Raw genomic sequence first — 57,671 nt, 5'->3', positions numbered from 1 at the left:
CGGCGATTTCATCTTTGCGGGAGGCGACGCCCTCGCAATGCTCAAGGCGGCCTACGAACGAATTGGGTGAAGCCATGAAGGAACGAGTTCCTGTTCTGACCGGTGGCTGCCAATGTGGCGCGGTGCGCTTTGCGTCGTACAGCAATCCGGGCCGGATCAGCGTCTGCCATTGCCGGATGTGCCAGAAAGCCGTGGCCGGACCGTTCGCCTGTTTCGTCGAAATTCCGCACGGCGACTTCGCATGGACGCGCGGCACGCCGGGGACGTTTCGTTCGTCATCGATGGCGGAGCGCGATTTCTGCAAAGAATGCGGAACACCACTAAGCTATCGCAAGCTGAACGGGTCGGTGATCGAGCTTCTGACCGGCGCTTTCGATCGCCCGGATCGCGTGATTCCGACCTATCAGATCGGCATTGAATCGAAGCTCGCCTGGGTCGCCCATCTGCACAACCTGCCGGGCAAAACGACAGCCGAATCATGGGGTTCTGCCGAGGCGGGCAGCATTGTCAGCTATCAGCATCCGGACCATAATACGTGAGCTGCGCATCCCCGCTCTGATCGCGCAAAACTTGAGACAGCAGAATGACCCGCATACCGAATTTCGCCGACGTTGCATTCGAACCCGCGGCCGTGAAGGGCAGCGAAAGCAACGCGCAGCCGTGGCTCACGCCCGAGGGTCTTTTCGTCAAACCGAGCTACAGCGAAGCCGATCTCAACGGCATCGATTTCCTCGACACATGGCCCGGCATCGCGCCATTCCTGCGCGGTCCCTACCCGACCATGTATGTCAATCAGCCATGGACCGTGCGTCAGTACGCCGGCTTTTCAACGGCGGAAGACTCCAACGCCTTCTATCGCCGCAACCTCGCAGCCGGCCAGAAGGGTCTTTCGGTCGCGTTCGATCTTGCCACCCATCGCGGCTATGACTCCGACCATCCGCGCGTCTCCGGCGACGTCGGCATGGCGGGCGTCGCCATCGACTCCATCTACGACATGCGCACGCTGTTCGCAGGCATCCCGCTCGACCAGATGAGCGTGTCGATGACCATGAACGGCGCGGTGCTGCCGATCCTGGCGCTATTCGTGGCTGCCGCCGAGGAACAGGGCGTGCCGCCGGAGAAACTGTCGGGCACCATCCAGAACGACATTCTCAAAGAATTCATGGTGCGCAACACCTACATCTATCCGCCGGCTCCCTCGATGCGGATCATCTCGGATATCTTCGCATACACGTCGCAAAAGATGCCGAAGTACAACTCGATTTCGATTTCCGGCTACCATATGCAGGAAGCCGGCGCGACGCAGGATCTCGAGCTCGCCTACACGCTCGCCGATGGCGTCGAATATCTCCGCGCCGGATTGGCCGCCGGCCTCGATGTCGATCGCTTCGCCCCCCGACTGTCGTTCTTCTGGGCCATCGGCATGAACTTCTTCATGGAAGTCGCCAAGATGCGCGCGGCCCGGCTGCTGTGGGCCAAGCTGCTGAAGCCGTTCAATCCGAAGGATCCACGCTCGCTGTCGCTGCGCACCCATTGCCAGACATCCGGATGGTCGCTGACTGCGCAGGATGTGTTCAACAACGTCGTCCGCACCAACATCGAGGCGATGGCCGCAACGCAGGGTCATACCCAGTCGCTGCACACCAATGCGCTCGACGAGGCGCTGGCGCTGCCGACAGATTTCTCCGCGCGCATTGCCCGCAACACGCAATTGTTCCTGCAACAGGAAAGCGGCACCACGCGGATCATCGATCCGTGGGGCGGCTCCTATTATGTCGAGCGGCTAACGCACGACCTCGCCGCCAAGGCCTGGGCGCATATTCAGGAAGTCGAGGAACTCGGCGGCATGGCGAAGGCCATTGAGGCCGGTGTGCCGAAACTGCGGATCGAGGAAGCCTCGGCCAAAACGCAGGCGCGGATCGACGCCGGCAAGCAGGCCGTGATCGGCGTCAACAAATACAAGCCTGAAAATGAAGCACCGATCGACGTTCTCAAGGTCGAGAATTCCACCGTGCGCCGCCTGCAGATCGACAAGCTGGCGCGCCTTCGCTCCGAACGAAAACAGGCAGATGTCGATGCCGCGCTTGCTGCTCTGACGCGCAGCGCAGGCGAAGGCAATGGCAATCTGCTGGCGCTGGCCATCGATGCGGCGCGTGCCAAGGCTACCGTCGGCGAAATTTCCGATGCGATGGAAAAGGTGTTCGGTCGTCACCGTGCCGAGATCAAATCCATCACCGGCGTTTACAAGCGCGAGGCCGCCACCATGTCGGACCGGGTCGAAAAATTGCAGGCTCTTATCGATGCCTTCGAGGATGCGGAAGGCCGCCGCCCACGTATTCTGGTCGCGAAGATCGGTCAGGACGGCCATGATCGCGGACAGAAAGTAATTGCTTCGGCCTTCGCCGACGTCGGTTTCGACGTCGATATCGGGCCGCTGTTCGCCACCGCCGACGAGGCGGCACGGCAGGCAGTCGAGAACGACGTTCACATGCTCGGCTTGTCGTCGCTCGCCGCGGCCCACCTCACAGCCGTTCCGGAGTTAAAGGAAGCGCTGAAAAAGCGCGGCCGCGAAGACATCATGATCATCATCGGCGGCGTGATCCCGCCGCAGGATTACGACGCCCTTTACAAGGCTGGCGCCGAGGCCATCTTCCCGCCGGGCACCGTGATCGCGGATGCCGCCGAGGAACTGATCCGCAAGCTGAATGTCCGGTTGGGGCACTCCAGCGAAGCGGCGGAGTGAGCGGCGATTGAAACAACATCGCGTATGGCCCCGGTGACAGATCCCGAGAAAGCCTCGCTCCATCTCGCCGATGCCCTTCGCGCCGGCGACCGCGCTGCACTGGCGCGCGCGATCACGCTGATCGAAAGCCGCCGCGCCGATCATCAAGCGCAGGCGCGCGATCTGGTGCAGGCCCTGCTGCCGCTGACCGGCAACGCGGTTCGTGTCGGCATTACCGGCTCGCCGGGTGTCGGCAAATCCACCACCATCGATGCACTCGGCATGGCGCTGATCGCAAAGGGCCACAAGGTCGCGGTGCTCGCGGTCGATCCGTCATCGGCGCGCACCGGCGGCTCGATCCTTGGCGACAAAACGCGGATGGCCCGGCTCTCCGCCGAAGACAATGCCTTCATCCGCCCCTCGCCGTCGTCTGGTACGCTTGGCGGCGTCGCTGCGAAAACGCGCGAGGCAATGCTGTTATGCGAGGCCGCCGGTTTCGATGTGGTTCTGGTGGAGACGGTCGGCATCGGACAGTCGGAAACTGCGGTGTGCGACATGACGGATTTCTTCCTGGCGCTGATGTTGCCGGGCGCTGGCGACGAATTGCAAGGCATCAAGAAGGGCCTTGTCGAGCTGGCCGACATGATCGCCGTCAACAAGGCGGACGGCGACAACCTCAAGCGCGCGAAAGCTGCCGCTGCCGAATACAACGCCGCGCTTCACATTCTCGCGCCGCGCTCGGAACACTGGTTTCCGCCGGTGCTGACCTATTCCGCTCTGACCGGCGACGGGATCGAGGCGCTGTGGGAGAAAATTCTCGCACATCGCACGGCCATGATCGCGTCAGGTGATTTCGAGACCCGGCGGCGGCAGCAGCAGGTCAAATGGATGTACACCATCCTTGAGGACCGGCTGCACGCCCGGCTGCGTTCCGATCCCGCCATCCGCGCCAAGGTGAAGCAAACCGAAGCCGCGGTAGCCAACGGCCGCATGACGCCCGCCGTCGCTGCGGATACAATTACCGCACTGCTTGAGCGATGATGGGCGCGAAGCCGCGTATCCTGATCACCGGCTTTCGCCCCTTTCCGGGCGCCCCCTACAATCCGACTGGAAAACTCGTCGAGCGGCTGCTTCGCCTGCGCCGTCCCCTGTTCGACGGCATCGAGCGGATCGGACACATCTTCCCGGTAACCTACAGCGCGGTGGATCGGCAACTTCCGGTGCTGATTGAAACACATCGCCCCGATGCGCTTCTGATGTTCGGCCTCGCCACCCGCACGCCGTTCCTCCGCCTCGAAACCCGCGCCCGCAACACCGTCACCCAGATCTGGCCGGATGCCGACCATACCCAAGTCAGCAGCCGCACCATCGTGACGAACTCAGATTCCACACGGCGCTTCGGACCGCACACGCACCGTCTGCTGCGCGCGGCGCAACTGACAGGCGTGGATGCCCGCCTCTCCCTGAGCGCGGGATACTACCTTTGCAATTATCTGAGCTGGCGCGCGATCGAGGCAACCCATGTTGAGGGCGGCCCTCGCCTCGCGAGCTTTGTCCATGTTCCGCTTGTGCCTCGAAGTCCCACCGAGCGCCACGCGCCGGGCCGGATGACGTTTGAGCAACTGGTCGACGCCGGCGAAGCGATGCTCGTGGAAATGGCACGGCTGGCGCGTTATCAGGCAGGCTGATTTCTGTCCGCAAATCCGTCTGGCAGCCATACCCGAAGCGGCATTGTGCGTCGCAATATCAACGCCTAAGTGAGGAATTCCTCTTCGCGAGCGATTTCTTCATGACTGATACCAGTGCCAACGCTTGGGTTTCATCGACCCATCGCCCGATGGGGTTTCGCGAGTTCGTCGCAATCGTGGCGGCCATCATGGCGCTCAACCCGCTGGCCATGGACCTGATGCTGCCGGGTCTCCCCGAAGTGGCCAAGGCATTCAACATCAGCAACGTCAATCACGCCCAGGCTGTCCTCTCCGTGTTCCTCACCGGCTTCGGCGCCGGCCAGTTCGTCATTGGACCGCTGGCTGACCGTTTCGGACGACGCCCGATCCTGCTCGGCGGGTTGATCATCTACGGTATCGCGAGCCTGCTCGCGATTGTCGCGCCCACGTTTGAGACGCTGCTGCTTGCACGCGCGCTGCAGGGTCTGAGCACGGCAACCGCGCGGGTGATCGCCACATCCATCGTGCGTGACTGCTACAGTGGACGCCGCATGGCGAGCGTGATGTCGCTGGCCATGATGATCTTCATCTCGGTCCCCGTGATTGCCCCCTCATTTGGACAGGCGATCATGCTCGCCGCGGAGTGGCATGGCATCTTCATCGTTCTGCTTGTCTATGGCGTATTGATCCTGAGCTGGATTGTCATTCGCCTGCCGGAAACGTTGCCCGTCAGCGAGCGAAAATCGCTGGCTGTCGGCGAAGTCGCCAGGAACTTCCTTCAGACGATCCGCAACCGGCAAACATTCGGCTATGCGCTGGCCGCAGGTAGCGTTCAGGGAATCCTGTTCGGCTACGTCCTGTCGTCGCAGCAGATCTTCACTGAAATCTACGGGCTCGGCCACTATTTCCCGCTGGCCTTTGCCGCCATCGCAATCGGCATCGCTGTTGCCGGTTTTCTGAACTCGCGCATCGTCGGCCGCTACGGCATGCGCATGATCTCGCACATCGCCCTCGTATGCCAGTTGGCCGTTGCCACCGTCATGCTGACCGCGGCGCTCGCCGGATTGCTTCCGCTCTGGCTGATGATGGTCCTCGCCACCGCCAGCCTGTTCACATTCGGGCTGATGTTCTCCAATTTCTCCGCACTGGCGATGGAGCCGCAAGGACATATCGCAGGAACGGCGTCGTCGCTGTTCGGATCGATCACGACCCTGATCGGCATCGCTGTCGGTTCCGCAATCGGGCAGTGTTTCAACGGCACACTCATTCCGCTTGCGACGGGCGCCTTGATCAGTTCTCTGGTCGCGCTGGTTGTCGTGTTCATCGTGGAAAAGGGCCGCCTGTTTAGGTCGCACAACACCCCGGTTTGAGCGGCCTGTCGGCTCTATTCCATTAACCCTACTGCCCATAATCGCGGGCAAATCCGCGCGGGCGGGCATCGTTCGCGGCAATCCTGCATTAGGTCTTACTGTGCGTTCAGGTGAACCTGGGACGCAGCCAGACCGGGCATCGCATGGACATCAGCCGCCGCAACCTCATCAATGCCACCGCCGCCGGTGCAGCGGTAGGTGCGCTGGCGGCAACGCCCGAGCCTGCGCGTGCGGCTCCGCTGACCTCCACACTGGGGCGTGACGCGACCCAGTATGGCGTGCGGCCGAACAGTCCCGACGATCAGACAAAAGCACTTCAGCGTGCCATCGATGCGGCAACCAGCGCGCAGATGCCGCTGGCGCTGCCACCGGGCATCTATCGCACCGGCACGTTGAGATTGCCGAGCGGCAGCCAGCTTGTCGGCGTGCGTGGTGCAACGGTCCTCAAGTTTACCGGCGGCGCATCGCTCATCGGCAGCCAGGGTGCGAGCGGCATCACCCTCACCGGCCTCACGCTAGACGGCGCCGGGATCAAGCTCGCCGACCGGCGCGGGCTCGTACATTTCCAGAATGGACTCGATGTCCGCGTGCAGGATTGCGACATCGTCGGCAGCGGCGGATACGGCATCTGGTTCGAAAGCATCGCGGGCGAAGTCAGCGGCAACACCATTCGCAAGACCGCGAACACGGCGTTCACTTCGTTCGATGCGCTCGGGCTGCTGGTTGCGCAAAACACAATTCAGGATGCTTCCGACAACGGCATCGAAATCCTGCGCCATGCGATTGGCGATGACGGCACGATCATCGTCAATAACCGCATCGATGATATCAAGGCCGGTCCCGGCGGCTCTGGCCAGCACGGCAATGCCATCAACGCCTTTCGTGCCGGCAATGTCATTGTCAGCGGCAATCGCATCCGCAACTGCGATTATTCCGCCGTGCGTGGCAACTCCGCTTCGAACATCCAGATCACCGGCAACAGCATCAGCAATGTGCGCGAAGTCGCGCTCTATTCAGAATTCGTATTCGAGGGGGCGGTCATCGCCAACAACACCGTCGATGTCTGCGCGGTCGGCGTATCAGTTGCCAATTTCAACGAGGGCGGCCGCATGGTGACCGTCCATGGCAACGTCATCCGGAACATCCTGCCCAAGCGCCCGATCGGCACGGCGCCTGACGACGACGCAGGCATCGGAATCGTCGTGGAGGCGGATGCCGCGGTCACCGGAAATGTGATCGAAAGTGCGCCCTCATTCGGGATCATGGCCGGCTGGGGCAAATACCTCCGCGATGTGACAATTACCGGCAACGTCCTGCGCAATTCCTTCGTCGGCATCGGCGTGTCCGTGGTTCCGGGCGCCGGTACCGCGCTGGTCAGCAACAACCTGATTTCCGGATCGAGAGGCGGCGCGATCGTCGGTCTCGATCATGCCAAGACGGTCACAACCGATCTCGGCGCTGACGGGACATCACGCTTTCCGCAGATCGTCCTTGGCCTTAACGCCGTGCGCTGACCCGATGTCCGCGAAGGGCGACGCGGGAATGGCCGAATTTGCAGCCTGCGCTATCGCCACCTCGACAGGCTTGTCCTGAACCGGATCGGGAGGCGCAAGTTCTTCCCAGGTCTTCAGCGCTGCACGCGCTTCCTGAACGACTTTCAAAAACTCCGGCTCGCTGTAATAGGCCTTCCAACGGTCCGTCTCGTAAAGTTCAACCAGATAGTTGAGCCGTCGTTCCGCGAGCATGCGCCAGCGTGTGACGACATTCCGCCCTTGTTGGGTATTGCCAGGGGTGGTCATTTCAAATCCGGAAAATTCTGGAAATCACTTCTGAACAAACATCAAGCAACGCCACGACTCACGCAGCACCCAAACAACGGGCAAAGAGATAGCTCAACCCGTGCCACACATACATGCAACTTTCGTGACAGACGTTTGCCGACGTCACGGGTACCCAAGCACTAACGCACCTGCAGCCTGATCGCAGCCCGAAGCGACTGCCGCGACCCTGCCGGCGGCGGCTCGCGACTGGAAACGGCAGCCGCACCGGTGTTTGTCGTACCGGCCACCGAAGGCGTACCGGGCCTGACTGCTTCCACCGCAATCGAGCGCGCCAGGGCCGAGGTGTAATTCGGTACCGGCGTGAACTGGTTCTTCTGAAAGTCATGCTGGATGCGGTCGCCGCCGCTGGCCTGCGTCGCGCACACGGCGGTCACCGTCTCGGTGCCCTTGTCTTTCATGCGGAACTGGAACGGTGCACCGGTGCCTGGAAAGCGGACGGGAACGCCTGCCCTGATAAAGTTATCGCGCTGGAACGTGTTCGGCAGCAACACGGTGCCCTCCCCGCGCTCATCGATATCCGTCAGGGTCAGGAAGCAGTCGCGCGGCGAGACGACGGTGAAGACCGGCGTATCGCCGAGACGATAGCTGTCCTGATCCGAAGTCAGGGAAAGATCGTCCCTGTTGACGATCGGCCTCGCCAGTTGTTCTGGCTGGCGCGCGTTCCTGATTGCGACGACCTTCAGATCGGTGAGATCCGGTGCGATTTCGTGAAATGCCGCTTCAAACTGGTCGCGCGGAACGGCACTTTGAGCAAGACGCCGGACAAGCGGCCTGAACTTCTGATCGACATCCGCGACGCCCTCGTTGAATTCGGACTTTTTGAGACCGAGTTCGGAGGCCGCCAGCGTCAGATCGAGGTCGTCCTCGTAACGTTTGGCAAGCGCGTTGATCATCTCGATGCCGTTCAATTTCAGCGTCGGATCGAGTCCCGCCCGCTTCATCGCGTCTGCGAACCGCTTCGCATCGTCTTCGATCAGCGCGTCCATCTTGTCATGCGGCGGATACAATCCTTCGACTGCATCACGGACGTCCTTCGGGAAGGCCCGCCCCTTCAGCACCAGTTCACGAACCTCATCCTTGGCTTTGCGCATGCCCTGATCATGGCACCCCATGCAGGAGATGCCGTTGGTCACCGCAAAATCCTTGCGCGACGGATCGCGCACAATAGCGGTCGGCCCCTTGTCGAGCCGGTCGCCCTTGGCCGTGTTCAGGTAATAGGCCTGAAAACCATTCGGCAGGCTGAAGATGGTCTCACCACCGTCGTGGTGGAAGGCGTTCGGACCACTTGGCCCAAGCGGGAAACTGAACAGGCTCTGGTGATCGCGGTTGCCGGCGAAGTCATACGAGGTCCAGAAGAATCCGCTGCGCGAGGGATGCCGTTCGATCAGTCGATTGTTCTGGCTGACACCGGAGCGCTGGAACGCAGCACGCTGCGCGACGAAGTTGCGGATGTTGCCTTCGACATCGATGCCCTGCTCCCGCGCAAGCTGCTGAAAAGTATTCGGCAGCCGCAGCAAGACGTCATAAAGCGGCGGCTGCGACGCCGTGAACACGAACCAGTCGGCGCGGACATATGGCATCGGCGTCCCTGCGCCGGACGCCAGCGTGCGGCTGAATTCATTGTCCGGCACGGCACCGTAGGGATACACCGCAATCACATTATCCCAGTCGGCAGCCTTCCAGCCGAGATCCAGCAGGTTGAACCGCAGGATGCTTCCTTCAGGATCGACAGTCTCGAGCTTCACAACATCCGACGAGCGGCTCAGCGAGTTGAGAAATTTCACCGCTCCCTGCTGGTAGACTTTCATCGCCGCCGGATCGACGCAGATGTTGGTCAGATGAGTCAGCGTCAGATAGCGAGTCGTCGCCCTGCGCTGTGGCCGCTGCTTGTCGAGGTCCGACACCATCAAGGACACCATGTCCTCAGGCTCAACGAACTTGTGCGTCTCGCAACTGGCGACGGCCTTTGTGCCGAGCGCGGCGATCCAGCCTTCGAGCGCCTTGAGGTCCGCTTCCGATGGCGGCGCATGTGAGGCGCCTTCGTAGTAGATGTCGTAAGGCATCTCCTTGTCGACGATCTGCCGGAATAATTTTGATCCCAGCGGGTTGCCGGGCAAAACGTAGTGCGGATTGGCGGCGATTTCATCGAGCTTGAGAACATTGCCGAAGTTCTTGGCAGGCCGCTCGCGATCCACGAGCTTGCCGTTCTGGTGGCAACGCGCGCAGTGCTTGTCGAGGACGTCGAACGCGGCCTTCGCGACCGGATCGGCCGGCGGGGCGACCGCTGCCACCGCGTCGTTGGCTTTCGTATCTTGCGCGGCCGACGTTTGCGCGGAACCAAGAACCAGCCCTGCCGCAACCGCGATGCCAACCGCACGCAGAGCAATCCCTGGAAACCCGCTCATCAATCCGTCCCCTTGAAAAACATCTGTGCGGCGATCGACGCCGCAAATTGGTCGCACCAGCTGTTGGCCAGGTTCAGACACTTATCGGCCCGTCGATGCCCGGACGGTGATGTTCACGATCTGCACGCGCCGATTTTCCTCGCCAAGAGGTTTGGCCGGATTCTTGAGCTGTTCCTTGCCGAAACCAACCGCGATCAGGGTATCCGGGGCGAGCCTGTATTGCTCGATCAGCATGCGCCGTACAGAGGCCGCGCGACGTTGCGACAGTGTCTGGTTGTAGTCCGCGCCGCCCGCCGCATCGGTGTGGCCATTGATGAAAAATACCGATCCCTTCAGATCCTGCCGCGACAGCGCATTCCCAAGCGCAACGAGGGCAGGAACCGCCTTCGGGCTGATATCGGCGGAGTTGTATTCGAACAGGATTTCGAGATCGATCGCCGGCTTGTCGCGCGCGATGTCCGCGATCTGGGCCCGTTCGTCCGCTGTCGGAGCCTGAGCTGGCTCGACACTTATGGATCGCGCCCGCAAGCGATCGACGACCTGCTGCTCTGCCGAAACCTTCGGATCGGGTGTCGCGCCCAGGCTGCGCGTCAAAGGCTGCTTCGACTGCCGCGCGGTTCCAATCCTGTCTTCGAGCGACTGCGCATGAAGCAAACCGGAATGCAATGCCAAAGCTGCCGCCAAGGCCAATGTGCGTCTCATCAAGAATTCCTGTTCAGCAATCAATTCGCCGCGGCGAGATTAAGTATCCTCATAGAGTAGCCGAACGAAGGCAGCTTCGTCATCCGGTCTCCCGCCGCATTCAGGGCGCGAGGATCGTCACCGGCACCAGTTGGTTTGCGAAGCGCGGCTGCGGGTTCAGCCATGCGTGACCGGCGGCAATTCGCCGGATAGATGGTCAGCGCTTGTCGCCGGCATTGTCGGACGCCGCAGCCATCGGGGCCGGCGCGACCGCCGAAACCGCACTGAAGGCGTCAGCCTGCCCTGCCCCGAACTGATCATCGCGCCCCTTGGGCCCGAGATCGCGGGCGGTCGACACCAGCGTCGCACGAACATCGGCCGCAGAGATTCCCGGATTCCGCGCGATCATCAGCGCCGCTACGCCGCTGACATACGCGGCGGACAGCGAGGTGCCGGACGACATCTGATACTTGCCGTCAGGCGCTGGCGACAGGATATCCACGCCGGGCGCGGAGATCGCGACGTAACTGCCGCGATTCGATTGAGCGAACAGCTTGTCGGACTGGTCGATGGCCGTCACGGCGATCACGTTGCGGTCGGCGGCCGGATAGAGCGGCGGCGACTTCGCGCCGGCGTTGCCGGCAGCAGCCACCAGAACGATGCCCTTGGCCGCGGCGGCGGCAAGTCCGCGTTCCATGGCGGGATCGTGCGGACCGGCAAAGCTCATGTTGATGATCCGCGCATTCTTTGCGAGCGCGTAGTCGAGACTCTTGAGGATCAGGAATGACGTGCTTTCCGCACCACTCTTCTGGTTGCCGAACGCCCGGATCGCCAGCAGATGTGAGGACGGCGCCGTTCCCATCAGGCGCGCGTGCGCGGCGATGACGCCTGCAATGCTGGTGCCGTGGGGGTGCGGTCCCTCGCCATTGTTGAGCGCATCGAACGTCCCCGTAATCACGCCGGCCAGTTCCGGATGGGTCACATCGATACCGGAATCGATCACGGCCACCGTCACATCCGCACCGACCGAAAGCGCGTGAGCCTCGGGCAACCGCATCTTGCCGAGGGCATACTGCACAGGATCGCCCTCGGCCCTCGCCGCTCCCGGAGCTGCACTCTGTTGCAGCTTGAAGATGTTGTTGCGTTGTGCCGCCTTGACGTTGCCACCGGCGACCAGTTCGCGCACCACGGCATCGACCGAGCGTCCGTCGGTGATCCGCCACCGGAAGAACGTGCTGTTGGTCAGCGCGAAACTCTGCGACTGAACGCGCGTCAGGCGATGCCGCCGCGCGAGTTGATCGGCCTGCGCATCGGTCGGGTTGCCGTCGATCTCGATCAGCACTTCCTTCGCCACGTAAGTATTGTCGATGGCGACCGGCGCGGATTTCGCAGACTTCGACTTGGCGCGGCGACGGGGCGTGTCGTCGTCGTCCGGAGGCCCTTGATTGAGATCCTGCATGATGCGGGGGCGTGGCCTCGGATCGCTATACCCATCGTACTGAATGTTCGGCGAATAACGGATCGTCGGATTGACGTTGATGCGCGGCCCCACATTCATGCTGGGTCCGGTGCGCATGCTCATGCTGCTGTACTGTGCGAATGCCTGCGGAGGCGCAACACAGAAAGCGACCGAGCAGACAGCGATCCATTGCATGGACCGGATAAGACGCGTCTTTTGGATGAAGCTCTTGAATGGCACGATCATCTGACGTCCTCGCAAATCCATGGCGGCGCAGCACCGCGCGCGGGTCATCTTCCTTTTCGCCCAGGCTTGCGTGGCTGACGGCCAGCCTGGTTAGTCGGCGCTCACAACGAGGCTGACGATCTTTTCGGCCTGGAGGCGCGTCATCAGCTGCGCCGCGTCCTGCTTCGACAGGGCCTTGTCGCCGAACTGGATGCGGAACATGCCGGCCTTCGGACCCGAAACGATGGATGCGTTGTAATTGTTAAGCAACTGCGTGATGTCGTCAGCCTTCGCATCGGGCGCGAAACGGATCAGGCCGAAGGTGCCTGCCGTCGACTGGGCCGGAAATGCGGCGGTCTGGAAGTTGCCGCCCGTGCGATCCTTCACCAGCACGGTTCCGATCACACCGGCTTGCAGCAGAACCAGAACCGCACCGGCAACGCCTGCATAGGCCAACGTGCGCGGCGACAGGCTGGAGAAGAACCCGACAACCCGCATTACAGGGTTGAATGACACGCTTGTGCGCGCAGGCTCGGCATCGATAGCGGCGAACAGCTTCTGCATGGCTCGCGACGACGGCGCGCCGAGACTCTCGTTCAGCAAAATCGTTTCGGCATATTCGTCCTGGATCGCCGCATACTGGCGCGCCAGATCGGGATCGCTGGCGAGCGCCTCATCGACACGGCGAGCGTCGCGCAGGCTGAGCGTGCCAGCCGCATGGAACGGCAACAGGGCCTCAAGCTCCGTAGGCTCCCGATCGGCGGTTTGCTTCGTGGCAGTCATGGCCAACCTCGCTCTATGCCAGCTGCCTTAAGCAGCTCGGCTAATTTCTTCCGCGCGTAGAACAGGCGCGTCTTCACCGTATTCTCCGGGATACCCACGATCTCGGCCACCTCCTCCACGGACTTCTCGTGGTAGTAGACGAGATCGACGATCTCCCGATGTTCTGGCGAAAGTGCGGTCAGGCAATTCCGCAACGCATTACTCGTGTCCTTCTTGGCGACGGTGACTTCCGGATTGTCGGACGTATCCTCGATCGCAGAAGCCGTCTCGTCGTCCAGTTCCGCGTCCTTCCTCTTGCGGAGGGCGGACAGGGCCTTGAACCGGGTGATCGCCAACAGCCACGTAGAGACAGCAGATCGGCCTTCAAACTTGCCGGCCTGACGCCATACATCGAGGAAAACCTCGCTGATGAGATCCTCCGCGATGGACTCGTTCCTCACGAGCCGCAGCGAGAAGCGAAACACCCGTACATGGTGCCTTCCGTAAAGCACCTGCATGGCGAGCCGGTCACCTTGGGCGATGCGACCGATCAGAACCTCGTCCGATGTCGCGTGGGTTGCACTCAATGGCCGTCTCGCAAGGTTGGTCGCATGCGACTGGAAAGGGGTTCGATCAAATCGGTGAAAATCTTCGCGATTTGCCGAAATTGCCGGTTTGGCGGAGCGCCAAAATGCCCCTGAATCATGAACAAGGGCAAGTGATGAGACTGATAGATACTAACGAAGGTATTTAATTACCTATACAGGAGATGGCGATATTTCGCGGTGCATCAGCGGGCTTACCTGTGCCGCAGGTCCCTCCAATGATACCAAACCTAAAGGCTTTCCCGCCTACAGTCGCGCATTGCTTCCCTCAACGGCGAATTCATGCGCGGCGCAGCTTCATCGGCCCCCGGATCACTGACAGGCGCTTTCCGCCGGGCGCGTTCTGCCGTCGAGACCGATTTGTCACCGGAGATCCTCGCACGCCGGGCGAGACAGCGGCGGCAGATGCTCGACATGGTCGGCGTCAGCTACATGATCGACGCCGCGATTCTGCTGATCTACGCCTACGCAGGCGCTACCAGCTTCATGGTCGCTCCGGCCTATGGAGCCTGCGGCCTGCTGTCCGTGGCGGCCTACATTGCGATCTCGGAAGCCAAGGTCAACGACCGGTTCAGGGACCACTACTTCATCTCGCAGCAAACCAGCATCAGCCTCGGGATCATGCTGCTGTTCATCTACCTGGCGCCCGAAGTCGGCTGCCTTTTCCTTTGCTCCATCTTCCTTGTCTTTACCTTCGCCGCATTGCGATCAACGCCCCGCCAGACGATCATCGGATGGACGGCCGCAGCCGTCGGCCTGACCGTCCTGTTTCTTCTCTCGGATAGACCCATCGGAATGCCGACCAGCACGCCGCTGGAGCGTTTCGCGACCATGTTGGTCTTCATTCTGGTGCTTGGCCGCGGCATGGTTGTCGGGCTGTTCAGCAGTTCGCTGCACGAATCTCTCTACCGGCGCGGCATCGAGCTAAAGGCGGCCTACAAGCGCATCGAGGAACTCGCAGAGCTCGACGAACTGACCGGCTCGCTCAACCGGCGCAGCATCATGCAGACGCTCGACGAGGAGATCGCCCGCTCCCGGCGCAGCAAGACGCCTTGCGCTGTCGCGTTAATCGACCTCGACTGGTTCAAGCGCATCAACGACCGGTTCGGACATCCTGTCGGCGACGAAGCACTGCGGGCTTTTGCAATCACAATGTTCGCCAATATCCGCAGCATCGACAAATTCGGCCGCTACGGCGGCGAGGAATTTCTGCTCATTCTCCCCGAGACGTCCGATGGCGCAGCATTCCGGGCTGTGGACCGGTTGCGCGCCATCGTCGGCGCGCTCGACTGGAGCGCGATTTCGCAAGACATGAATGTCACGATGTCGGCCGGTCTCGCGATGTTGCACCCGGACGATACCGCGGACAGCATTCTCGCCCGCGCCGATCAGCTTCTTTATCAAGCCAAAGACCTAGGGCGAAACCGGGTTGTCTCAGCCTAGCTCCATTTACGCCGGCCAAGAACCTGGCTGGCATTCCTCGCTTCGGTGTTTCCAGGACAGAAAGTCATGAGTTCGAGATCGACAGCACGGCCGGCCAATCTTCTCGATGAACTGCAGAATGCTCTCGCACATGGCAACGTGGCGCGCCGCGTGGAAACGCTGCGCCGGGTCACCGATCTTTTTCTGTACGGCGCGGCGGATTACTCCGACGAACAGGTGGACGTCTTCGATGATGTCTTTCATTGCCTGATCGAAGAGATCGAAATCTCCGCCAAGGCCCTGCTGGCGAAACGCATGGCGCCAGTGCCGAAAGCGCCCCCGCGCCTGATTTACACGCTTGCCTTCGACGACGAGATCGAGGTCGCTGCGCCGGTGCTGTCGCTGTCGGAGCGCCTGAACGACGACATACTGATCAAGAATGCGCGCAGCAAGAGCCAGGGCCATATGCTCGCGATTTCGAAACGAAAGGTTCTGAGCGACGCCGTCACCGACGTTCTGGTTGAATGCGGCAACAACGACGTCGTCGAGAGCACTGTCAACAATCCAGGCGCAGAATTCTCTGACAAGGGCTTCACAGAGCTGGTCTCCCGCGCCGAGGGCAATGACAATCTCGCTACTTGTCTTGGCGCACGGCGAGGAATTCCAAGGCCTCACTATCTCAAGCTCATCGCAAGAGCGTCGGATTCCGTACGAGCGCGCCTCCAGGCTGCAAACCCCCGCGCGGCGGACGACATTTCGGCCGCCGTGAAGGAAGCCGCGTTCAACGCCGGTCACGGAAAGACCGGGCAGAGCGAAACATCTCAGGCAATGCGTCTCGTCAAGTCTCTGTTCGAAGACGGACGGCTCGACGAACGGCAGATTGCCGAATTCGCAGCCACCGGACGCTTCGAGGAAACCTGCGCCGCAATCGCCGTCATCGCGAACGTTCCGGTCGCGACCGTTGAAAACATGATGATCGAGCGGCAATCCGAGGGACTGATGGTTCTCGCCAAGGTCGCTGGGCTGTCGTGGATGTCGCTCAAACTCGTTCTTGAGATGGGCGACGACGCACCCGAAACCGAAAATATCGACGATCATAAGTCGAGCTACGACATGCTGCGTCCTTCAACGGCGCAGCAGGTGCTGCGCTTCTATCGGATGCGTCAGGATAGCGCGCAGACCGAACCGGCCGCGTGAGAACTGCGGCTCCAGCGGCACACCCTAGAATTTCAGGACTCGTGAGCCCACAAGCGCGCCGATTGCCGTGACGAAAGCGATTGCAATCGAATACCAGGTTGCAACGAACATCGGCGAGTCGTCGGTGCAATGCGCGGCATAAAGCGTCGCAGCCATTCCCGCAGACAGAAGCCCGGCAAATGCACCGGCAACCGCGGGCCGCGACGGCGCGCCGCGGCGCAGGGCGTACAACGCAGCTGCCAGCAGCGGCAGCGACAACAGCGGAATTGCGGTCAGGCACACCTTCGAATTGGAGCCAACCAGCCGCGTCGCCATCGGCGCACGATTCGGCATCATCATCATTTCGCCCATCATGCCGATGCCGAGCAATCCGACCGGAACAGCCAGCAGCCACGCCCAACGTCCAAGCGAAGCCTCGGGCCGCGACAGGTGCAGACTGATTGCGATCGCAGCTGCCGCCAGTGCTATCGTGACCATGAACTTCAGATCGAACAGCGGATTGCGCATGGCGGTCATCACGTCGGAGCGCACACCAAGCCCGGTCAGGAACAGCGCAGTCGATACCGGCACCGCAAGCACCAGTGCGGCCAGCAGCAGATGTCCGACAGAGCGTTCGTGTGTGTCGTTGTCTGCGGCGAGGGTGCGGATGAGATCGTTGGTGTCCATGGTCATTCTTTCCGCAGTTTACTTGCGAGACCCGTTAGTCCCCGGTGCAGCGCCACGCGCACAGCGCCCTCGGTCATCGAAAGTTTGGCCGCCGTCTCCTTGATGGAGACGCTGTCGACGGCGATCGATTGCAACACGTCCCGCTGCCGCTTCGGCAAGCCGTTGAGATGGGTCGTGACCTCGCTCGGCGGAACGGTTTCCTCGACCGGCGCACCCGCCAGCGTCTCGGAAAAATCGTCGATATTGACGAAGACCCGGCGGCCCCGGCGGCGCAGGGCGTCGATCAGCTTGTTGCGGGCAATCGCGAAGAGCCACGGCGCGAACGGAGCGTTGGCGTCCCATGTGTGCCGCTTCAAATGCACCGCTAACAAGATGTCCTGCACGATGTCCTCGGATTGGTCGACTGGCTGACCGGCTCTCGCCAGACCGCGGCGCGCCCCTGCTCTCAGGACAGGCGTCACGGCCTTGAGGAGGCGATGATACGCGGCGTTGTCTCCGGCATTGGCCGATCGCATCAGATCGGTCCACTCGTCCTCACGTCCGCGCACGCGCGCTCCTATCAAGGCAATTCGCTCCTGTTCCTAAAGTGTTACGGGGAGAAATTGCAATCACGCAACCGTGAACAGCCCGGTTCCCGGTTCTCGCGGCCGCAGCCGGCCTACCTCGCCTGGGTCTTTTTTAGGGCAAAAGATCACAAGATTCCCTTTTTCTGCCGTCCTGTGGCCATTCCGCACCGGTCTGTTCCCCTTGCTGGAGGCTTTGGCAAAAGGGGAAATTGCCATGCGGATTAGGAGTGCAGGATTAGCGGCGCTGGTCGCTGCCGCCGGAATCTGGATGAGCTTTTCGGGCGAGCCGGCAATGGCCGCCAAATCGTCGGCCAAGACAACGACCAAGACTGAAAAAGCCGCGAAGGTCACCTCGGCCAACCGTCCCGTTGTTCTCTCCAAATTCAAAAAGCAGCGCGTGGCTGCGAAGAAATCCAAATCAGCGCGATACGCCACCAAGTCAACGCGATACGCGAAGAAGGCAGGATCGAAAGTCTCGTCGAAGATTATCGAGGCTCCAGAGACATGGGAGGACAAGCCGGCGCGTAGCGAAGCCAATACCGCCAGCCAGAACAAGACGGAGTTGCCGGCGACGGTCGCCAATGCCCGCGCTCAGGCACTGGCGGAAGATCAGGCACGAAATTTCGCCGCCCTCGACAGCAAAGACGTTCCGGTCGTGGACGGCGTTCAGCTTGCTTCTGCTGACCAGTTGACCGATGCAGATCGCGCTGCGACGGCCGGTACCGAAATGGCGCAGGATTCCGGTGCTCCGGCATCCCCCGCCGTATCTGAGCCCGCGCCGGCGCAAAGCGGCAAGATCATCCGGGCGGTGTCGTCATCGGAAAAGCCGGTGTTCAAGACCGACGACGGGGACCCCTGGAGCAAGACATCGCTGATCGGCAAGATCTTCATCGCCTTCGGGAGCCTGCTGACGCTGGCATCGGCGGCCCGCCTGCTGATTACCTGACGCAAACACCGTCTGCATCAGACGCAAACGCCGGTCCGCAGCCTTGCGAACCGGCGTTTTTGTTGCGCACGTGACGATCAGCCCTGACATCCCCGGTCTTGCAGAGACCAGCCCCGGAAGGCACATTGCCGCCCAACGGCGCGCAGGCGCTGATCCTCAGACATCCTTCAAGGGGCGATACATGTCAGCATTCGAACACATCATCGTTGAGACCAGGGGCGCGGTCGGCATCGTGCAGATCAACCGGCCCAAGATGCTCAATGCTCTCTCCTTTGGTGTCTTCAAGGAAATCGCGGTCGCGATCGATCAGCTCGAGGCCAATAATGCTGTCGGCTGCATTGTCGTCACGGGTAACGAAAAGGCATTCGCCGCCGGCGCCGACATCAAGGAAATGCAGCCGAAGAAATTCATCGACATGTTCAGCGAAGACTTCATGGATATCGGCGGCGATCGCGTCGCGACCTGCAAGAAGCCGACCATCGCCGCCGTCAGCGGCTATGCGCTCGGCGGCGGCTGCGAACTCGCGATGATGTGCGACATCATCATCGCGTCCGACACCGCAAAATTCGGCCAACCAGAGATCACGCTCGGCACCATTCCGGGACTCGGCGGTACCCAGCGCCTCACCCGCGCGGTCGGCAAATCCAAGGCGATGGACCTGTGTCTGACCGGCCGGATGATGGACGCCGCCGAAGCCGAACGCTCAGGCCTCGTCAGCCGTATTTTCCCGGCCGACAAGCTGATGGAAGAAGTTCTCGCGATCGCGGAGAAGATCGCATCGATGTCGCAGCCTGCGGTCGCGATGGCCAAGAGCGCCGTCAACCGCGCACTGGAGACACCGCTCGCCGAAGGCATGAATGTCGAAGGCGATCTGTTCCACGCGACGTTTGCGCTTGAGGATCGTTCAGAAGGCATGGCCGCTTTCATCGAGAAGCGGAAGCCGAACTTCAAGCACCGCTAAGTCTGCCTGCTCCGCGCCAGCGCGGCGATCAGCAAGGCGCGATAGAGCCGGTCGGCAAAGGATGCCGGCCGGTCGAGTTGCATCCTCGCGAGACATGCGACCAGTTCGGCGGAATGGTTGGCACGGCGCCCTTCCCATGCCAGTCCGAGCAAAGCCAGCAGACTGGCGGTCGCCTCCTTCAGAACCTGAAGGGCCGGGATCAGTTTCTGCTCAATCTCCGTGAAGTCGCTGCCGAACGGGAACGCCGGCAGCAATCCGGCATCACGTGACGGCTTCAGGGCTGCGGCGACGCGGTCCGGGAAATTCTCGCGGTGGACGGCCGGAATCTCGTATCCCTTCGGCAGTTTGCCCGCCTCTTTCGCCTGCCGCATCAGTTCGCCTTGAAACCGCGTATCCGTCACATTCAACATCGCCGCGATCACATCGGCATCCGACTGGCCGCGAAGATCGGCAACGCCGTATTCGGTGACGATGACATCGCGCAGATGACGCGGGATCGTGGTGTGCCCGTAGGACCATCGAACATTGGACGCGGCCTTCTTGCCGGAGCCGCGTGTGGATTCCAGCGTCAATATCGAGCGCGCGCCTTCAAGGGCAAATGCCTGCGCCACGAAATTATACTGTCCGCCGACACCGCTCACGACCTGGCCGTTGTCCAGACCGTCGGAGACCACCGCCCCCATCAGCGTCGCCATCATCGCGTTATTGACGAACCTCGCATCGACGCGCGCCCGCCGCTTGGCATCCTCGCCGCCATAAACCTGATTGGTGAACGAGACCGGCACCATCTGGATGCGCTCGATCTGGTCGAGCTTCATCTCGCGCAGGGCGCGGTAAAAGGATTTCGGCCCGAGGAAGAATGCGGCGTGCAGCAGCGCTCCATCGACCTCACGCTTCAGCACGCCGGCATCGATCAGCGCGAGAAACGCCTCAAAAAACATTTCACTGACGCCATAAAGACCCGCCGTGAACGGCTTTGTCTCGCGCGGTGCCTGTCCCGGGGCCAGCCGCGCCATGATTTCGCGATAGGCCGTATTGTCGCTGTGGCGGACGATCAGGCCCTGCGCGAGCGCATCGCCCACCTGCCCGATCCCGATCTGCAAGGTCCCGCCATCGCGCACCAGTCCGGCTGAGTGCAGCCCGATGGCATACTTCGTATCCGAGACCGGCTCAGACGGCGGCGCGAACAGCGGGAAATCCGTTTCCGGGCTGTCCAGCACAGCGTGAAATTCATCGCCGGCCAGATCGCCCTGCCCCGGCATGAATGGCAGTTCGGAGTTCACCTGCCCCACAATCCTGAACGCGATCCGGCCCTCAGTGCGGGCCCGCATCAAATCGAGCGTGGTGTCGGTGTTGCCGCTCAGACTGTATCGGGTCTCGCCGTTGCCAACGCGCTTGGCCACCAGTTGCGCGATGACGTTAACGCCGCGCGTCAACAGATAGGACGAGGCGTGGGTGTAGTTCGCCGAAATATAGTGCTGCTGCGCATAGGCATTGCCAAGCCATTTGCCCGCCAGAAAGAAGAATTCGACGACCTCAATGTTCGGCGGCAGCGTTTTGGCGTGCAGCGCCTTGGCGTATTCCAGATCGGGGTACCCGCCGAACAAGCGGTCTATGACAGGTCCGATAAACCGCCGTTCGAGATCGGCCGATGGCCTCGGCTTTTCAAGTGTCAACGCCGTGAAGATGGTCAGTTGGATCGAGCGGTCGTTGAGCGCACGCCGGAACAGCGCATTGACGATGTGATTGGCCTTGCCGAGTCCCAGCGGCAGACCGACCACGAGCTTCGTCCCAACCTCGCGGATGATATCGTCCGCGATCGCATCGGGGTCGGAGAAGATTCTTGGCATCGGATGTCTGCTGATCCACTGCGCCGGACGGGCTGTCCTGCTCGCACGAGGGGCGCGCGGTTGCTCGCACCCGATTGAAGCCATTCACCTGCAAATTTCGCCGTATGGCATTGATCGGTCAAGATAATACCGCCCGGACCGATAACAAACCGGTGTACATTGTCACAGTCTGCGATTTTCTGTGTCCAGAGGTTTGCCCGAGCCAACATCGGCCTCTAAACAGTGTACGAATGAAGCGTGCCGGATGGTGCAATCCCACCGCTACAATGAATCTCGGATTGTTACGGAAAACGATGGCTCGGCGTGCTTCAGGGTTTGGTGGCGTAGGCTGGCGCCTTGGTGTGTCGGGCGTCGCCATCGGTCTCGCGCTGTCCGCGGGGCTCGGGACACAGGCGCGGGCCGAGACGCTCAACGAAGCGCTGGTCAAAGCCTATCAATCCAATCCGCAACTCAATGCCAGCCGCGCCCAGCAGCGCGCCACCGACGAAGGCGTGCCGCAGGCGCTGGCGGGCTATCGCCCGCAAATCGTCGCGAGCCTCAGCGCCGGATTGCAGCCGGTTCGCAACCTGCTTCTGGACAACACCATCCAGACCGCAACGCTGAAGCCATGGACCATCGGCGTCACCGTCACGCAGAATCTATTTAACGGCTTCAAGACCGCAAACAGTGTCCGTGTCGCGGAGTTCCAGGTGCTGTCCGGCCGCGAGGCCTTGCGCAACACCGGTCAAGGCGTCCTGCTCGATGCCGTCACCGCCTACATGAACGTGATCTCCAACCAGGCCCTGGTCGAAACCCAGCGCGGCAACGTGGCATTCCTGCGCGAAACGCTCGGCATCACCAAGAAGCGCCTCGATGCCGGTGATGTCACGCCGACGGACACCGCCCAGGCGGAAGCGCGGCTGAGCCGTGGCCTCGCCGATCTCAACGCCGCCGAGGTCGCGCTGGAGACCAGCCGCGCCATTTACGCGCAGGTGATCGGAAACATGCCGGGCTCGCTCGCGCCCGCGCAGACGGTCGACAGGTTTGTTCCACAGAGCCGGCAGGACGCGATCGACAGCTCGATTCGCGAAAATCCCGCGGTCATCGCGGCGACCTATGACGTCGATGTTGCTACCACCACCATCAGCGTTGCCGAGAGCAGCCTGCTGCCGCAGGTTAACGTGCAGGGCAATGTCAACCGCAGCGCTGACAGCGACCCCAACCTTGGCACCAAGCGCGCGGATCAGGCGTCCGTGGTCGGCGCCCTCACCTTGCCGATTTATGACGGCGGCACCGCCGCGTCGCAAACCCGCCAGGCCAAGGAAACAGCGGTGCAAAGCCGGCTCGTGCTGGAACAGGTGCGAAATCAGGCGCGGACCGCCGCGATCAGCGCCTGGATCAGCAGCGAAGGCACCAAGGTCGCGCTGGCCGCAGCCGAAGCCGAGGTGAAGTCGGCGAACATCGCCTTGCAGGGCGTGCGGCGCGAGGCGCAGGCCGGTCAGCGCACCACCATCGATGTGCTCAACTCACAGCAGGACCTCACAGCGGCGCGGTCCCGCCAGATTTTGGCGCAACGCGACCGGGTGATTGCCTCCTATACGCTACTGAGTGCAATCGGCCGCCTCGATGTCAGAACGCTCGGCCTCAATACGCCGGACTACCTGCCCGAGGTTCACTATCATCAGGTCCGCGACGCCTGGCACGGCCTGCGCATTCCTTCGGGCCGCTAAAATCTCTTAGCGCACCCGGCGCGAGAACATCAAAATCAGAACCGGCAGCGTGATCAGGATGACCAGCGGAGCCACCGCCATGCCGGTCACGACCACCACCGCAAGCGGCTTCTGCACCTGAGAACCGATCCCCTCCGATATGGCGGCCGGCAGAAGACCTATACCGGCGACAACGCAGGTCATCAGCACCGGCCGCAACTGAAGCTCGCCGGTCCTGATAACGGCCCTGACGCGATTATATCCCTCGTCGATAAGCTGGTTGAACTGCGACAGGATGATGATGCCGTCCATCACCGCAATGCCCATCAACGCGATGAAGCCGATTGCCGCTGACACGCTGAACGGAATGCCGCTGAACAGCAGCCCGAGCACACCACCGAAGATGGCCATCGGGATCACGCTCATGGCCAGCAGGGTGTCGGTCATCGATCCGAAATTGAACCACAGCAGAACAGCGATCAGCGCAAGACTGATTGGAACCACAATAGACAGACGCCGGATCGCGTCCTGAAGATTTCCGAACTCTCCGACCCATTCCATGTGCGAACCGGAAGGAAGCTGGACCTGCTCCGCAACCTTGTCCTGCGCTTCCTTGATGGCGCTGCCGAGATCGCGCTCGCGCACCGAAAACTTGATCGGCAGATAGCGTTCCTGCTGCTCGCGATAGATATATGCCGCGCCGGACACCAGTCTGATCGACGCGACCTCCGACAGGGGAACCTGCTGGATTCCATTCGGTCCCTGCGCGCCGATGCGCAGGTTATGGATCGCTTCGGCGCTCTTGCGGTACTCCGGCGCAAGGCGGACCACAATCGGGAAATGACGGTCGCTGCCGGGTTCGTACAGATCGCCCGCACTGTCACCGCCAATCGCGACACGGATGGTCGCGTTGATATCACCCGGCGAGAGGCCATAGCGGGCGGCCCGCGCGCGGTCGATGTCGATCTGGATGGTGGGCTGTCCCAGCGACGTAAAGACTGACAAGTCAGTGATGCCCTTGACCGTCGAAAGCACCGACTTGATCTTGTTGGCGGTCTTGGTCAATTCCTCAAGATCGCTGCCGTATAGCTTGATCGAGTTCTCTCCCTTCACGCCGGACACCGCCTCGGCAACGTTGTCCTGCAGATACTGCGAGAAGTTGAACTCGACGCCGGGAAATCTCTTCTGGAGTTGCGCCAGAAGCTCGCTGGTCAAATCATCCTTGTCGCGCGAGCCCGGCCATTCGCTGACCGGCTTCAGTGGCGCGAAAAATTCCGCATTGAACAGACCCGCCGCATCGGTGCCGTCGTCGGGCCGACCGTGTTGCGACACGACCGATTCCACCTCCGGCCGCGCGCGGATGAGCTTTCGCATTTCGTTGACGTAGGAGTTGCCCTCCTCGAGTGAAATGGTCGGTGGAAGTGTCGCACGAATCCAGAGATTGCCCTCTTCCAGCTTCGGAAGAAATTCAAGTCCGAGCATCCGCACTGCAACGAATGTGAAGACAACGAGCACTCCTGCAGCCGCTATCATAATCCGCCGGCTGCTGATGGCCCAGTGCAGCATCGGCATGTACACGCGATGCAGCCACCGCATAATCCGCGTTTCGGTTTCCTGGATGTGTGCAGGAAGAATGATCGCGCTCAGCGCCGGTGTAATCGTGAAAGTTGCGAGCAATCCACCGGCCAGCGCGTACGCATAAGTCTTCGCCATCGGCCCGAAGATATGGCCTTCGACGCCGCTCAGCGTGAACAGCGGAATGAACGCTGCGATGATGATCGCGGCCGCAAAAAAGATCGACCGGGAGACGTCAGCCGCCGCGCTGAGAATGGCATGGGTTTTCATGCCCATAATGGTATCGGGCGAAATCGCCTGCTCTTCGGAGGCAGAAAGCTCGGTGGTTTGCGACAATCTCCGGAAAATCGCCTCGACCATAATGACCGTGCCGTCCACGATCAGACCGAAGTCGATGGCGCCCACTGACAGGAGGTTGGCGGATTCACCGCGCAGCACCATGATGATGACTGCGAAAAACAGCGCGAACGGAATCGTGGCGCCCACGATCACCGCGCTGCGCAGATTGCCCAGGAACATCCACTGCAACAGCACGATCAGAATGATGCCGACCACCATGTTGTGGAGCACGGTATGGGTCGTGGTGTCGATCAAATCCTTACGATCGTAGATGCGTTCAATCCGCACCCCCGGCGGCAGGATATTCGAGTTGTTGATCGATTTGACGAGCTTTTCAACGCGCGCGATGGTCGGAGAACTCTGCTCGCCCCGGCGCATCAGCACAATGCCCTGAACGATATCGTCGTCGGCGTTCATGCCGGCGACGCCAAGACGCGGCTTCTCGCCCACCGTAACGGTCGCAATGTCACGCACCAGCACGGGATTGCCACCGCTTTGCGAGATCATGGTGGTGGCCAGGTCGTCGATGGAGCGGATCAGGCCGACGCCGCGAACAACGGCGGATTGCGTGCCGATGTTGACGGTGTTGCCGCCGACGTTGATGTTGGCGTTGCCAACCGCCTGCAGCACCTGCGGCAAGGTCAGGCCAAAGGCCGTCAGCTTGTTGAAATCAACCTGAAGCTCGTAGGTCTTGGTCTTGCCGCCCCAGCTTGTGACATCGATCACGCCGGGCACGCTCCGGAAGCGGCGTTGCAGCACCCAGTCCTGCAGTGTCTTGAGATCCAGAACGCTGTAATTCGGCGGCCCGACAAGCCGGTAACGGAAGATTTCGCCGATGGGACTCAGCGGAGAAATCTGCGGCTGCACATTTCCCGGCAACGGACTGAGCTGCGACAGGCGATTGAGCACCTGCTGCAAGGCTTCGTCGTAAGTGTAATCGAACGAGAACTGCAGTTTGACGTCCGACAGACCGTAGAGCGAGATGGTGCGAAGCGTCCGCAGGTTCTTCAGGCCCGCGACCTGCGTTTCGATCGGAATGGTGATGTAACGTTCAATTTCCTCGGCCGACAGGCCGGGACTTTGCGTTACGATGTCGACCATCGGCGGCGTGGGATCCGGATAGGCCTCGATGTTCAACTGCTGGAAAGCGATGACGCCGCCAACCATCGTCATGATGAACAGCACCACCATGAGGTAGCGGCGGTTGACAGCAAGAGCGACAAGGCGATCCATCGAGACCGGTCTTTCAGCGGGAGCGTATGACGTCGGGGAAAGACACGGAGCGGACTAGCTGCCTGACGCAGCGCGATCAATAAACAGGCTGCCTCGGGTCACGATATTCTCGTTCGGGGCCAGGTTGCTCTTCACTTCGACCAGATCGCCGTTGGTCATGCCGATCTTGATCTGGCGCAGTTCGATGGACTTGTCGTCGCGCACAACCCAGACCCTTACCTGATCGCCTTCGTAGATGAGCGCCTGCCTGGGCACGCCGACGGCCGGACGGTCGCCTGCAGAATAGATGGTCACGTTGGCGAACATCTCCGGCTTCAGGGCTTCGCCGGGATTGTCGATGGTGGCACGGACCATCAGACGGCGGGACGTCGGATCGATGGCCGCCGAGACATAATTGATCCGCGCGTTGAAGGTGCGTCCTGGAAACGCGAGAACGCTGAACATAATTTCCTGGCCAACTTCGATGGCGGGCGCTTCGGTTTCGCGTACGAACGCCGTCAGCCACACCGTCGAGAGATCGCCGACAACGAACACCGGGTCGCTCGCACCGGCATTGACGTATTGTCCGGGGCCGACCTTGCGCTGCACGACGGTGCCGGCGATCGGTGAGAAGATTGTCGTTTCGCGATTGATGCGGCCCTTGTCCTGAAAAGCCGTGATGGCCTCGTCGGTCAGGCCGAGCATGCGCAGCCGACTGCGCGCGGCTTCCAGCGCCGTTTCGCTCGAGCGCATGTCGTTCTGCGCGGATATCAGCGCCGCCTGCGATTGCTGATAGTCCTTCAGCGGCGCGGCCTTGCCCTCATAAAGATCGCGGGCGCGCTTGTCCTGGATTTGCGCCAGTTCGAGTTGCGACTTCGCCTTGTTGAACGCGGTCGCCGCCGTGATGAAATCGTTCTGCGCCTGAACATTGTCCGCTGCCTCGATCACGAACAGCGACTGCCCCTGCGTGACCCTGTCGCCGGGCCGCGACAGCAGCTTGGTAACGCGGCCGGCATAGGGCGAGAACACTGGCGTCGAGCGATCTTCATCGACCGCGATCTTGCCTTCTGTGACATGCTCGGCACGGAACGCGCGTTCAACTACCGGCTGAACGGTCAGGCTGGCCCATTCCGCCGCCGTGGGCGTATAGCGCAGCAGACCCTTTCGAGACTGGCTGGAGACGTCGGAGTGGTTTTTGGGCGAAGCTCCCACAAACGTCAGGCCAAACGCCGCCAGCCCGGCAATCACAGCCACGCCAGCGCCCATAGCCAACCGCTGCCGGGGCATAGCCTGAACCCGGGCAATCAGAGCACTCAGTGTGGTTGTCTTGTCGGTCATTCGAAATCCGTGATCCTGCGGCGAGCCGACGCAGTCTGTCAGGCTAATAGTTCCTCTTTCCTATTTAGGACAATCAAAAACCGACGGCATGGACATTATTTTCGGTTAACGTCAGCCGAATGAAGGCCACATCGGCTCGTGGGACCCGAGGGGCATCGCCGGGCGGCGCCAGAATGCAGGAGTTGCCGACATCACCGCCGCGTGACGAACACCCCGCAGTGCACCAAAACCCGATGCACTTTGCTCGATAAACGGCAGAATTTGGTCCGCCGTGAGGTCTGCCGCCGCCAAACCAGCGTCCAGCCGGCCCAGGTTCCAGAGCCAGCGCCCGGTCTGCGCCAGCGAAACCTTCACATGCCAGCTTCCGCCCTCCCGCGCCTGCCGCAGGCGCGCCATCATCGCACCGAACGCCATCAGGTACCCCGTCGTGTGGTCGAGGATCTGCATCGGCAGTTCCTTCGGCCCATCGGCACCGGCGGCCTTGCCTTCAGCATGGTTAAACCCCGTCGCGGTCTGGACCAGCGAGTCGAACCCGCGGCGGCTGGCCCAGGGGCCGGCGTGGCCATAGGCGCATAGCGACACGTAAACGATGCCCGGACTGATCCGCGCGGCATCTTCCGGGGAAAAGCCGAGCGCCGCGATCGATTGTGGCCGGTAGCCCTGAGAGAAAATATCGGCCGACGCCAGCAGGCCGCGCAGAACGTCCTGTCCCTGGTGCGTCTTGAGGTCGGCAAAAGCCGATAATTTGCCACGTCCGGTATCGATGACCAGCCACGGGATGAATGGCAGGTTCGGCGAGGAAATCAGCATGACATCCGCCCCATGAGCAGCCCATGTGCGGCCCGCAACTGGACCCGCGATGACGCGCGACAGATCGAGCACGCGCAGCCCTGCCAGCGGACGCTTGCCGGCAGGCCATGGACGCGGCGCGGCCTCGCCGATCTTCTCGATCTGAATTAGCGGCAGTTGCGCGATCGCCTGCGTCTGCGGATGCGCGGACCATTCATCGTGGGAGCGCATCATCGAGACGACGCAGCCGCCAGCATAGGCAGCGGTCTCAAACTCCTCACCCTTCCATTGCATCAAGGCGCGCTGCACATCGTCGCGCTCCGGCTTGCAGGCCAGTACCTTGCAGACGTTGTCACGGTGATGCGGAAAATTGGTGTGAAGACGAACGGTGCGTCCATCGCCTGTTTTGTAGACGCCTGCGATAGCGTCCCATGCAGGCGGCGGCGGCTTGTCGTCGACGCGCAGATAACGCTCGCTGCGGCACTCCACAGCTGCATGCATCATGTCGACTGAAATCCCTTGTGCCTCGCCACTGCGCGCTTTCCATATTTCCGCAGCGGCAAGCCCGGCAGCGGCAATCGTCACCTGCGATGCCGCGCCGACGCGGAATGACGACGGCAAGATGGGTTCGTTTCCCGTCAGGGTGGCGGCGTCAAGCGCGGAGGGGTCGCCGCCCCCGAGAGTCCAGAGATCAGACAGGATATCATGGGGAGATTGCATCATCGCCTCCATCAGACCGGCACAGAGCATTGCGCCGAAAGCGCTGCGCATTCAAGAGTCTCACCACGGTCATTGCGAGGAGCGCAAGCGACGAACCATCAATGAAAATCCCGCGAGCGCGGAAGAATGCGGACATTGCGCGGATGGCGCATTTTGTGAGCCGGGCTCCCCGAATGCGCCTTCTGTTCTTCTTCCAGCGGCTCGATAACATCCGCACCGGGAGGGATCGGATGCTTTCCGCCAAGCGCGTCGTTGGCGAGATTCATCAACTCATGAGAGCGATCGAACAGGCGTTCCGCCACCAGATGAACGACCTTGTCGGGGCTGCTCTGAATGGTCCCCTGTACTTCGATCAGCCGCGCACCCATCACTTCCTTGCGAAATAGCTCCATCACCTTCGGCCACACGACGATGTTGGCAATGCCTGTCTCGTCCTCCAGCGTCATGAACACCACACCCTTGGAGCTGCCGGGCCGCTGCCGGACCAGCACCACCCCTGCACAGCGCACCCGCTGCCTGTCATGGGCATGAGCGACCGTTTCGCACGCCACCACGCCCTCATCCGCAAACTTCGGCCGCAGGAATTCCATCGGATGCCCTTTCAGCGACAACCGGATGGTCTGATAGTCGGCCACCACCTGCTCGGGCAGCGGCATTTCGGGCAAAGGCTGCGCAGCTTCATCCGGCTGCTCGCGTGTTGCCGTACTCTCGAACAACGGCAGCGGGACATCGTCCGGCAATCGCCGCACTGTCCACAGTGCTTCACGGCGATCGAGACCGAGCGAGCGGAATGCGTCGGCGTCCGCCAGCAGGATCAGTGCACGCTTGGGCAATCGCGTCTCGCGGGCGAAATCTTCCAGTGAGGCAAACGGTTTGCGCATCCGCGCGGCGACGATGCGCTGATCCCAATAATCCTCACGGGACCTTGCTCTGCTTTTCGCAGCGGCAGACCTCGCATTGTCCAATTTTTCCTCGTCCGGATCGTACACCTCGAAGCCGTCGACTTGCCGGAAGCCAAGCCGCACGGCGCAATATTTTCCGATCTGCTCTTCGAGAGTGTTCTGCCCAAAACTGAGCGACACATCGATCTCGCGCACTTCGACGTTATTCTTGCGCGCATCGCCGACGATCTGCGCCGGCGCATAGAAACCCATCGGCTGCGAATTCAGCAGACCGCAACAGAATGCATCCGGGTGATAGTGCTTGAGCCAGGACGACACGTAGACAAGCTGCGCGAAGGCAGATGCGTGGCTTTCCGGAAATCCGTAACTGCCGAACCCCTTGATCTGATCAAAGCAACTGATCGCGAATTGCGGATCATAACCGCGCTCAATCATGCGATCGACCATTCGCCGCTCGAATTTCGGCATGGTCCCCACATTGCGGAACGTAGCCATGGCACGGCGTAAGCCGTTGGCTTCTTCGGAGGTGAACTCTGCCGCCGCCATGGCGATCCGCATCGCCTGCTCCTGAAACAGCGGGATGCCCAGCGTCTTGTAAAGGATTTTCTCGAGTTCGTCCTTGTCGCCGTATTCCGGTGACGGCGACGGATAGCTGACCTGGATCTCCCCGTTTCGCCGCTTGAGATAAGGATGAACCATGTTGCCCTGAATCGGCCCAGGCCGGACGATGGCGACTTCGATCACGAGGTCATAGAACGTTCGCGGCTTCAGGCGCGGCAACATGTTCATCTGTGCACGGCTCTCGACCTGAAACACGCCAAGGGATTCACCCCGGCACAGCATATCGAAAACCGGACCGCTATCCTTGTTTTCCGATTTGATATCCGAAAGCTGGTAACGCCTGCCCTTGTGATCCGCGATCAGGTCGAAACACTTTCGGATACAGGTCAGCATGCCGAGCGCCAGCACATCGACCTTCATCATCTTCAACGTGTCGATATCGTCCTTGTCCCACTCGATAAAGGTACGGTCATCCATGGCGGCGTTGCCGATGGGCACGTAAGTATCGAGACTGTCCTGCGTCAGCACATAGCCGCCGACATGCTGTGAGAGATGGCGCGGGAATTCGATCAGTTCGGTGGCGAGTTCGACAGCACGGCGGATCATGCCGTTCTGCGGGTCGAACCCCGCCTGCCGGATCTGCATGTCGCTGACACCGTCGCCCCAGCTTCCCCAGACCGTATCGGCGAGCGCTGCGGTGACATCCTCCGTCAATCCCAGCGCCTTGCCGACGTCGCGAATGGCGCTACGCGGCCGATAGTGGATGACGGTGGCGACAATCGCCGCGCGGTGGCGGCCATAGCGCCGGTAGATATACTGCATCACCTCTTCGCGCCGCGAATGTTCGAAGTCGACATCGATATCCGGCGGCTCAAGGCGCTCTTCGGAGATGAAGCGTTCGAACAGCACATCGGTTGCGGCGGGATTCACCGAGGTAATGCCGAGCACATAGCAGACAGCCGAATTCGCCGCCGAGCCTCGCCCCTGACAGAGGATATTCTGACCGCGCGCGTAATGCACGATGTCGTGCACGGTGAGAAAATAGTGCGCATATCCCAGCTTCTCGATCAGACGCAGTTCCTTATTGAGAGTCCCCTCCAGTTTTTCATCGATTCCGCCGGGGAAATATCTCGCCACACCCGCCCACGTCAGGTCTTCTAGGTGCCCTTGCGCCGTCTTGCCCGGCGGCACGGGTTCGTCGGGATAGCGATACTTCAGTTCATCCAGCGTGAATGTGATGCGGTCGGCGAAACGCATGGTTTCTGCAATCGCCTCCGGCAGATCGCGAAACATCCGCGCCATCTCGAAGCCCGGCTTCAGATGCCGCTCGGCATTGGCCTGAAGTTTTTTCCCGGCGGCATGGATCGTGGTTTTTTCCAGAATGCAGGTCAGAACGTCCTGCAGCGAACGTCGCGCGGGATGGTGGTAAAGTACCTCATTGGTCGCCAGCAGCGGCACGCGGGCGGTGGAAGCAACACGTTGCAGTTTCGCCAGACGCCGTGTGTCGTCGCCGCGATACAGCAGGCTTGCCGCGAGCCATATGCCTTTTGCTCCGGCACGGCTTCGCTGCAACCGGTCGAGCACTTTCAATACCGCTGCCGATTCGAAGCGATGCGGCAGCGACAGGACGAGCAATTGCCCTTCTGCAAAATCCAGCAGATCATCGAAGGTGAGATGACACTCGCCCTTCTCTGCTCTGAGCTTGCCGCGCGTCAGCGACTGGCACAGCCGGCCGTAGGCGGCGCGGTCGCGCGGATAGACCAGAATATCCGGCGTCCCATCCATGAAGACGAGGCGCGATCCGATCAGCAGCCTGGGCTTGAATTTGACATCGGGATTCTCGAGTTCCTTGTAAGCGCGCACCACGCCGGCCAATGTGTTGCGGTCAGCAATTCCAATGACCGGCAGAAGAAAACCGCTGGCCTGATGCACATATTCCTGCGGCTGCGAACCGCCGCGCAGGAACGAGAAATTCGTCGTGATTCCGATTTCCGCATAGTCGGTGGCTTTCATGCGAACAGCCCATGCACGAACCATTTGGGAGGAACGGGTTCGTCCTTTTCAGATACAGGTTCGTTGTAGAGGCCATCGCGGTAAATCCAGAAGCGCATCCCCTCCGCATCCTCGACACGGAAATAATCACGCGTCAGCGCTTCATCCTTGTGTCTCCACCATTCCATGGCGATGCGCTCGGGTCCCTCTACCCGCACCACGGCATGGGTCGCGCGCCGCCATGTAAACCGGGGTGGAGGTCCGTCAGGAACTGCGGCAGCAGTCACCTTGATTTCTTCCGGCCTCTCGAACAGCCGCAGCGGGCGCAGCGGCGGCTCGGCTTCGACACGCGCGGGCCAGTCTGCAATTGCGGCGGCGGCGAGATATTGCTGCGCAGGCGCGGCGATTGCTGCGCGCTCGGGAATGTGCGTGTCCTGCGGCAGATGCACCACGACACGCTTGCCGCCGATGCGTGCGGCAATGCGGTCGACCAGCGCCACCACCTCGTCATTGTCACGGGTTCGGGTATCGAAATCGCGCTGCTCCTGCACCACGATCTCGACGCGGCTGGCTGATAACCGGATCAGATCGAACCCGAAGCCGGGATCGAGCGGATCGGCCAGCGCATCGAGCCGTTCGCGAAACAGACGATCGACGACATTGACCCTGGTGACCGGCTGTCCGGTCTCCACCGTGATCGTGCGCACCGCGCCGTCGGTGCGAAAGAAACTCGCCTCCAGCCGCCGCGCACCCTTGCCCTGCTTGTCCATGGCGGCGACCAGCATTTGCGCCAGACCCGAAAGGATTGCCGCGATCACGTTTCCGGTCGCGACCGGTTCGGCGAAGCGCTTCTCCACCATGAAATCCGGCAGCGGCTTGCGGGGCGAAATCGGCGCATCGGCCTGCCCCAACGCCTGCTGCAACAAATTCACGAATGCCGCGCCGAAGCGTGCGGCAAGTTCATGCGGCGCGCGCGCCGCGACATCGCCGATCGTTTTCAGGCCGGCGCGGCGCAAGCCTCGCGTGATCGCATCGTCAGCGCCGAGCGCGAACACCGGGAGTGGATTGACGGCACGCGCCTCCTCTCCATCGGGCACGATACAGCTTCGCGCCGCCCGCGCCACGGTACGTGCACAAACGGGCGTGCCGGCAATCGCCGCGTTCACGATAAAGCCTTGCCGGGCCAGCGATGCGCAAACGCTGCGCAACATCGCGGCCTCGCCCCCGAACAGATGCGCGCAACCGCTGATATCGAGCAGCAACCCATGAGGCGGATCGAGCGCGACCAGCGGCGTGAAGCGGTCACACCAGTCGGCGATGGCTTCCAGCAGATTTGCATCCGCGGCCTCATCCGCGTCGAACACCTGCACATCGGGACAAACCGCGCGCGCATTCGCCAGCGGCAGTCCGGCTTCAAGGCCGGATGTCACGGCTGCGTCGTTCAGCGCCGTAATTTGCAGCGCGTTGTTCAGCCTGGAGACGACGACACACGGGCGCGCATCATCCGGCGCGGCGTCTTGCCCCGAAAGCTGGCGCTTCAATCGATCGGTCGGCAGGCGCGGCAGCCACAGGCTGAGAATGCGCCGCCGATTCACGGAAGAGGCCTTCATCGCATTTCCACTCCATGATCCATTGTCCGGTCTCGCCGTGACGATTGCGAACAAGCCGTGCGTCCAGCGTCGGCGCGCCCCACGCTTCCGTCGCAGGTGATGACGGTGCAGCACGCACCACCCATCGCGTTTCCGCCGTGCTGGCGGACGGTGTGGCGGCCGTGCGCAGCACAAGGCACGTGACATTCGAGGCACGCGCGGCCAGCGTGAGCCTGCGGCTCGCGACCAGATCGAGCGCACGCACCTCGCCCCAGACATCCAGCACCACCGCGCCGAGCGCATCGCAGGCGATCGCATCGCTCGCCGCGCGCAGTGCCGTCTCGGCATCTGCGGCCCGCACTGTCACCAGCAGACGCGGATCGAGCCCGAGTTCATTGAGGCCGCTCAGCGACAGCGCGCCGGATTCACGTTCCATGAAGTCCTGCCGGACCAACACCAGCGGCCGCCGCCCGGCCAGACGATGCGCAAGACCTGCGATAAAACCCGTCGCCGCCGCGCCATGGCGCCCACCCTCGGCGAACACCTCATGCAATGCGCCGCGCACCAGCCCGCCCTGCAACACGGCATCGGCGCCCGTATGGCCCATCGCCACGCGCACAAGCCCACCGGCCTCGCCCTCAAGGCGGCCGATGGTCCCCCGCAGGGACGCAAGCGTGTTCATGCGTGCGCCGGTCATGCGCCGCTCCTGGAATTTCTGGCCCGCCGTCCGAAGTGACTGAACGAATGACGGACTTACTTGTTCATGATATGTTCTAATATAAAGCTAAGAGCGAACGGAGAGTCAACCGGACTTTGGGACGGCCTCTTTCTTTAACGAAAACAATGAGATTTGATCCATGGACGTTCAGCGCAAACTCGAGATCCTGGCGGACGCTGCCAAATACGATGCTTCCTGCGCTTCCAGCGGGACGGAAACGCGCGACAGCCGCAACGGCAAGAGCATGGGCTCGACCGATGCCGGTATGGGCATCTGCCATTCCTATGCGCCGGATGGCCGCTGCATTTCGCTGCTGAAAATCCTGCTGACCAACGCCTGCAACTACGATTGCCTCTATTGCATCAACCGCGCGTCCTCGAATGTTCAGCGCGCGCGCTTCACCGTGGAGGAAGCCGTCAAGCTGACACTCGATTTCTACCGGCGCAATTATATCGAAGGACTGTTTCTCTCCTCAGGCATCATTCGCAGTCCGAACTACACCATGGAGCAGGTGGTCCGCGTCGCGCGCAGCCTGCGCGAAGATCATCATTTCCGCGGCTACATCCACCTGAAGACAATCCCTGAAGCCGATGACGCGCTGATCGCCGAGGCCGGGAAATATGCCGACCGCCTCAGCATCAACATCGAAGTGCCGACGGAGAGCAGTCTCTCGAAACTCGCGCCGGAAAAAGACGTACGCGCCATCCGGCGAACCATGGGCCGGCTCCGGCTCAGGCTCGATGAAGCGCAAGAAACAAAGAAGGACAAACGAGCGCCGCGCTTCGCGCCCGCTGGTCAAAGCACACAGATGATCGTGGGCGCTGATACCTCGAACGATCAAACCATTCTGGAAACCAGCGCCAATCTCTACGGCTCCTATAAACTCAAGCGCGTCTATTATTCGGCATTCAGTCCAATTCCCGATGCCAGCCGCAGCCTTCCCTTGCAGGCGCCGCCGCTGATACGCGAGCATCGGCTGTATCAGGCCGACTGGCTGCTGCGGTTTTACGGGTTCGATCTCGGCGAGATCACCGATCCGCTCGAAGGCGGCATGCTGCCTCTCGACATCGACCCGAAACTTGCGTGGGCTTTACGCCATCGCGAACGCTTTCCGCTCGACGTCAATCGCGCCAGCCGCGAGGATTTGCTGCGTGTTCCCGGCTTCGGCGTGAAAACCGTTGATCGCATTATTTCCGCGCGCCGCGTCACCAACCTGTGCAGCGCCGATCTCGCACGCCTGCGCGTTCCTCGGAACAAGGTGCTGCCCTTTATCGTTCTTCCTGACCACAAGCCGCCAGCGCAACTCCTCGACAGCAACCGTCTGCTGCAATTGTTCCGTCCGCCGGCAACGCAAATGGGATTCGGATTTTAGATTGCACGTCATCAGCCTCGACAACGAAACGGACTTCGACGGGTGGCGCAATGCTGCGCGGACCCTCGCATCGAACGGCATCGCGCCGAACGATGTGACATGGACCGTGGCAGGGGGAGACGCGGGCCTGTTCGCGCCTTCCGCGATCCCCGTCTTCGATACGGAACAGTCATTCAACGTGCCCGCTGCTTTCGTGCAACTCGCAAAAACCGCGATCCTCAATCGTAATCCGGAGCGCTTTGCGTTGCTGTATGGCCTGCTTTGGCGATTGCGGACGCACCCGCGCCTGATGGGTGCGGCAACCGATGCCGATGTTGTCCGGGTGCAGTCCCTTGCGAAAGAGGTTCGCCGCGACGAGCACAAGATGCATGCCTTCGTCCGGTTTCGCGAATTCGGCCGGGGCAACGATTTTCGCTTCGTCGCATGGTTCGAGCCCAACCATCATATCGTGGAACTGGCTGCACCATTCTTCGAGCGCCGTTTCGCCGATATGGCGTGGTCGATTCTCACACCGGATCGCTGCGCGCACTGGGACGGGTGCAAGACGATCTTCACACCTGGCGCGGTGAAATCAGACGCGCCCTCCAGTGATCCGCTCGAAGACATCTGGCGCACCTACTACGCAAACATCTTCAATCCCGCACGGCTCAAGATCAAAGCCATGCAAGCGGAAATGCCTAAGAAATACTGGCGGAACCTTCCCGAGGCCCCGCTGATTGATACGTTAATTGCAAAAGCCGGACTCATGACGCAGGCCATGATCGACAGCGAGGCTTCAGTGCCGCGCGCATCGCAGCAACGGAGGGATAAACCGATGAAATCACCATCGGTCCATACAAAGCCCGGCAGCCTCGCTACAATCCGCGCCGAAGCCGCCAGTTGCCGTGCCTGTCATCTCTGGAAGGATGCGACCCAGACCGTGTTCGGCGAAGGCTCGGAAAATGCGCCAATCATGCTGGTCGGCGAACAACCCGGCGACAAAGAAGACCTTGCCGGCAAGCCGTTCGTCGGCCCCGCCGGACAGGTCCTCAACCGCGCACTGGAGGAAGCCGGACTCGACAGGGACAAGGTGTATGTCACCAACGCGGTGAAACATTTCAAATTCGTGCCGCGCGGAAAAATCCGCCTGCATCAGAAACCGAATACACCTGAAATCAAAGCCTGCCGGCCATGGTACGAGCGCGAACTCGCGTCGATTAAACCTGCCCTGGTGGTCGCGATGGGCGCAACGGCCGCGCAAAGCGTGTTCGGCAAAATGACGCCGATCGGCAAGAATCGCGGACGCCTGATTGATCTCAATGAAGCCGGAGCCGAGAGGAAGGTGCTGGTCACAGTTCACCCGTCCTATCTGCTGCGGCTGCCTGACGAAGACGCCAAAGCGCGCGAGTATGCCAACTTCGTGAAAGACCTGAAGCTTGCAGCCTCGTTCCTACACAAGCTGAAGGCGGCGTAAACCCCTCTCCCCGCAAGCGGAGAGAGGGAAAAATAGATCACGCAGCAAGCGCTTCGGAATTCACAGCACCTTCAGCGAGCGCCGTGAGGTCCTTATCAGTCTTACGTTCCTGCTGGAGCGTTTCGTCCAACAATTTCACGGCTTCGTTCATGCCAAGCTGGGTAGCCCAGGCTTTGAGCGTGCCGTAACGCGACATTTCATAATGTTCCACTGCCTGCGCGGCTGCCAGCAATCCGGCATCGAGCGCTTCGGTGCCTTTGTATTCGTCCATGATCTCCTTGCCCTCGTCGAGGATTCCCATGATCGCATCACAGGTTTTGGCCTTCGCGGGCTTGTCGATCAGCTTGAACACCTGCTCGAGGCGATCGACCTGGCCTTCGGTTTCGCCATGATGTTTCTTGAATGCGGCGCTCAGGTCTGCCGACTGAGCTGCCTTGGCCATCTTCGGCAATGCCTTTAAAATCTGCTTCTCCGCGAAGTAGATGTCCTTGAGCGTGTCATGAAACAGATCGTTGAGATCCTTATCGTTCGGCACAGCTCGCTTTGCGGCCATCCGCTTCGGTGCGGATTTCTTCGCTGATTTCCTGACCGATTTTTTGGCTGACTTCTTCGCCGATTTCCTCGCTGCCATTGTCCCACTCCGCATGTTTGACGGGATCGTTCCCGCCTCTCAACGCGATGTGATGATCATGGTTCCGAACAGGATGCACCGTCCGGTAGCGACTCGTCGTCAGCCTGCGAGCTGGCTTTCGACCAGCTTGATCCAGTAGGACGAGCCATAGACGATGGCGTCGTCGTTAAAATTGTAGGCCGGATGATGCAGCCCCGCGCTGTCGCCGTTACCGATAAAGATAAAGGCGCCCGGACGCGCTTCCAGCATATAGGCGAAGTCCTCCGCCCCCATCACCGGCGGTATCTCGGAACTGACATTGCCCTCGCCTGCGACGTCGGCCGCGACGCGGGCGGCAATACCCGTTTCAGCAGGATGATTGACCAGCACCGGATAACTGCGCTCGTAATCCAGCGTGATCTTCGCGCCCGAGAGCTGCGCCACCCCGTTCACAACTTCCCGTACCCGCTGTTCGATCAGATCCCGCACCTCGGGCGTCAGCGTTCGTGCCGTGCCGAACAGTTCCGCGGTCTGCGGAATCACGTTGCGGGCGTTGCCCGCGTGGAACTCGCAAATCGAAATCACCGCAGCATCCAGGGGATCGACGCTCCGGGACACGATCGACTGCAGGGCGGTAATGAGCTGCGCGCCGACCAGCACCGAGTCGATGCTCTTGTGCGGGCGCGCGGCATGGCCGCCAAGGCCCTCGATATGAATGTTGATGTGATCGGTCGCCGCCATCGCAGGTCCAACGCGCGTGGCAAACGTGCCGATCGGCATGCCCGGCGAGTTATGCATGCCGTAGACCTGCTCGATCTTGAAACGGTCCATCAGGCCGTCCTTGATCATCGCCTCGGCGCCCGCCCCGCCTTCTTCGGCCGGCTGGAAAATCATCACGGCATCGCCGGCGAAATTCCGCGTCTCCGCAAGATAGCGCGCCGCGCCGAGCAGCATCGCGGTGTGACCGTCGTGACCGCAGGCGTGCATCTTCCCCGGCACTGTCGAGCGATAAGCCACGCCGGTTTCTTCCTCGATCGGCAGTGCATCCATGTCGGCCCGCAATCCGATCGCTTTCAGATCGCCGCCATTGACCGGCTTTCGCCCCTTGATGACGCCGACCACGCCGGTGCGTCCAAGGCCGGTCGCGACCTCATCGCAACCAAATTCCCGCAACCGGTCGGCGACGAATGCCGCGGTGCGGTGCACATCGTACATCAATTCCGGATGTGCATGCAGATCGCGGCGCCATCCCATGATTTCGGGTTGCAGATCGGCGACGCGGTTCAGAATGGGCACGGCATAACCTCACAGGCTCAGGACAGCAAAAACTAGCATGAGCCCGCGGAGGACCCAACATCCGCGCAAACGGGACTTGCGCGGAACCATACTGTACAGCGAACCCTGCCCGGGGCCATAAGAAGAAAAGCGTTCAATTTGACCAGAGAAAATGCAGGACAGGGAATGGCGAAACGTCTCGAGGGGGATTTCGACTATATCGTCGTCGGCGCCGGTACCGCCGGCTGCATCGTCGCCAACCGCCTCTCCGCCGATCCGCGCAAGCGCGTCCTGATTCTGGAGGCCGGCGGCAAGGACAACTGGATCTGGTTTCACATTCCGGTCGGCTACCTCTTTGCCATCGGCAATCCCCGCTCCGACTGGATGTTCAAGACCGAGCCGGAAGCCGGTCTCAATGGGCGTGCGCTGGCCTATCCGCGCGGCAAGGTGATCGGCGGATCGTCGGCCATCAACGCCATGATCTCCATGCGGGGACAAGCGGCGGATTACGATCACTGGCGGCAACTCGGACTGACCGGCTGGGGCTGGGACGATGTGCTTCCTGCGTTCAGGAAACTCGAAGATCATTTCCTCGGCGAAAGCGAACACCACGGCGTCGGCGGCGGCTGGCGAATCGAAGCGCCCCGGCTGTCATGGGCCGTGCTCGATGCGGTTGCTGAAGCCGCGCATGAGATGGGAATTCGCAAGACTCCGGATTTCAACACCGGCGACAACGAGGGCGTCGGATACTTCCACGTCAATCAGAAACGCGGCCGGCGCTGGTCCTCCGCGCGCGGGTTTCTGAAGCCCGCACTGTCGCGGCCCAACCTGCGGCTGGAGACCAATGTGCTGGTCGACAGGGTGATCGTCGAGAACGGCCGCGCGGTCGGTGTGCGCTTCCGTCAGAACGACGAAACCATCGAGGCCCGCACGCAGGGCGAAGTCATCCTGTGCTCGGGGTCCGTTGGATCGACTCAGGTCTTGCATCGCTCCGGCATCGGCCCGCAGGAATGGCTGTCGCCGCTCGGCATCGAGCCCGTGCTCGACCGGCAGGGCGTCGGCCGCAACCTGCAAGATCATTTGCAGCAGCGCGCGATCTACAAGGTCGAGGGCGTGCGTACGCTGAACGAGACCTATTACAATCTGTTTCGGCGCGGCTGGATGGGCGTCGATTATCTGCTGCGGCGGCGCGGACCTTTGACCATGGCGCCGTCGCAACTCGGCATCTTCACGCGCTCGGACCCGCGGCAGGAACGCGCCAACATCCAGTTTCACGTCCAGCCGCTGTCGCTGGATAAATTCGGCGAACCGCTGCACCGCTTCCCGGCCATCACCATCGCCGCCTGCAATCTGCGCCCGACCTCACGCGGCACCATCCGCATCAAATCCGATGTTCCGGATCAGGCTCCGGCGATCGCGCCGAATTATCTGTCCACACCTGAAGACCGTCAGGTCGCCGCCGACGCCATCCGCGTCACGCGCAAGCTGATGAAGCAGCATGCGCTGAGCAACTATCATCCAAGCGAGTATCTGCCCGGCCCGTCAGTAGGCGATGACGATGCGTCACTGGCGAAAGCTGCGGGCGATATCGGCACCACGATCTTTCATCCTGTCGGCACCGCGAAGATGGGAAGCGCCAGCGATCCCCTCGCCGTGGTCGACGAACGCCTTCGCCTTCACGGCCTCAAGGGATTGCGTGTCGTCGATGCGTCGGTGATGCCGACGATCACATCGGGCAACACCAACACGCCGACGGCGGTGATCGCGGAAAAGGGCGCGGCGATGATCGTCGCCGACGCCAAATAATCACGGCCTGATCGCCATTTTCGCCACGCCGGGCGTGCGCAGCGGCTCGGCCAGCCTTGCGAACTCGCAGAGCAGCGAGCGGGTCTTGCGCGGGTCGATGATCTCCTCGACCCAGAATTTTTCCGCTGATCGGAACGGTGACCGCAGCTTGTTCAGCCGGTCCTCGATCTCGGCCAGCTTTGCCTTGGGGTCTTCGGCGGCGTCGATGTCGGCCCGGTAAGCCGCCTCAATGCCACCCTCCAGCGGCAGCGAGCCCCAATAGGCCGACGGCCACGCATACCGCAACGAGAACCGGCCCGCCGGCTGATGAACGACACCCGCCACGCCGAACGAGTTGCGGACGATGATCGTGCACCACGGCACCGTGGTCTGATTGACGGCTGTCATCGCACGCACGCCGTGGCGGATTGTTGCGGCCTTCTCGGCTTCAAGTCCGATCATGAAGCCGGGGCAATCCATCAGATAAACCACCGGCAGGTGGAAGGTTTCCGCCAGATCGACGAAGCGCACCACCTTCTGGCACGCATCGGCGGTCCACGACCCGCCGTAAATATAAGGATCGCTCGCCAGCAGCAGCACGGCACGGCCATCAAGGCGCGCGAAACCGGTGATCACCGAGCGCCCGAAATTCTGGCCCATCTCGAAGAACGATCCCTTGTCGACCACGGACTCGATGATCGGCCGCATCTTGTAGATCTGCTTGCGGCTGCGCGGCACCACGTTGAGCAGCGCCTCGTCACTACGCTCGGGATCGTCATCGCAGGGTGTCGTGGGCGGCAGATCGAATACCGATGACGGGAGGTATGACAGAAATTTCCGCGCGCACTCGAATGCCTCTTCTTCGGTATCGACCGCATGATCGACCGCGCCGGCCTTGGTCTGAATCTGCCAGCCGCCGAGCTCCTGCTTGTCGAGCGATTGTCCGAGACGCGCCACCACCGGCGGGCCGGCGACGAACATCGCAGATGATTTGGTCATGACGGAATAATGACTGGCTGCGAGACGCGCCGCGCCGAGCCCTGCCACGGAGCCGAGACCGAGACCGACCACAGGCACCCGCGCCATGTTCGCGGTCGTGTACCAGTACCAGGTCGTTCCCCCCACGCCGCCCGGCAGGTTCGCAGCGCCCTTGGTTTCAATCGTCTTGACCGAGCCGCCGCCACCGGAGCCTTCGATGACGCGGATGATCGGCAAGCGAAAATCGTGCGCCATCTGCTCCGCCATGGTCGGCTTGGCAGAAATCGATGCGTCCGCGGAGCCGCCACGAACGGTGAAGTCATCGCCTACGACGACGACAGGGCGATTCTCGATCTTGCCGCGGCCGAACACACAGTTGGCGGGAGTGAGCGTCTTCAGCTCATTCTTCTCGTCATACTCCGCGATGCCTGAAATCGCGCCCATCTCGTGAAAGCTCTTCGAATCGACAAGCTTGTCGATGCGCTCGCGCACGGTGAGTCGACCCTGATCGTGCTGCCTCTTGACCTTGTCGGCGCCGCCCATTTCTTTTGCAAAAGCTTCACGCCGCGCGAGTTCGTCAAGTTCAGGCTTCCAGTTCATCATCACTCCTTGCCGTACGCGTTGCGAACGCGCTCATTCTGTTATGCGGAATAAAGTTTCCTCTTGCGGAACACGCTACCTCGGGCAATCTTCCGTCACAATAAAGAAGCCGCGCTTGTAGAGCTTGCTTGCTCTGCTCAAAGCGGATGGGGGAGAAATCAGTGGCGCAGATCAAGATCATCACCGATGTTGCGGGACGCGTTTGCGCGGTCGCGGCCAGTGCCGGTGGCAGCATCGAAAACGGCGGCGATGTCGTGTTCGTCGAAGCAATGAAGATGGAAATTCCCGTCCCCTCGCCTGCCGCGGGGAAAATCACATCGATTCTCGTCGGTATCGACGACGTCGTGGCAGAGGGACAGACGATCGCTCTTCTTGAGACGTGAATCTCGCGAAGCGATCCGTTTCCGCGACAAACTGTCCAGTACACCTTAGTAGGCTTGCAGGCGTTGCACAGGCTCCTGCACGATGACATGATCCGGCAAAATCAAAAACGCGTTTCGCACAGCGAAAGCAATTGGGGAGGGTTATTCATGAAGCGGCATATCACTGCGGTTGCAGCGACGATTCTTGCGGGCTCGGCGATGTCGCCGGCGCTCGCGCAGGACATCAAGCTGCCGACTTCGATGGCGTTCACCGCCTATGACACCGGCACGTCCGGCTTCAACATCGCCGTCGGCGTCGGCAAGATGATGAAGGACAAGTACGGCTCCGACGTTCGCGTGCTTCCGGCCGGCAACGACGTGGCGCGGCTGGCCCCGCTACGCGCAAATCGCGCGGTTCTCGCCTGGATGGGCACGGGCAGCTATTTCGCCCAGGAAGGCGTGTTCGAGTTCGGCGTCAAGGAATGGGGACCCCAGGCGCTGCAGATGACCCTCTCGACCGTCGACTGCAACGGGCTGTCGGTCGGCGTGGCGAAAGACGCCGGTGTCAAGGAGTGGAAGGATTTTCGCGGCAAGCGGCTCGGCTTCGTCGTGGGTTCACCTGCATTGAACCAGAATGCGCTGGCGATCATCGCCTACGCCGGCCTCACCCAGAAAGACGTCAAGATCGTCGAGTTCGCGAGCTACGGCGCGATGTGGAAGGGCGTTATCAATAACGACGCCGACGGCGCGTTCGGTTCGACGGTAACGGGCCCCGCCAAGGAGCTGGAAAGCTCGCCGCGCGGCATTGTCTGGCCGGAATTGCCGGCGGATGACAAAGCCGCCTGGGACCGCGTCAAGAAGGTTGGCGCATTCTTCAATCCCCACAACACGACCTGCGGCGCGGCGATCGACGCTTCTAAACCTCTGAAGCTCGCAACCTACCCCTACCCGATCGCAACGGCTTACGCGACGCAGCCTGCGGACCAGATCTACGGCCTCACCAAGGCAATGATCGTCAACTACGACATGTACAAGGACGCCGCCCCGGGCTCGTCCGGCCTTGATGTCAAGAAGCAGACCAAGCAGTGGGTCATCCCCTATCATCCCGGCGCCGCGAAGGCACTTAAGGAAGCCGGGCAATGGACCGATGCCGACGAAAAATACAACAACGACCTGATCAAGCGGCAAGGCGTTCTGGCGGATGCATGGAAGGCGTACAACACCGCGAGCGCGCCAGCTGAACCGGCAGCCTTCCTCACCGGATGGATGGCAGCGCGCAAGGCAGCCCTTGCAAAGGCAAACATGCCAAACGGTTTTGAGGAATAACCGTTTCGATTCCGCGGACGTCGTCAACATCCCACCTCGGTATCGCAAATGTCAGCTTCGTCCGATAACACCCAAGGCACGGCAGCCGCTTCCGTTGCGGCTGCCGCCGTCAGTACGGCCCCGAAGAAGGTTGTGTTCGACGACCCTCACGCCGGCGTAGGCGGCCTGCAGGAAGCCGAAGTCACGCGTGTGCGAACCCTTCGCGGTGGATGGCGCTGGACGCTGGTCATCGCAACCGCCGCGACCATCCTCCTTTGCATCAACCAGCAATTCACGTTGCGCTTCTTTATCGGCTACACCCAGCTCAACACCGAATACTTCTACCTGCTGATAGCGCTGATGCTGCCGTTCACATTCCTGATTTTCCCGGGAAGCGAGAAGGCTCCGCTCGATCGGATTCCCTGGTACGATGTTGCCCTGTTCATTGCGACGTTCGCTTCTGCGATCTGGCTGATGATGAACATCCGCAAGGCCGCGGCCCTCGGATGGGAGTTCGGAGGCGCACCGACACCGGTGATAGCGGGTGGCCTGGTCATGTGGGCGGTGCTGATGGAAGCGCTGCGTCGCACCGGCGGCTGGAGCTTGCTGCTCTGCGTCTTCCCCTTCACCGTTTATCCGCTGTTTGCGGAATGGTCATGGCTCGGTCCGTTTCGCGGCACCCAGTCCACCATCGAGCAGGCAACGGCCTATCACGTCCTCTCCGGCGAGAGTCTGCTGGGCATTCCGATTCAGGCCTTTGCCGACACGGTGATCGGCTTCCTGGTGTTCGGCACGGCGCTGATGATGACCGGCGCCGGCAAGTTCTTCATCAACATCGCTTTCGCGCTTTGCGGAACATTCCGCGGCGGCGCCGCCAAGGTCTGCATCTTCGCCAGCGGCCTGCTCGGCATGATGTCGGGCTCGATCATTTCCAACGTGCTCACAGCCGGCACCATGACCATTCCGGTCATGAAGAAGAGCGGCTTCCGCGCCTCATATGCCGCCGCCATTGAGGCCTGCGCTTCCACCGGCGCGGTGCTCGCGCCCCCGGTCATGGGGGCGACCGCGTTCGTCATCGCGCAATTCCTGAACGTCAGCTACGCGGAAGTCGCGCTCGCAGCGATTATCCCGGCGGCTCTCTATTATCTCGGACTTTTCATGCAGGTGGATTCCTACGCCGCGCGGCACAACCTCGCGGGCATTCCGCGCTCCGAGTTGCCGCGTGTGTGGGATACCGTGAAGGAAGGCTGGTACTATATTTTCGTCATCGCGCTGCTGATCGTGATGCTCCTGCATTTCAAGCGCGAGAGCCACGCACCCTTTTACGCGACTGCGCTGTTGCTGGTGCTGAATCAGCTGTTCTCCAAGGACACCCGCTGGACGCTTGCCACCATCAGCAAGTTCCTGGAAGTGAACGGGCGCACCTTCGTCGAACTGGTCGGCATCCTCGCGGGCTGCGGCCTGTTGATCGGCGCGTTCTCCATGACAGGCGTTATCTCCAGTCTCGCCAACGATCTGCTCACCATCGCCGGAGACAACGCATTCCTGCTGCTGGTGATGTGCGCCTTTACCAGCCTGGTGCTGGGCCTCGGCCTGACCACAACGGCCTGCTACATCTTCCTCGCCATCCTTGTCGCGCCGGCACTGGAGAAAGTCGGCCTCAACAAGATGGCCGTTCATATGTTCATCTTCTATTGGGGCATGCTGTCATCCATCACGCCCCCGGTCGCGATCGCGTCCTTCGCAGCAGCCGGTATCGCCGGTTCGCCTGCGATGAAGACGGGCTGGGAATCGATGTGGGTCGGCAGCATCATCTACTTCATCCCGTTCTTCTTTGTACTCAACCCCGCGCTCGTGCTGCAGGGCGATGCGCCCTACCTCACAGCGCTTGGCCTGATGGCGCTTGCCGGAATCGGCACCCTGTTCATCTGCGGCGGCATCCAGGGCTACCAGGCTTTCGTCGGCGACTTGCGGCGAACGGGAGCACTGGAGTGGCCGCTTCGGGTGCTGCTGGTTCTCGGAGGATTTGTTCTCGCCACGCCGGGCGGCGGCATCATGCCGATCTCGCAATGGCAGATCACTACGATCGGACTTGTTATTCTGGTTCCAACGCTGATCATCGCCTTCACCCTGGTGCAACGGAACCCCGTTACACCGTCGCAATTGTCAGCGCGCTAGTTGTGAACCGCGATCAATTGTGGCGATAGTTGGCGTTCTATAGCTCGCACGATGCTGTGGCGCGAAAAAACCGTGCATCCACGCCACACCCGGCGAAATACGATGCGTATGCCGCGGCTTGAAGGCTTGTATCTCGCATTCTGATGTGTTCGACCTATAGTCCAGTCAATTCGAACGCTGAATCTTGATAAGGGATACCGATGTTCAAAGCACTTCTTGCGACCACTCTGCTCGTCTCGGCGACCGTTGGCGCCTTCGCACAGGCCCCGGCTCCGCAGCGCGGCGGCACCCCGGAAGAACAGAAAGCCTGTGCTCCCGATGTTTCACGTCATTGCCGCCAGGTGATGAACGATGGCGATTTCGTGATTCTTGGTTGCCTGCAGGCCAACCGCGTCAAGATCAGCAAGAAGTGCGATGCTGTTCTCAAGAGCCACGGCCAGTGAGCCGCCGCATTCTTCCTGACTAGTACCGGATACTAAAATCAGCCTGACCTTTCGTCAGGCTGATTTGCTTGGTCAGGCCGTTTTTCTTGCCGCGTTGTCGACCAAAGTCTTGCCGAGCGACCAGATCGCGCCGGGCACGCGATGGCTGTTTTCGATCACCGTATCGAACGAGCTTGTGATCCAGTTGCAATCTTCCTGCGTGATCGTAAGGGCCGGCAGCAGCTTGATAGTATGGCTGGCGTGGCCGGACACCTGGCTGAGGATCTTGTGATCCTTGAACAGCGGGATCGTGATCAGCTGGCAGAACAGGCCCTTGCTCGCCGCTTCCAGCATGGTCCACGAAGCCTTGAGCGCCAGAGATTTCGGCGGGCCGAACTCGACACCGATCATCAGTCCCTTGCCGCGCACGTTCTTCAACAGCTCGTAGCGCGGGATCATCGCCGACAGGGTCGCGAGCAGCTCGGCGCCGCGCGCTGCTGCGTTCTCGATCACCTTTTCCTGCTTGAGCACTTCCAGCGTCGCGATACCCGCAGCCATGGCAAGATCGTTCTTGGAGAACGTCGATCCGTGCACGACGGCGCGATCCATACGATCGAAGATCTTGTCGAAGATCGCCTTGCGCGTGAGCACGGCTCCGACCGGGACGTGACCGCCGGAGAGTGACTTCGACAGCAACACCATGTCAGGTTCGACATTCCAGTGCTCGACCGCAAGAAAACGCCCGGTGCGACCCATGCCGGTTTGGATCTCGTCGGCAACAAAAATCGTGCCGTAGCGTTTGCAGAGCGCCGCCGCGCCGGCGAGATAGCCGTCGTCAGGCATGTTGACGCCCTTGCCCTGGATCGGCTCGACGATAAAGGCCGCGATCTGGCGGGACACCAGCGCCTTCTCAAGCGCGGCAAGATCATTGAACGGAATCGAGAAGCAGTCCGGCAGCAACGGCCCGAACCCGTCACGGAAATTCTTGTCGCCGGTCAGCGACAGCGAGCCGTAGGACAGTCCATGATAGCCATGGTCGCAATAGACGATACCGGTGCGACCGGTCGCGCCGCGCGCGAACTTGATCGCAGCTTCGACACATTCCGTCCCTGAATTCGCAAAAAACACCTTGTCCAGATATGGCACATGCGCGATCAGGCGCTCGGCCAGAATACCGGCAAGCGTGGACAGGTCGAGCTGCACGAGATTTGGAAGATCGCTGTCCAGGACGCTCTTGAGAGCTTCCTTGACGGTGGGATGATTGCGGCCAAGTGCGAAGACGCCAAACCCGCTCAACAGATCGAGGTAGCGATCGCCGTCGCGGTCGAACAGATACTGGCCCTGCCCGCGCTGAAAACCGACGTCATAGCCAATCGTCTTGAGAACCCGGACGAGCTGCTCATTGAGATATCGCGTATGCAGAGCATTGCGCTGGAATTGGCGGTCCGCGAACATCTCTGAAATGTCTAGATTTGGCTGCATGATGTCATACATACTTCGTTTGTCAGGCTTCTAGTCAACTGAAATTAGTATGTGCGTCGTTTTGTCAATCTCTGGAACAATGAACGACGTTTGTGTTTAAATTGGTTGCAATGCACGCGAGGATTCATGAAGAAACTGGCCTTTGGTGGAATGTTCTTGCTCGCTGCCGCCGGCGCGGCTTCTGCCGCCGAACCGTTGGGCGAATGGCGAGACGAGGACGGCAAGGCGACGATCCGAATCGTCGATTGCAATTCGAGGCTGTGGGGCGTTGTCGCCTCCGAATCCATCCCTGGCGGCCTGGACAAGAATAATCCCGACAAGGCGAAACGGACGCGTCCCCTGCTGGGCATGCCGATTCTCCTGAACATGAAGAAAGTCGAAGACGAGAAGGATAAATGGGAAGGCAAGGTCTACGACGCCACCAGCGGCAAGACCTATGATTCCTCGATCCAGCTCAAATCTGCCAACGCACTGCGCATCGAAGGCTGCGTCGCCATGATCCTTTGCGGCGGGCAGACCTGGACCCGCGTCGCTGAAACCACGCCGGCAGCTCCCGGCGGCGCCAAGACCGGCGCGCCCGGCACCAGTGCCGCTGCGCCGAAGACCCCTCAGCCGTTCCCGACCCCGATCGGGACACCGAAACCGGCCGCTCCGAAGGGCGGCGCGGCAAAGGCGGGATCGGCCGAAACCGCAACCTCCGAGGTATGCCTCCTCCCCGAGATCGCGAACGCGCCTCGCTGACAAACCAGGCTGAGCCGCGCTATTTATCGCGCGGCTTGCCCATGAGCGCCGGCTGAAACAGCACAGCCGCCGCCAGCGTCGTCACCAATGACAGCGCCAGCAACTTGCCCATGCTCGACGTGCCGGGATGGCTCGACAGCCACAGGCTGCCGAACGCCGTCGCAGTCGTCATGGCGCTGAAGAAGATCGCCCGCGTCAGGCTCGACTGCAGCAGGTCGGTCTGCCCCGCCCGCCACGCTGTCACATAGTAGATCTTGAACGCCACGCCGATGCCAAGCAGCAGCGGCAGCGCAATGATGTTGGCGAAGTTCATCGGCAGTCCGATCAGCACGCAGATCTCGAGCGTCACCACACCTGCCAGAACCAGCGGCACCAGCGTCAACAGCACGTCACCGATCCGCTTGAGCACAATCCAGAGCAGGATTGCGATCGATAGCAATGCCCAAAAACCGGCGTGGATGAATGCCCGGACAATGGTGTCGCCGGACTTCAAAATCGAAATCGGGCCACCGATCGCGTCAGGCTGAACCTTCAGGACGGCACCCGCAAACGCGCGCAGCGTGTCGTTGTCGTTGGGGTCACCCTTGGGCTGTGCTTCGACGCGCGTCCGGCCATCAGCAGACGTCCAGTCTTCCAGGATGTCCGGCGGAAGGGTCTTCACGCTCACAGGCTGCGCCTTGAGCAGACCGCGCACCTGATCCAGCGCCACGTTCAACGGTGAGATAAAGGTCGCGGTCGCCTTCTCGCGCGTGGCTTTTTCAGCCTGCGCAAGCTTGTCCAGCGCATTTGCGAGCCGGCGTGCGGCCACCGCACCCGGCCCCTTGTCGTCGCCCGCAGTCTTGCGCAGACTTTCCACCGAGCCCTTCAGAGCGGCGATATTTTCTTCGTCGGACGGTGCCGTGCCGCGCGATGTCTCGTTCAGAATCGGGTTGAGCGATGCTGCGGCCTTGCGGATGATCGCGAGCTTGGCCGGCTGATCGTCCGGAATGAAGGTATCCAGCGACACGGTCCGGGAGACTTCCGGAAGCTTGCTGAGCCGCTCCTGAATTTGCTTCGCCGCAGCCGTGGACGGAGCCATGACCTCGACGGCATTGGTGCCGGTATTGGGATCGCGGCGAAGATCCAGATACGTCGCAACTGACTCAACCTTCGCGCTGCGCAGGTTCATCGGATTGAAGTCGAATTGCAGGAAGTACAGCAACGGCAGACCCAGAACGGCGACGCCGAGTGTCGCTGCGACCACGCCGACGCGATGCTCCTCGAGGAAACGATCGACCGGCGCCAGAAACTTGAAGCCGAGCGGCTCAGCCTCGCCCGGAGGATTCAGAATCTTGAGCAACGCAGGCAGCACGGTGATGGCTGCGATGAACGCGATGATCATGCCAGCGCCGGCAATCTTCCCGAGCTCCGACACGCCTTTGTAATCGGTCGGCAAGAACGAGAGAAACCCGGCTGCCGTCGCCACCGCCGCGAGCGTGAGCGGAACGGCGGAATACTCGGCGGCTTTCTCGAGCGCCGGATCGAGCTGATCGATTTCATGGCGTTCGGCGCGATAGCGCACGCTGTACTGAATGCCGAAGTCGACCCCCAGACCGACGAACAGCACGAAGAACGCGATCGAAATCAGGTTGAACGCACCGACCAGCATCAGCCCGACGGCTGTGGTGATCGACAGGCCGATCACCAGCGTGATGAAAACCGCACCAATGATCTTGGATGACTTCAGCGCACACCACAGGATGAAGAGCACGATCAGGACCGTACCCGTGTGGGTCACAAGCGCCCCTTCCTGCACCGTCGCGAACTCATCATTTGCGATCGGAACCGGCCCCGTGAGACGGACCTTGGCGCTGTAATCCCCCGCGAGTTTGGCGTCTTCGGCCGCCTTGCGAATGGCATCGACCGCGGCGCCGCCCGGCTCCAGGGCCTTGAAGTCGAGCACAGGCCGTATCTGAAGCAGCGCACGGGTGTCGGCGGGCGTCAGCGGCTCGTTGCTGGAGAGTTCCTTCCAGGAGAAGGTCGCCGGCTTGTTCGCCACCACTTTCTCGACGGTATCGGCCACCAGGTTCAGCGGCCGTGCCATGGAATCGCGCGAATACTGTCCCCGCTGGGAACCAGCCAGACCGAACTCCAGAACGCCGGTCAGCCCCCGCAGGCTCGGGTCATCCACCAGAATGTCGAAAAGCGGGGCCGCCGAGGCCAACTGGCCGGTCTGCTTGGCCACCTCGGGGGTCGGCAGGAACAAAAGGCCGTTATTGTCGAAAAAGGCCCCGCCGCCCGGCCGCCTGATCGAAATGAACCTTTCGGTCTGTGGCCGCAACTTCTTCTCAAGGGCGTCGCCGGCCTGCCGGGCGAGTTCCGGCGTCGGCGCCTCCACAACGGCCAGAATCGAGTCGTTTCGGCCCGGAAAGGCCTTTTCGAAGTCGATTTCGCGCTTCCGCCAGTCCAGATTAGGGGAGATGAGCGTTGCAACATCGGTATTGATAGCGAAGTTCCGGTGGGAATAAACGCCTGCCGCGGCAGCCAGAGCCAAGCCAGCCACGAGGACCAGCCATGCATGGCGCGTGCAAAAACGAACAAGCGATACAATAGTCCTTGTCAGCACAGGTTTTCTTTCTATTTCTGGCGGCCAGCTTGGGGTAAGGCAACTGCCGGGGAGGCAAGCCGTTAACTTACTGATGCCTCAAACGATGCCCTTAAGTCACACAATAGTGGCTTTTAACCAGCAGTTCCTCAGAAGTACTGCTGCATAGCTGCAATAATGCTACACTGCAAAATGTTCTCGTCTTGTTCCACAGTCGCATTGGAAGCCTTGGTATGACCTCTTCAACCCCATTGCTCGACGCAATCAAGTCGCCCGCTGACCTTCGGAAGATGAAGGAAAGCGACCTGCCTCAAGTTGCGGCAGAACTGCGCGCCGAAACGATCAGCGCGGTTGCGGTAACTGGTGGTCATCTCGGCTCCGGTCTTGGTGTCGTTGAACTGACGGTTGCAATACATCATGTTTTTAATACGCCCGCCGACCGCGTCATTTGGGACGTCGGTCATCAGGCGTATCCGCACAAGATTCTGACCGAGCGCCGCGACCGGATTCGCACCCTGCGTCAGGGTGGCGGTTTGTCCGGTTTCACCAAGCGCGCAGAGAGCGAGTACGACTGTTTCGGCGCCGCGCACTCGTCGACCTCCATTTCCGCAGGCCTCGGTATGGCCGTCGCGCGCGACCTCGCCGGCGGCAACAACAACGTCATCGCGGTCATCGGTGACGGCGCCATGTCGGCCGGTATGGCCTATGAAGCGATGAACAATGCAGGTGCGATGGACTCGCGCCTGATCGTCATTCTCAATGACAACGAAATGTCGATCGCGCCGCCAGTCGGCGCGATGTCGTCCTATCTGTCGCGCCTGACGTCCAGCAACACCTACCGCTCGCTGCGCGAAATCGGCAAGCAGGTCGCCAAGCGCCTTCCGAAGTTCATCGAAAAGGGCGCACAGCGCGCCGAGGAATACGCCCGCGGCATGCTGTCGGGTGGCACGCTGTTCGAGGAACTCGGCTTCTTCTATGTCGGCCCGATCGACGGCCACAACCTCGACCATCTCCTGCCCGTTCTCAAGAACGTACGGGATTCGAAGGTCGGCCCGACCCTGATCCATGTGGTGACCGAAAAGGGCAAGGGCTATGTCCCGGCCGAGTCCTCGGCCGACAAGTATCACGGCGTGGTCAAGTTCGATGTCGCCACCGGCAAGCAGGCGAAAGCCCAGGCCAACGCGCCCGCCTACACCAAGGTGTTCGGCCAGAGCCTGGTCCAGGAAGCCGAAAAAGACGACAAGATCGTCGCGATCACCGCCGCCATGCCATCTGGCACCGGCGTCGATATTTTCGGCAAGGCTTTCCCCGAGCGGACCTTCGACGTGGGTATCGCCGAGCAGCATGGTGTGACGTTCGCCGCTGGCCTTGCTTCCGAAGGACTGAAGCCATTCGTTGCCATTTATTCCACGTTCCTGCAGCGCGCCTACGACCAGGTCGTCCATGACGTCGCCATTCAGGGTCTGCCGGTCCGGTTCATCATCGACCGGGCGGGCCTCGTCGGCGCAGACGGACCGACCCATGCGGGTTCGTTCGACATCGCCTATCTCGGCTGTCTGCCCGGCATGGTGCTCATGGCCGCTGCCGACGAGGCTGAACTGGTTCACATGGTCGCGACGGCTGCCGCCATCGACGATCGTCCGTCCGCCATCCGCTTCCCGCGCGGCGACGGTGTCGGCGTCGACTTGCCGTCGGTTGGCGTTCCGCTTGAAATCGGCAAGGGCCGCATTGTTCGCGAAGGCTCGTCGGTCGCCCTGCTCTCGCTCGGCACCCGGCTTCAGGAATGCCTGAAGGCTGCAGACATTCTAAAATCCCACGGCTTGACCGCCACTGTGGCTGATGCACGCTTCGCCAAGCCGATCGATACGGACCTGGTCCTGCGTCTGGCGCGCGATCACGACGTGCTCGTCACCATCGAGGAAGGTTCGATCGGGGGCTTCGGGGCGCAGGTCTTGCATACCCTTGCAGAGAACGGCGCGCTCGATAAGGGACTGAAGGTTCGCTCCATGGTTCTGCCAGATACGTTTATCGATCAGGACAGTCCGGCCGCGATGTACGCAAAGGCCGGCCTCGACGCCAAGGGCATCGTGACGCGTGTCTTCGAGGCACTGGGCCGCGAAGGCGAGATCAGCGCGGTGCAGCTTGCTTAATCCCGTGCCCCAAAAAGCCGAGATGAAAATCCTGCTGGCTCAGCCACGCGGGTTTTGCGCTGGCGTTGTGCGCGCGATCGAGATCGTCGAACGCGCGCTCGAGAAGTATGGGCCGCCGGTCTATGTCCGTCACGAGATCGTGCACAACAAGTACGTTGTCGAAAGCCTGAAGGCGAAAGGCGCGGTTTTCGTCGAGGATCTGCACGAAGTGCCGGCCAACGCCATCACCGTGTTCAGCGCCCATGGCGTCGCCAAGAGCGTCGAGGAAGAGGCTGCGGCCCGTAGCCTCCCCGTCCTGAACGCGACCTGCCCTCTCGTGACCAAGGTCCACAATCAGGGCAAGCGCTACGTCTCCAAGGGACGCAAGCTGGTCCTGATCGGCCATGAAGGCCACCCGGAAGTCGTCGGCACCATGGGACAGGTCCCCGGCCCCGTCATCCTCGTGCAGAGCGTCGAGGACGTCGCCGCGCTCGATCTGCCGAGCGACGAGCCGATGGCCTACATCACCCAGACCACGCTGAGCGTGGACGACACCCGCGACATCATCGCCGCGCTTGAAGACCGTTTCAGCGACCTCGAAGGCCCCGACACCCGCGACATCTGTTACGCGACACAAAACCGCCAGTCTTCGGTGCGAGACCTCAGCAAGCTCGTCGACGTCATTCTGGTTGTCGGCGCCACCAACAGCTCCAACTCCAACCGCCTCCGCGAGATCGGGACCGAAGTCGGCGTCCCGAGCTACCTCATCGCCGACGGCAGCCAGCTCAATCCTGAATGGTTGAAGGACGCGAAGACCGTCGGCATCACCGCAGGCGCCTCGGCGCCGGAGGTGCTGGTGGACGATGTGATTGACGCCCTGCGGAGAATCGGACCGGTGACAGTGTCCGTGCTGCCGGGCCGGGAGGAAAATATCGAGTTCAGACTGCCAGCCGAGCTGACCCAACGTCAGCCGCGCCTCTCTCCCGTGATGCAAGAAAGATAAACATTCATGGCGATACCGTTTTTCAAAGAGATCAAGATCGGCTCGTATCTCGTCAAGCAGAAGCTGCTCGGCCGGAAGCGTTATCCTCTGGTGCTGATGCTGGAGCCGCTATTCCGCTGCAACCTCGCCTGTGTCGGTTGCGGCAAGATCGACTATCCCGATGCGATCCTGAACCGCCGCATGTCGGCGCAGGAGTGCTGGGACGCCGCCGACGAGTGCGGCGCGCCGATGGTCGCAATCCCGGGCGGCGAGCCGCTGATCCACAAAGAGATCGGCGAAATCGTGCGCGGCCTGGTCGCGCGCAAGAAGTTCGTCTCGCTCTGCACCAACGCGCTGCTGCTCGAGAAGAAGCTCGATCTGTTCGAGCCCTCGCCTTATCTGTTCTTCTCTGTCCATCTCGATGGCCTGAAGGATCACCACGACAAGGCGGTGTCGCAGAAGGGCGTGTTCGACCGCGCCGTGTCCGCGATCAAGGCTGCCAAGGCACGCGGTTTCACCGTCAACGTCAACGCGACCATCTTCGACGGCCATCCGGCCGAGGAGATCGCCAAGTTCCTCGACTTCACGACTGAACTTGGGGTCGGTGTCTCGATGTCGCCCGGCTACGCCTACGAGCGCGCGCCGGATCAAGAGCACTTCCTGAACCGCACCAAGACCAAGAAGCTGTTCCGCGACGTGTTCGCGCTCGGCAAGGGCAAGAAGTGGAATTTCATGCACTCCGGCCTGTTCCTCGACTTCCTCGCCGGCAACCAGAACTTCGAATGCGAGCCGTGGGGCATGCCTGCCCGCAACATCTTCGGCTGGCAGAAGCCCTGCTACCTGCTCGGTGAAGGCTATACCAAGACCTTCAAGGAGCTGATGGAAACCACCGACTGGGACACCTACGGCACCGGCAAGTACGAGAAGTGCGCGGACTGCATGGCCCATTGCGGCTACGAGCCGACCGCTGCAAACGCGGCTGTCAGCAACCCGTTCAAGGCATTGAAGGTCTCGCTGTTCGGCATCAAGACCGAGGGCCCGATGGCTCCGGAGATCGATCTCTCCAAGCAGCGGCCGGCGCAGTACGTGTTCTCTTCGGAAGTGCAGAAGCGCCTGTCGGAGATCCGTGCCGACGAGGCGAAGGCAGCGGAAGCCAAGGCCGCGAAGCTCGCGGCACAGACCGCAGCTCCGGCCACCAACGCATCGACCGCGGCGTGATTTTCAGACCGCACGCATTCAAAAGGCGCGAGCGTTGCTCGCGCCTTTTTTGTTGCGCAACCAGCTCAATGGAAGCGCCTGCGATGCAGGCATGATCGAACTCCCTCCCCCCAACGGGAGAGGTGAAGCGAACGTGACTTAGACCGTAGTTCGGGAAATCAGCCCAATGCCTCGCGGCAGCCCTTCAGTGAGCGCAGCGCACGGCTGAAGTCGCGCCCCGTCGAAATCAGATGCGGAATCGTCTTCGGGTTGCGCGCGATGCCGCGCATCACCTTCCACATGTCGACACTGCCGTTCGGCTTGATGGCATTCATCGTCAGTTCCGGCAACGCACGATGCGCCGGGTCGCTGATCACGCGTACCGCCGCAAACGGCAGGCCGTTGTACTCGGCATATCTCGCAGCGATATGGCTCTCCATATCGACCGCATCGGCGCCGGTGGTGGCGCGCAGCGCAGCCTTGGCCACCTGACCTGTCACGACCTCTTCGACACCGGCAAGGACGCCAGAAACGATCGAGCGGCGGCGTTTCGCCGGCAATGCGACGAGATTCTCCGTCAGCGACGCCTCGGTCGACCAGCGCCGTTTCGCGGTCACGATATGAGAAGCGACAACGACGTCACCTGACTTGAGCGAGGGATTGAGACCGCCGGCGACGCCGAAGCTCACGATGCCGCGAATGCTCGCCGGATCGAACGACGTCATCATTTCGCGGAGCTGTACTGGATTGCTTGAACTGCAGATGACGGTGAGACCGGGGCCGGCAGCGATGCGGGCCTCCTGTTTCAAGCCAGTAACAATCAGGACTGGCAGCCCGTCGTGTGCGGCGTCCCCGCCCGCGCCTATAATCACATTCCGATCCCCACGAAGCGACTGTTAGTATTGCGCAAATTTCGATACCGCGCCAGCGCCCACAAGGGGAAGAACTTAGAATATCCGTGGTATCGCAAATAGAACACACGTGGGAACCCGCCGCCGGTGTACTGCGGCTCGCTCCAAAGCCCGTCTTTGCCCTGGAATTGAATCAAATAGGCGATACCGCGCTGAGTCGCGGGATGGTCCACCTTCCCGGCCGCCATCAGGGCCAGCGTGGCCCAGGCCGTCTGTGAGGCGGTCGAATCAGACTTCTCATAGCCTCGGTAATCGAGCCGGTAGCTGTTGCCATCCTCGCCCCAGCCGCCGTCGCTGTTCTGGATCGAGATCAGCCAGTCGGCAGCCTTCGCGATCACCGGGTCCGCATGATCGACACCGGCGGCGTTCAGCGCACAGAGCACCGACCATGTGCCGTAGATGTAGTTGACGCCCCAGCGTCCGAACCATGAGCCGTCGGGCAATTGCGTCCGGCGCACATACTCGACCCCGCGCGCCAGCGGCTCGCTGGTCTTCACCGTCTCGCCAAGCTGCGCCAGCATCGAGACGCAGCGCGCG

The 57,671-nt window shown here is 61.4% G+C and carries 45 protein-coding genes (2 of these 45 cut by a window edge); 23 read left to right on the top strand and 22 right to left on the bottom strand.

Annotated features, from left to right (window positions below):
• The 7 genes from AC1Q67_RS17345 to AC1Q67_RS17315 form a co-directional block, all read left to right on the top strand.
• Positions 1-70: the end of a methylmalonyl-CoA mutase family protein gene (locus AC1Q67_RS17345; RefSeq protein WP_492237077.1), read on the top strand. The gene continues 1,793 nt to the left of window position 1, outside the view; 70 of the gene's 1,863 nt are visible here — the last part of the coding sequence; its start codon lies off the left edge, out of view; its stop codon occupies positions 68-70.
• 4 nt (positions 71-74) lie between these two features.
• Positions 75-539, top strand: coding sequence for a GFA family protein (locus AC1Q67_RS17340; RefSeq protein ID WP_024573951.1), 465 nt, complete (start codon positions 75-77; stop codon positions 537-539).
• A gap of 44 nt (positions 540-583) precedes the next feature.
• The gene (scpA, locus tag AC1Q67_RS17335) at positions 584-2,743 is read left to right on the top strand and encodes a methylmalonyl-CoA mutase (protein WP_492237078.1); all 2,160 of its coding nucleotides are present in this window, start codon (positions 584-586) and stop codon (positions 2,741-2,743) included.
• Positions 2,744-2,767: 24 nt separating this feature from the next.
• Positions 2,768-3,763 carry a methylmalonyl Co-A mutase-associated GTPase MeaB gene (meaB, locus tag AC1Q67_RS17330; protein ID WP_492237079.1) on the top strand — a complete coding sequence of 332 codons (996 nt, stop codon included), beginning with the start codon at positions 2,768-2,770 and terminating at the stop codon, positions 3,761-3,763.
• The gene (locus tag AC1Q67_RS17325; RefSeq protein WP_492237080.1) at positions 3,763-4,410 is read left to right on the top strand and encodes a pyroglutamyl-peptidase I; all 648 of its coding nucleotides are present in this window, start codon (positions 3,763-3,765) and stop codon (positions 4,408-4,410) included. Before meaB ends, AC1Q67_RS17325 begins: the two co-directional genes overlap by 1 nt.
• Positions 4,411-4,511: 101 nt before the next feature.
• Positions 4,512-5,759 (top strand): multidrug effflux MFS transporter, encoded by a 1,248-nt coding sequence (locus AC1Q67_RS17320; protein ID WP_492237081.1) that lies wholly within the window; start codon positions 4,512-4,514, stop codon positions 5,757-5,759.
• Between the two features lie 143 nt (positions 5,760-5,902).
• Positions 5,903-7,273 (top strand): TIGR03808 family TAT-translocated repetitive protein, encoded by a 1,371-nt coding sequence (locus AC1Q67_RS17315; RefSeq protein ID WP_492237082.1) that lies wholly within the window; start codon positions 5,903-5,905, stop codon positions 7,271-7,273.
• Here the strand turns inward: AC1Q67_RS17315 and AC1Q67_RS17310 are convergent.
• From AC1Q67_RS17310 to AC1Q67_RS17285, 6 genes are all read right to left on the bottom strand, one after another.
• The gene (locus AC1Q67_RS17310; protein WP_492237083.1) at positions 7,229-7,558 is read right to left on the bottom strand and encodes a TIGR03809 family protein; all 330 of its coding nucleotides are present in this window, start codon (positions 7,556-7,558) and stop codon (positions 7,229-7,231) included. The two genes, AC1Q67_RS17315 and AC1Q67_RS17310, sit on opposite strands and share 45 nt — an antisense overlap.
• A 161-nt stretch (positions 7,559-7,719) precedes the next feature.
• Complete coding sequence (locus AC1Q67_RS17305; protein ID WP_492237084.1) at positions 7,720-10,005, bottom strand: DUF4384 domain-containing protein; 2,286 nt, start codon at positions 10,003-10,005, stop codon at positions 7,720-7,722.
• An 81-nt stretch (positions 10,006-10,086) separates the two neighbouring features.
• Positions 10,087-10,707: an OmpA family protein gene (locus tag AC1Q67_RS17300; RefSeq protein WP_492237085.1), complete on the bottom strand. Its 621-nt coding sequence runs from the start codon at positions 10,705-10,707 to the stop codon at positions 10,087-10,089.
• A 196-nt stretch (positions 10,708-10,903) separates the two neighbouring features.
• Entirely contained in the window at positions 10,904-12,340 is a 1,437-nt protein-coding gene (locus AC1Q67_RS17295; RefSeq protein ID WP_492237171.1) for a S8 family serine peptidase, read from the bottom strand.
• Positions 12,341-12,481: 141 nt separating this feature from the next.
• Positions 12,482-13,153: a hypothetical protein gene (locus AC1Q67_RS17290; protein ID WP_492237086.1), complete on the bottom strand. Its 672-nt coding sequence runs from the start codon at positions 13,151-13,153 to the stop codon at positions 12,482-12,484.
• Positions 13,150-13,719 carry a sigma-70 family RNA polymerase sigma factor gene (locus AC1Q67_RS17285; RefSeq protein WP_024573941.1) on the bottom strand — a complete coding sequence of 190 codons (570 nt, stop codon included), beginning with the start codon at positions 13,717-13,719 and terminating at the stop codon, positions 13,150-13,152. The genes AC1Q67_RS17290 and AC1Q67_RS17285 overlap by 4 nt, the downstream gene beginning before the upstream one ends.
• A 300-nt stretch (positions 13,720-14,019) precedes the next feature.
• On the opposite strand from AC1Q67_RS17285, the gene AC1Q67_RS17280 reads away from it, so the two are divergent.
• On the top strand, positions 14,020-15,180 hold the full coding sequence (locus AC1Q67_RS17280; RefSeq protein WP_492237087.1) for a GGDEF domain-containing protein: 1,161 nt from the start codon (positions 14,020-14,022) through the stop codon (positions 15,178-15,180).
• Positions 15,181-15,246: 66 nt separating this feature from the next.
• The gene (locus AC1Q67_RS17275) at positions 15,247-16,356 is read left to right on the top strand and encodes a DUF2336 domain-containing protein (RefSeq protein WP_492237088.1); all 1,110 of its coding nucleotides are present in this window, start codon (positions 15,247-15,249) and stop codon (positions 16,354-16,356) included.
• A 24-nt stretch (positions 16,357-16,380) separates the two neighbouring features.
• On the opposite strand, the gene AC1Q67_RS17270 is transcribed toward AC1Q67_RS17275, so the two are convergent.
• Positions 16,381-17,022: an NrsF family protein gene (locus AC1Q67_RS17270; RefSeq protein ID WP_024573938.1), complete on the bottom strand. Its 642-nt coding sequence runs from the start codon at positions 17,020-17,022 to the stop codon at positions 16,381-16,383.
• Positions 17,023-17,024: 2 nt separating this feature from the next.
• On the bottom strand, positions 17,025-17,570 hold the full coding sequence (locus AC1Q67_RS17265) for a sigma-70 family RNA polymerase sigma factor (RefSeq protein WP_492237089.1): 546 nt from the start codon (positions 17,568-17,570) through the stop codon (positions 17,025-17,027).
• A gap of 232 nt (positions 17,571-17,802) precedes the next feature.
• On the opposite strand from AC1Q67_RS17265, the gene AC1Q67_RS17260 reads away from it, so the two are divergent.
• Positions 17,803-18,534 (top strand): hypothetical protein, encoded by a 732-nt coding sequence (locus AC1Q67_RS17260; RefSeq protein ID WP_492237090.1) that lies wholly within the window; start codon positions 17,803-17,805, stop codon positions 18,532-18,534.
• Positions 18,535-18,715: 181 nt separating this feature from the next.
• A complete protein-coding gene (locus AC1Q67_RS17255) occupies positions 18,716-19,495 on the top strand; it encodes an enoyl-CoA hydratase (RefSeq protein ID WP_492237091.1) in 780 nt (259 codons plus the stop codon).
• Here AC1Q67_RS17255 and AC1Q67_RS17250 read toward each other — a convergent pair.
• Complete coding sequence (locus AC1Q67_RS17250) at positions 19,492-21,345, bottom strand: acetyl-CoA hydrolase/transferase C-terminal domain-containing protein (protein ID WP_492237092.1); 1,854 nt, start codon at positions 21,343-21,345, stop codon at positions 19,492-19,494. The two genes, AC1Q67_RS17255 and AC1Q67_RS17250, sit on opposite strands and share 4 nt — an antisense overlap.
• A gap of 293 nt (positions 21,346-21,638) precedes the next feature.
• Here AC1Q67_RS17250 and AC1Q67_RS17245 point away from each other — a divergent pair, with 293 nt between their 5' ends.
• Positions 21,639-23,054, top strand: coding sequence for a TolC family outer membrane protein (locus tag AC1Q67_RS17245; protein WP_492237093.1), 1,416 nt, complete (start codon positions 21,639-21,641; stop codon positions 23,052-23,054).
• A gap of 6 nt (positions 23,055-23,060) precedes the next feature.
• Here the strand turns inward: AC1Q67_RS17245 and AC1Q67_RS17240 are convergent, their stop codons facing one another.
• The 6 genes from AC1Q67_RS17240 to AC1Q67_RS17215 all read right to left on the bottom strand — a co-directional run bounded on the left by AC1Q67_RS17240 (position 23,061) and on the right by AC1Q67_RS17215 (position 34,747).
• Complete coding sequence (locus AC1Q67_RS17240) at positions 23,061-26,180, bottom strand: efflux RND transporter permease subunit (protein ID WP_492237094.1); 3,120 nt, start codon at positions 26,178-26,180, stop codon at positions 23,061-23,063.
• 54 nt (positions 26,181-26,234) lie between these two features.
• Positions 26,235-27,497: an efflux RND transporter periplasmic adaptor subunit gene (locus AC1Q67_RS17235; RefSeq protein ID WP_492237095.1), complete on the bottom strand. Its 1,263-nt coding sequence runs from the start codon at positions 27,495-27,497 to the stop codon at positions 26,235-26,237.
• Positions 27,498-27,608: 111 nt separating this feature from the next.
• On the bottom strand, positions 27,609-29,006 hold the full coding sequence (locus tag AC1Q67_RS17230) for a CoA transferase (RefSeq protein WP_492237172.1): 1,398 nt from the start codon (positions 29,004-29,006) through the stop codon (positions 27,609-27,611).
• Between the two features lie 98 nt (positions 29,007-29,104).
• Positions 29,105-32,482 (bottom strand): error-prone DNA polymerase, encoded by a 3,378-nt coding sequence (locus AC1Q67_RS17225; protein WP_492237096.1) that lies wholly within the window; start codon positions 32,480-32,482, stop codon positions 29,105-29,107.
• Entirely contained in the window at positions 32,479-34,071 is a 1,593-nt protein-coding gene (locus AC1Q67_RS17220; protein WP_492237097.1) for a Y-family DNA polymerase, read from the bottom strand. The genes AC1Q67_RS17225 and AC1Q67_RS17220 overlap by 4 nt, the downstream gene beginning before the upstream one ends.
• Positions 33,962-34,747, bottom strand: a complete 786-nt coding sequence (locus AC1Q67_RS17215) for an ImuA family protein (protein WP_492237098.1) — start codon at positions 34,745-34,747, stop codon at positions 33,962-33,964. Before AC1Q67_RS17215 ends, AC1Q67_RS17220 begins: the two co-directional genes overlap by 110 nt.
• A gap of 160 nt (positions 34,748-34,907) precedes the next feature.
• Here AC1Q67_RS17215 and AC1Q67_RS17210 point away from each other — a divergent pair, with 160 nt between their 5' ends.
• Positions 34,908-36,140, top strand: coding sequence for a putative DNA modification/repair radical SAM protein (locus tag AC1Q67_RS17210; RefSeq protein ID WP_492237099.1), 1,233 nt, complete (start codon positions 34,908-34,910; stop codon positions 36,138-36,140).
• 1 nt (position 36,141) lies between these two features.
• Positions 36,142-37,593 (top strand): UdgX family uracil-DNA binding protein, encoded by a 1,452-nt coding sequence (locus AC1Q67_RS17205; RefSeq protein WP_492237100.1) that lies wholly within the window; start codon positions 36,142-36,144, stop codon positions 37,591-37,593.
• Positions 37,594-37,630: 37 nt separating this feature from the next.
• Here AC1Q67_RS17205 and AC1Q67_RS17200 read toward each other — a convergent pair whose 3' ends face one another.
• Positions 37,631-38,146, bottom strand: coding sequence for a YciE/YciF ferroxidase family protein (locus AC1Q67_RS17200; RefSeq protein ID WP_492237173.1), 516 nt, complete (start codon positions 38,144-38,146; stop codon positions 37,631-37,633).
• A 177-nt stretch (positions 38,147-38,323) separates the two neighbouring features.
• The gene (locus AC1Q67_RS17195) at positions 38,324-39,499 is read right to left on the bottom strand and encodes a M20 aminoacylase family protein (RefSeq protein ID WP_024573925.1); all 1,176 of its coding nucleotides are present in this window, start codon (positions 39,497-39,499) and stop codon (positions 38,324-38,326) included.
• A gap of 165 nt (positions 39,500-39,664) precedes the next feature.
• Here AC1Q67_RS17195 and AC1Q67_RS17190 point away from each other — a divergent pair, with 165 nt between their 5' ends.
• Positions 39,665-41,284: a GMC family oxidoreductase gene (locus tag AC1Q67_RS17190; RefSeq protein ID WP_492237101.1), complete on the top strand. Its 1,620-nt coding sequence runs from the start codon at positions 39,665-39,667 to the stop codon at positions 41,282-41,284.
• Here the strand turns inward: AC1Q67_RS17190 and AC1Q67_RS17185 are convergent, their stop codons facing one another.
• Complete coding sequence (locus AC1Q67_RS17185; RefSeq protein ID WP_024573923.1) at positions 41,285-42,841, bottom strand: acyl-CoA carboxylase subunit beta; 1,557 nt, start codon at positions 42,839-42,841, stop codon at positions 41,285-41,287.
• 161 nt (positions 42,842-43,002) lie between these two features.
• On the opposite strand from AC1Q67_RS17185, the gene AC1Q67_RS17180 reads away from it, so the two are divergent.
• From AC1Q67_RS17180 to AC1Q67_RS17165, 4 genes are all read left to right on the top strand, one after another.
• A complete protein-coding gene (locus tag AC1Q67_RS17180) occupies positions 43,003-43,224 on the top strand; it encodes an acyl-CoA carboxylase biotin carboxyl carrier protein subunit (protein ID WP_024573922.1) in 222 nt (73 codons plus the stop codon).
• 147 nt (positions 43,225-43,371) lie between these two features.
• On the top strand, positions 43,372-44,529 hold the full coding sequence (locus AC1Q67_RS17175; protein WP_492237102.1) for a TAXI family TRAP transporter solute-binding subunit: 1,158 nt from the start codon (positions 43,372-43,374) through the stop codon (positions 44,527-44,529).
• A 48-nt stretch (positions 44,530-44,577) separates the two neighbouring features.
• Positions 44,578-46,686, top strand: a complete 2,109-nt coding sequence (locus AC1Q67_RS17170; protein ID WP_492237103.1) for a TRAP transporter permease — start codon at positions 44,578-44,580, stop codon at positions 46,684-46,686.
• A 200-nt stretch (positions 46,687-46,886) separates the two neighbouring features.
• The gene (locus AC1Q67_RS17165) at positions 46,887-47,129 is read left to right on the top strand and encodes a hypothetical protein (RefSeq protein WP_492237104.1); all 243 of its coding nucleotides are present in this window, start codon (positions 46,887-46,889) and stop codon (positions 47,127-47,129) included.
• Positions 47,130-47,201: 72 nt separating this feature from the next.
• Here the strand turns inward: AC1Q67_RS17165 and hpnO are convergent, their stop codons facing one another.
• Positions 47,202-48,593 carry an aminobacteriohopanetriol synthase HpnO gene (hpnO, locus tag AC1Q67_RS17160; protein ID WP_492237174.1) on the bottom strand — a complete coding sequence of 464 codons (1,392 nt, stop codon included), beginning with the start codon at positions 48,591-48,593 and terminating at the stop codon, positions 47,202-47,204.
• 123 nt (positions 48,594-48,716) lie between these two features.
• On the opposite strand from hpnO, the gene AC1Q67_RS17155 reads away from it, so the two are divergent.
• A complete protein-coding gene (locus AC1Q67_RS17155) occupies positions 48,717-49,331 on the top strand; it encodes a DUF2147 domain-containing protein (RefSeq protein ID WP_492237105.1) in 615 nt (204 codons plus the stop codon).
• Between the two features lie 19 nt (positions 49,332-49,350).
• Here AC1Q67_RS17155 and hpnN read toward each other — a convergent pair whose 3' ends face one another.
• Positions 49,351-51,936 carry a hopanoid transporter HpnN gene (hpnN, locus tag AC1Q67_RS17150; RefSeq protein ID WP_492237106.1) on the bottom strand — a complete coding sequence of 862 codons (2,586 nt, stop codon included), beginning with the start codon at positions 51,934-51,936 and terminating at the stop codon, positions 49,351-49,353.
• A 212-nt stretch (positions 51,937-52,148) separates the two neighbouring features.
• Between hpnN and dxs the strand changes: the two genes are divergently transcribed.
• From dxs to hpnH, 3 genes are read left to right on the top strand one after another with little or no spacing between them, the layout of a single operon-like run.
• A complete protein-coding gene (dxs, locus tag AC1Q67_RS17145) occupies positions 52,149-54,065 on the top strand; it encodes a 1-deoxy-D-xylulose-5-phosphate synthase (RefSeq protein WP_024573915.1) in 1,917 nt (638 codons plus the stop codon).
• Between the two features lie 22 nt (positions 54,066-54,087).
• Positions 54,088-55,047 carry a 4-hydroxy-3-methylbut-2-enyl diphosphate reductase gene (gene ispH / locus AC1Q67_RS17140; RefSeq protein WP_034461841.1) on the top strand — a complete coding sequence of 320 codons (960 nt, stop codon included), beginning with the start codon at positions 54,088-54,090 and terminating at the stop codon, positions 55,045-55,047.
• 6 nt (positions 55,048-55,053) lie between these two features.
• On the top strand, positions 55,054-56,244 hold the full coding sequence (hpnH, locus tag AC1Q67_RS17135) for an adenosyl-hopene transferase HpnH (RefSeq protein ID WP_024573913.1): 1,191 nt from the start codon (positions 55,054-55,056) through the stop codon (positions 56,242-56,244).
• Positions 56,245-56,402: 158 nt separating this feature from the next.
• Here the strand turns inward: hpnH and AC1Q67_RS17130 are convergent, their stop codons facing one another.
• Together AC1Q67_RS17130 and shc are read right to left on the bottom strand one after the other, a co-directional pair.
• Complete coding sequence (locus AC1Q67_RS17130; RefSeq protein WP_492237107.1) at positions 56,403-57,095, bottom strand: phosphorylase; 693 nt, start codon at positions 57,093-57,095, stop codon at positions 56,403-56,405.
• Positions 57,092-57,671, bottom strand: partial view of a squalene--hopene cyclase gene (shc, locus tag AC1Q67_RS17125; protein ID WP_492237108.1) — the final stretch only. 1,394 nt of this gene lie beyond the right edge of the window; the window shows 580 of its 1,974 coding nt (coding positions 1,395-1,974); its start codon lies off the right edge, out of view; the stop codon is at positions 57,092-57,094. The genes AC1Q67_RS17130 and shc overlap by 4 nt, the downstream gene beginning before the upstream one ends.

It is taken from the genome of Afipia sp. GW823-FHT06G09, assembly GCF_058794875.1.
The sequence above is the reverse complement of the archived record's forward strand: the minus strand, read 5'-3'. Positions and strand labels throughout refer to the sequence as shown.

Excerpts from the sequence above, each read along its gene's own strand:
- AC1Q67_RS17340 (WP_024573951.1), top strand. The coding sequence starts at position 75 with ATGAAGGAACGAGTTCCTGTTCTGACCGGTGGCTGCCAATGTGGCGCG.
- scpA (WP_492237078.1), top strand. The coding sequence starts at position 584 with ATGACCCGCATACCGAATTTCGCCGACGTTGCATTCGAACCCGCGGCC.
- meaB (WP_492237079.1), top strand. The coding sequence starts at position 2,768 with ATGGCCCCGGTGACAGATCCCGAGAAAGCCTCGCTCCATCTCGCCGAT.
- AC1Q67_RS17325 (WP_492237080.1), top strand. The coding sequence starts at position 3,763 with ATGGGCGCGAAGCCGCGTATCCTGATCACCGGCTTTCGCCCCTTTCCG.
- AC1Q67_RS17320 (WP_492237081.1), top strand. The coding sequence starts at position 4,512 with ATGACTGATACCAGTGCCAACGCTTGGGTTTCATCGACCCATCGCCCG.
- AC1Q67_RS17315 (WP_492237082.1), top strand. The coding sequence starts at position 5,903 with ATGGACATCAGCCGCCGCAACCTCATCAATGCCACCGCCGCCGGTGCA.
- AC1Q67_RS17310 (WP_492237083.1), bottom strand. The coding sequence starts at position 7,558 with ATGACCACCCCTGGCAATACCCAACAAGGGCGGAATGTCGTCACACGC.
- AC1Q67_RS17305 (WP_492237084.1), bottom strand. The coding sequence starts at position 10,005 with ATGAGCGGGTTTCCAGGGATTGCTCTGCGTGCGGTTGGCATCGCGGTT.
- AC1Q67_RS17300 (WP_492237085.1), bottom strand. The coding sequence starts at position 10,707 with ATGAGACGCACATTGGCCTTGGCGGCAGCTTTGGCATTGCATTCCGGT.
- AC1Q67_RS17295 (WP_492237171.1), bottom strand. The coding sequence starts at position 12,340 with ATGCAATGGATCGCTGTCTGCTCGGTCGCTTTCTGTGTTGCGCCTCCG.
- AC1Q67_RS17290 (WP_492237086.1), bottom strand. The coding sequence starts at position 13,153 with ATGACTGCCACGAAGCAAACCGCCGATCGGGAGCCTACGGAGCTTGAG.
- AC1Q67_RS17280 (WP_492237087.1), top strand. The coding sequence starts at position 14,020 with ATGCGCGGCGCAGCTTCATCGGCCCCCGGATCACTGACAGGCGCTTTC.
- AC1Q67_RS17275 (WP_492237088.1), top strand. The coding sequence starts at position 15,247 with ATGAGTTCGAGATCGACAGCACGGCCGGCCAATCTTCTCGATGAACTG.
- AC1Q67_RS17270 (WP_024573938.1), bottom strand. The coding sequence starts at position 17,022 with ATGGACACCAACGATCTCATCCGCACCCTCGCCGCAGACAACGACACA.
- AC1Q67_RS17260 (WP_492237090.1), top strand. The coding sequence starts at position 17,803 with ATGCGGATTAGGAGTGCAGGATTAGCGGCGCTGGTCGCTGCCGCCGGA.
- AC1Q67_RS17255 (WP_492237091.1), top strand. The coding sequence starts at position 18,716 with ATGTCAGCATTCGAACACATCATCGTTGAGACCAGGGGCGCGGTCGGC.
- AC1Q67_RS17250 (WP_492237092.1), bottom strand. The coding sequence starts at position 21,345 with ATGCCAAGAATCTTCTCCGACCCCGATGCGATCGCGGACGATATCATC.
- AC1Q67_RS17245 (WP_492237093.1), top strand. The coding sequence starts at position 21,639 with ATGGCTCGGCGTGCTTCAGGGTTTGGTGGCGTAGGCTGGCGCCTTGGT.
- AC1Q67_RS17240 (WP_492237094.1), bottom strand. The coding sequence starts at position 26,180 with ATGGATCGCCTTGTCGCTCTTGCTGTCAACCGCCGCTACCTCATGGTG.
- AC1Q67_RS17235 (WP_492237095.1), bottom strand. The coding sequence starts at position 27,497 with ATGACCGACAAGACAACCACACTGAGTGCTCTGATTGCCCGGGTTCAG.
- AC1Q67_RS17230 (WP_492237172.1), bottom strand. The coding sequence starts at position 29,006 with ATGCAATCTCCCCATGATATCCTGTCTGATCTCTGGACTCTCGGGGGC.
- AC1Q67_RS17225 (WP_492237096.1), bottom strand. The coding sequence starts at position 32,482 with ATGAAAGCCACCGACTATGCGGAAATCGGAATCACGACGAATTTCTCG.
- AC1Q67_RS17220 (WP_492237097.1), bottom strand. The coding sequence starts at position 34,071 with ATGAAGGCCTCTTCCGTGAATCGGCGGCGCATTCTCAGCCTGTGGCTG.
- AC1Q67_RS17215 (WP_492237098.1), bottom strand. The coding sequence starts at position 34,747 with ATGACCGGCGCACGCATGAACACGCTTGCGTCCCTGCGGGGGACCATC.
- AC1Q67_RS17210 (WP_492237099.1), top strand. The coding sequence starts at position 34,908 with ATGGACGTTCAGCGCAAACTCGAGATCCTGGCGGACGCTGCCAAATAC.
- AC1Q67_RS17200 (WP_492237173.1), bottom strand. The coding sequence starts at position 38,146 with ATGGCCGCAAAGCGAGCTGTGCCGAACGATAAGGATCTCAACGATCTG.
- AC1Q67_RS17190 (WP_492237101.1), top strand. The coding sequence starts at position 39,665 with ATGGCGAAACGTCTCGAGGGGGATTTCGACTATATCGTCGTCGGCGCC.
- AC1Q67_RS17185 (WP_024573923.1), bottom strand. The coding sequence starts at position 42,841 with ATGAACTGGAAGCCTGAACTTGACGAACTCGCGCGGCGTGAAGCTTTT.
- AC1Q67_RS17175 (WP_492237102.1), top strand. The coding sequence starts at position 43,372 with ATGAAGCGGCATATCACTGCGGTTGCAGCGACGATTCTTGCGGGCTCG.
- AC1Q67_RS17170 (WP_492237103.1), top strand. The coding sequence starts at position 44,578 with ATGTCAGCTTCGTCCGATAACACCCAAGGCACGGCAGCCGCTTCCGTT.
- AC1Q67_RS17165 (WP_492237104.1), top strand. The coding sequence starts at position 46,887 with ATGTTCAAAGCACTTCTTGCGACCACTCTGCTCGTCTCGGCGACCGTT.
- AC1Q67_RS17155 (WP_492237105.1), top strand. The coding sequence starts at position 48,717 with ATGAAGAAACTGGCCTTTGGTGGAATGTTCTTGCTCGCTGCCGCCGGC.
- dxs (WP_024573915.1), top strand. The coding sequence starts at position 52,149 with ATGACCTCTTCAACCCCATTGCTCGACGCAATCAAGTCGCCCGCTGAC.
- ispH (WP_034461841.1), top strand. The coding sequence starts at position 54,088 with ATGAAAATCCTGCTGGCTCAGCCACGCGGGTTTTGCGCTGGCGTTGTG.
- hpnH (WP_024573913.1), top strand. The coding sequence starts at position 55,054 with ATGGCGATACCGTTTTTCAAAGAGATCAAGATCGGCTCGTATCTCGTC.